Source organism: Actinomadura sp. NPDC023710, assembly GCF_040639875.1.
In the GTDB taxonomy this organism is placed as follows: domain Bacteria; phylum Actinomycetota; class Actinomycetes; order Streptosporangiales; family Streptosporangiaceae; genus Spirillospora; species Spirillospora citrea.
Map to the genome: position 1 here is coordinate 1 of NZ_JBFAGB010000050.1, position 57,237 is coordinate 57,237.

Sequence of the window (57,237 nt, forward strand, 5' to 3'; positions counted from 1 at the left end):
CATGCGTCGGTGCCACCGGTGGGGAAGCTGCCGGACGAGTTGACGGACGGGCTCGTGCGCGTCGCGGCACCCAGGTGCGGGGCGACACTGGCGATGGCGCGAGGCCCGGGCGCGGCCCGCCGGAGCGGACTACTTCTCCAGCTCCTTGGCCTTCTTCTCGACATCCTCGATGCCGCCGCACATGAAGAACGCCTGCTCGGGGAGATGGTCGTACTTGCCCTCCGCGATCGCCTTGAACGAGGAGATCGTCTCGTCCTTCGGCACCGTCTCACCGGGCTGGCCGGTGAACTGCTCGGCCACGTACATCGGGTGCGACAGGAAGCGCTCGATGCGCCGCGCCCGCTGGACGGTGACCTTGTCCTCCTCGGAGAGCTCGTCGATGCCGAGGATCGCGATGATGTCCTGCAGCTCCTTGTACTTCTGCAGGATCCGGATCACTTCCTGGGCGACCTCGTAGTGCTCGTTCCCCAGGATCTGCGGGTCCATGATCCGCGAGGTGGAGTCGAGCGGGTCGACCGCCGGGAAGATGCCCTTCTCGGAGATGCCTCGCGACAGCGTCGTGGTGGCGTCCAGGTGCGCGAACGTGGTGTGCGGCGCCGGGTCGGTGATGTCGTCGGCGGGCACGTAGATCGCCTGCATCGAGGTGATCGAGTTACCGCGCGTCGAGGTGATCCGCTCCTGGAGCACGCCCATCTCGTCGGCCAGCGTCGGCTGGTACCCCACCGCGGACGGCATGCGCCCGAGCAGCGTGGACACCTCCGAACCGGCCTGCGTGAACCGGAAGATGTTGTCGATGAACAGCAGCACGTCCTGGTTCTGCACGTCGCGGAAGTACTCCGCCATCGTCAGCGCGGACAGCGCCACCCGCAGCCGGGTGCCCGGCGGCTCGTCCATCTGGCCGAACACCATCGCGGTGTCCTTGAGGACGTCCGCCTCGGCCATCTCCACCCAGAGGTCGTTGCCCTCACGGGTGCGCTCGCCCACTCCGGCGAACACCGAGGTGCCACCGAAGTTGCGGGCGACGCGGCGGATCATCTCCTGGATGAGGACGGTCTTGCCCACACCCGCGCCGCCGAACAGGCCGATCTTGCCGCCCTTGACGTACGGGCACAGCAGGTCGATGACCTTGATGCCGGTCTCCAGCATCTCGGTCTTGGACTCCAGCTGGTCGAACGGCGGAGCACCGCGGTGGATGCCCCAGCGCTCGTTGACCTCCAGCGAGGCGGTGGGGACGTCCAGCGCCTCGCCGAGGGCGTTCCACACGTGGCCCTTGGTGATGTCGCCGACCGGCACCGCGATCGAACGGCCCGAGTCCGTCACCGGAGCGCCGCGGACGAGGCCGTCCGTCGGCTGCATCGAGATCGCCCTGACCATGTTGTCGCCGAGGTGCTGGGCGACCTCGAACGTCAGGGTCTTCGCCTCGCCGCCCAGGGTGACCTGCGCGTTGAGGGCGTTGTAGATCTCCGGAATGGCGTCGGCGGGGAACTCCACGTCGACGACCGGGCCGATGACACGGGCGACGCGCCCGGTCGCGGTCGCCGTCTCTACCTGAGCAGTCATACCCTTCTCACTCCCCGCCAGAATCGGCGAGCGCGTCAGCGCCACCGACGATCTCGCTGATTTCCTGGGTGATCGCCGCCTGCCGCGCCTGGTTCATCTGGCGCGTGTAGACCCCGATCAGTTCGTTGGCATTGTCGGTCGCCGACTTCATGGCCCGCCGGACCGACGCCTGGAAGGACGCCGCCGACTGAAGCAGCATGTGGAAGATGCGGCTCTCGATGTAGTTCGGCAGGAGCAGGTCGAGCGCGGCCTGGGCGGACGGCTCGAACTCGTACGCCGGCGGGACCTTGGAGGACTCGGCCTCCTCGATCTCCAGCGGCATCAGCCGGGTGACCCGGACGGTCTGGGTCAGCATCGAGACGAACTCGGTGTAGACCACGTGGATCTCCCCGACCCCGCCCTCGGCGTCGGTCTTGAGGAAGTCCTCGGCCAGCCGCCGCCCGATCCGCTCGGCGTTGCCGAAGACGGGACGGTCGCTGAACCCGTTCCAGGACTCGGCGACGTCCCGGTCCCGGAACCGGTACCAGGTGATGCCCTTGTTGCCGACGACGTAGGGAACCGGCTCGCGGCCCTCGTCCCGCAGCGCCTTGATCAGCGACTCCGCCTCGCGGATGACGTTGGCGTTGTAGGCGCCGCAGAACCCGCGGTCGCTCGTGATGATCAGCACGGCGCTGCGGTTGTCGGCCGGCTGCTCCTCCAGCAGCGGATGGTCGATCCCGACGTGGTGGCTCACCAGCGCGGTCAGGGCCTGCGTGATCTGGTCGGCGTACGGCTTGGAGGCCGCCACCGCCTGCTGGGCCTTGACGATCCGCGACGTGGCGATCATCTCCTGGGCACGAGTGATCTTGGCGGTCGACTTGACCGTCTTGATCTTCTGCCGGAGTTGGCGAAGCTGTGCGGCCATGGCCGTCAGCCCTTCTTGACGCGGGTGATCGTCTCCTGCTTGACGTCCTCGTCCTCGATCGCCTCGACGGGCTCCTCGGCGAGCAGCTCTCCCTCGCTGGTCTGGAAGCCCTTCTTGAACTCCGTGATGGCGTTCTTGAGGCTGGTGAAGCCGTCGTCGGACAGCTTGCCGGTCTCGCGGATGGAGGTCAGCACGCCGCTCTCCTCGCGCTCGACGTAGTCGAGGAACTCGCGCTCGAAGCGGCGGATGTCGGCCACCGGGACGTCGTCCAGCCCGCCGGAGGTGCCGGCCCACACGGACACGACCTCCTGCTCGACCGGGAACGGGCTGCCCTGCGGCTGCTTGAGCAGCTCGACCAGCCGGGCGCCGCGGTCCAGCTGCGCACGCGACGCGGCGTCCAGGTCGGACGCGAACGCGGCGAACGCCTCCAGGTCGCGGTACTGCGACAGCGCGAGGCGCAGCGTGCCGGCGACGGTCTTCATCACCTTGATCTGCGCATCGCCGCCGACCCGGGAGACCGAGATGCCGACGTTGATCGCCGGCCGGACGCCCTGGTTGAACAGGTCGGTCTCCAGGAAGCACTGCCCGTCGGTGATCGAGATGACGTTCGTCGGAATGTAGGCCGACACGTCGCTGCCCTTGGTCTCGATGATCGGCAGGCCCGTCATCGAGCCGCCGCCCATGTCGTCCGACAGCTTCGCGCAGCGCTCCAGCAGCCGGGAGTGCAGGTAGAACACGTCACCGGGGTAGGCCTCGCGGCCCGGCGGACGGCGCAGCAGCAGCGACACCGCGCGGTAGGCCTCGGCCTGCTTCGACAGGTCGTCAAAGATGATCAGGACGTGCTTGCCCTGGTACATCCAGTGCTGCCCGATCGCGGACCCGGTGTAGGGGGCGATGTACTTGTAGCCCGCCGGCTCGGAGGCGGGAGCCGCCACGATCGTGGTGTACTCCAGCGCGCCGGCCTCCTCCAGGGAGCGGCGCACGTTGGCGATCGTGGAGCCCTTCTGGCCGATCGCGACGTAGATGCAGCGGACCTGCTTCTTGTCGTCGCCGGACTCCCAGTTCTCCTTCTGGTTGATGATGGTGTCCACGGCGACCGTCGTCTTGCCGGTCTGCCGGTCACCGATGATCAGCTGCCGCTGGCCGCGGCCGATCGGCGTCATCGCGTCGATGGCCTTGATGCCGGTCTGCAGCGGCTCGCTCACCGACTGCCGCTGCACGACCGTGGGGGCCTGCAGTTCGAGCGCGCGGCGCTCGGTCGTCTCGATCGGCCCTTGGCCGTCCAGTGGGTTGCCCAGCGCGTCCACGACGCGGCCCAGGAAGCCGTCGCCGACGGGGACCGAGAGGACCTCGCCGGTCCGGCGGACCTTCTGGCCCTCTTCGATCTTGCTGAAGTCACCCAGGACAACGGCGCCGATCTCACGTACGTCCAGGTTCAGAGCCAGGCCACGGGTACCGTCCTCGAACTCAAGGAGTTCGTTCGCCATCGCGGAGGGCAGGCCCTCGACGTGGGCGATACCGTCGCCCGAATCGACGACGGTGCCGACCTCATCGCGCGCGGCGGCCTCGGGCTCGTACGACTGGACGAAGCGCTCCAGCGCGTTCCGGATCTCGTCCGGACGGATCGTCAGCTCCGCCATGATTCCTCTCTTGCTCCCTATGGGGTCAGCTAGCCGGCGGGTCAGCCGGTGCCGAGCCGCCGGCGGACGTCGTCCAGCCGTCCGGCGATCGTGCCGTCGATGATCTCGTCCCCGATCTGGACCGACAGGCCGCCGATCGAGGTGGGGTCGATCTCGATGTTCAGATGTACTTCGTGGCCGTAGGCGGCGGCCAGCACCGCGGCGAGCCGCGTCCGCTGCTCCGCCGAAAGCGGCGCCGGCGTGCGGACCAGGGCGACCAGCCGCTGCCGTCGCTGGGCGACGAGCTTGCCGTAGTCGGCGAGCCCGCTTTCCAGGCTACGTCCTCGCGGTCGCAGCACCAGTTCGGTGACGAGCGTCAGCGTCGCGTCGGTGACCTTGCCCTCCACCAGCGCGTTGACCAGGCCGAGCTTGCGCTCGTCCGGCAGGCCGGGGTTGGCCAGGGCGCCGCGCAGATCCGGCTCCCCCTCGACGACCCTGGAGAACCGGAACAGCTCGTCCTCCAGGTCGTCGATCCGGCCGTCGGCCTCGGCGCGGGCGGCCTCGGCGGTGACCGCGAGGATCTCCACCGCGTCCGACAGTTCCGACGGCCTGGACCAGCGCAGCCGGACGACGTCGGCGACCAGCCCGAGAGCGGCCGGCGACACCTTGCCCTCCAGCAGGATCTGGACGAGCTGCGCCTTCTCGGCACCGTCGCGCGCCGGGTCGGAGACCGCCCGCCGCAGGCCGTGCTCGCGGTCGATCAGGTGCAGCACCGCGAACAGGTCGCCGCCGAGCCGCGCCAGGTCGGCGGAGGAGATCGCGGCCTCCAGCCGTTCCCTGGCCTCGGCCAGCGACGCCCTGCTCACCGCTCCCGTGATGGTCATGATGTGATCTGCTCCTGGGTGCGAGCGCGTTCCTCGAGCTCCTCGAGGAACCGGTCGACGACCCGGCTCTGCCGCGCGCTGTCCTCGAGGGACTCGCCCACGACCCGTCCGGCCAGCTCGACCGACAAGGCCCCGATCTCGGCGCGCAGCGACTGCAGCGCCTGCTGCCGCTCGGCCTCGATCTGCGCCTTGGCGTTCTCGACGATGCGGCGCGCCTCGACCTGGGCCTGCTCCTTGGCCTGGGCGATGATCTGCGCGCCCTGCTCCTCGGCCTTGCGCCGCTCGTTCGACGCCTCGACCGCGGCCGCCTTCTGCTGGGCCTTGTACTGCTCAAGGACCTGCTGGGCCTCCTGTTGCGCCTGCTCGGCCCGTACGAGACCGCCCTCGATCGCCTCGGTCCGCTCCTCCAGCGTCTTCTGGATGCGCGGCGTGAGGATCTTGCCGAGGATGATCAGGACGACCAGGAACGAGAAGATGCCGACGACCAGCTCGAACGGGTGCGGAATGAGAGGGTTGTTCTCCTCCGCCGCCAGGACGGAAGCTGCTGTGATCATGTCTGCAGCCCTTCCTCAGGTTCGGACGGCTACTACTTGATGCCCTGGAAGATGAACGGCGCGACCAGGCCGATCAGGGCGAGCGCCTCGGTAAGGACGAAGCCCAGCAGCATGTTGGTGCGGATGACACCGGTCAGCTCGGGCTGGCGGGCGATGGCGTTCACGCCCTGGCCGAAGATGATGCCGACGCCGATGCCCGGGCCGATCGCCGCGAGGCCGTAACCGATCGAGGTGACGTTACCGCTGAGGGCAGCGAGGTCTCCCATGTTCTTTCCCTTTTCTGTCGGCCGACGGAAGCTCCGCCGGTCTGGGCTTACGAGGTTGTCCGATGGGGTCCGCGGAGCCGGGGGCGTCGCGTGCCCCGCGGTCTTAGTGGTCGGCTTCCAGGCCGCTCTGGATGTACATCGCGGCCAGCATGGTGAACAGGAACGCCTGCAGGAACTGGATCAGCAGCTCCAGCGCCGTCATGGCGATGGTGACGATCACGCCGATGATGCCGACGCCGAATCCGGCGACCGTGGGCTTCTCGAACAGGAACCAGAAGCCGACCAGGCTGAAGAACGCCAGGATCGTGTGGCCCGCGAACATGTTGGCGAAGAGCCGGACCGCGTGGGTGAACGGGGCCAGGACGAAGGTCGAGAGGTACTCGATCGGCACCAGCAGGAAGTAGACGGGCAGCGGCAGGCCGCCGGGGATCATGTTCGTGAAGTACCGGATCCCCTGGTGCCGCAGACCGAGGTAGATCTTGACGATGTAGACGAAGAGCGCCAGGACGATCGGGAACGCGATGTGCGAGGCGATCGGGAACTGGATGATCGGGACGACCGCGAAGATGTTCCAGATCCAGATCAGGAAGAACATCGACATGAGCATCGGCATCCACCGGTCGGTGTTCTTGCCGAGGAACGGGCGGGCGATCTCGTCCCGCACGAACATGTAGCCGACCTCGCCGAGGTTCTGCACGCCCCGCGGCACGAGCTTCGGCTTGGCGAAGGCGCTCCAGAAGAAGACGCAGACCACCAGCGACCCGACGACCGCGAAGACGACGGGCTTGGTGAGCCAAGCGGGGCCGCCGGCGAACAGGGGCGGGAAGTCGAACAGCTCTGGGCCGGGGGCCTGGAACTCATCTCCGCCGGAGGCGAGGACCGTCAGCGCGTTCACGCGGCGTTCCCTTCATCAATGTGGTGATGTTTCACGGAGGCTTCCTCGGCGGCGGGGCCGCTCAGGAGGAGTCGCGACCGAACTTCACGTAGACCAGGTAGACGGCGAGCACGATGCCGATGACCAGGCCGATCGGGACCAGCCAGGTCTGGTGCGTCCACTTGGACAGCAGCCACCCGAGACCGCCCCAGATGAGCATCCCGGAAAGGAGATAGCTGGGCGCGGACCAGGCGGCGTCGGCGAATTCCCGCTGGCCGTCCTCCGGCCGGCGTTTCTGCTCGCTCATCGCGCTCCGGACGATAGCAGGCCATGCCTGCGGTGGTCATATTGGAGTAGTCCGTCATGGGGGAGGACACCGTCCGCGAGCGCATCATCACGGACTCCGGTCCAGGACGTTCTCGGGGTCGTCAATGTAGGGCCTCCGCTGGAGGACGACTCGGAACTCGGCCGCGATCCAGATCAGCGCGAGCCCGATGACCGTCCAGCCGAAGACCTGGGTGTTGAAGATCGAGACGCCGTCGATGACCGTGACCAGCACCATCACCGCGAGGATCTTCACCGCGTAGCTGGCGAGGGCGCCGAGCATCATGGTCTGCGCCGAGTACTTGGCGGCCCAGGAGACCACCACCGCGCTGAGCGAGAAGAAGGCGATCACCACGACGGAGGCCAGCGCCGCCGCCAGGGCGCCCTTGGCGCCGGCGGCCAGCAGGCCGATCACCACGGCGCCCACCCCGACGACCGACGTCGGGATCGCGGCGCCGCGGAGCATCCGGGCGTCGGAGGTATGCATGAGGGCTCCGGCTGGTCACGTTCAGTGGTCGTCTGTTGTTCGTGAAAGGTATCACAAGCGTCCGGAATGTCCACAATTACCCTAGAGGTAATGCGATCCGGCGCGCGCGACGCTACCGCGCGCGACACCCGCACGAGGGACTGTAGCCGAGCCTGCCCCGTGCCCACGCACGTTCGGGGCGCGCGAACCGGACGTGCCCGATGCCGTCCGGTGGCGTCCCGGCGCAGTTCAGACGGGCATCGAGGGCTGCTCGGCGGGCTGGTCGCCGGCGCCCGGGGCCTTCGCGCGGGCCGACCTGCGGCGACCGGGGATGCGGAGCATCAGCAGCACGCCCGCGACCGCGACGAGCAGGGTGGCGCCGAGGGTGACCCAGGCGGCGTCGAACAGCGCGAGGCCGACCAGCCCGGAGGCCAGCAGCCCGACCCAGAAGTACATGATCAGCACGGCGCGGCGGGTGGAGTGGCCGAGCTCCAGCAGCCGGTGGTGCAGGTGCTGCTTGTCCGGGGCGAACGGCGAGCGGCCCTGGTTGGTGCGCCGCCACACCGCGAGCAGCATGTCCATGAACGGCACCGCCGCCACCGCCGGGACGAGCAGCACCGGGACGAAGAACGGGAACAGGCCGTTGGCGAGGATGGCCGGGTCGAACTGCCCGGTCAGCATGATCGTGGAAGCGCTGAGCAGGAGCCCGATCAGCATCGAGCCGGTGTCGCCCATGAAGATCTTGGCCGGGCTGAAGTTGTGCGGCAGGAAACCCGCGCACATGCCGAACAGCACCGCGGCGATGAGGGTCGCGGCGCTCAGCGTGGTGAGCCCGTTCGTCCTCGACAGCAGGTAGGCGTAGGAGAACAGCGCCAGCGCGGCGATCCCGACGACGCCGGCGGCGAGGCCGTCCAGCCCGTCGATGAAGTTGACCGCGTTGATCGTGGCGACGACGACGAGGACGGTGAGCGGCACCCCGTAGGCGGGCGGCAGCGACAGCGAGTCGCCGGTCGGCAGCGGGATCACATAGATCTGGATGCCCTGCATGATGAAGATCCCGGCGGCCGCGACCTGCCCGGCGAACTTGGTGAGCGCGTCCACCTCCCAGCGGTCGTCGGCGATCCCGATCAGCACGATCAGCCCGCCCGACAGCAGCAGCGCCTTGCTGACGCTGATCCCGCCGTCGCCGAGGACCTTGCGCATCTCCGGGAGCCCGGTCGCGACCACCAGCGCCGCCACCATCCCGCCGAACATCGCCAGGCCGCCGAGGCGGGGCGTCGGGATCACGTGCACGTCGCGGTCGCGCGGGACGGCCTGCGCGCCGAACCAGACGGCGAACCTGCGCACCGACGGCGTCAGCAGGTAGGCGACGAGAGCGGCGACCAGGATCGTGAGCAGGTACTCCCGCACTCCCCTGCGCCTCCCTTCGCCGATCAACGATGCCTACGTGCCCCGTCCGGGACGGAGTTCACCTTGGTAGACGACCCGCCGGGACGTTCAGTTCACGTCGCGACCGGCCAACTGTAGTCCTCCCGGACGGTCGTCCGCGGCATATCGGGCACTACGGGTCCGCCGAACGCACATGATCCCGGCGCCGACGATCATGAGCGCGAGGCCGGCGAGGCACCGGTCGCCCAGCGAGAACGCCCACGGGCCGCTCGCCGCGACGTCGTCCCCGGCGTCGGCGACGACGAGCAGCGTCCCGGCGGCGGCCAGGCCGGCGCCGGTCCCCCGCGGCGGCGCGGGGCGGCGCGCGAGCAGGGGCACGGCGGCGAGCCCGAGGGCCAGGACGGCGGTGCCCGTCCAGTGGCCCGTCCAGCGCGGCGGGACGTACCGCGGAGGCGGGACGGCGATCGCGTGCTTGGGCAGCCGGACCCGGATCCTCATCCCCTCGTGCGGGGCTAGCGCGTTCTGGACGAAGTCGATGGCGTACGGGCCGTCGCGGTCGCGCAGGCACCGGGTCGTCACGCCGGGCGCGCCCGCCCGGCAGGTCGCGTGCCGCAGCGGCACCGGCGCCTGCACCCGGACCGCCGCGTTCCCGATGGGGACGTCCCAGTTCGTCCCGATCGCGTCCCACAGCAGGTCGTCGTGGTCGGCGCGCGGGGTGAACACGCGGCGCACCTCGTACTCGATCACGTAGGCCTGGCGGCCGCGGACCTCGCGGTGCCGGTCGCCGATGCTGATCTGCACGTCGTGCAGGAACCGGGTCGTGCGGACGCGGGCCGGGGCGCCGGTGGAGGAGCTGCTGCTGACGCCCCGGACCTCGTAGAGGCGGTCGCCGCGGCGGAACGGCACGTGCCGGACGATCCCGTGCTCCCCCGCCCGGTCGAAGTCGTAGGTGATCGTCTCCCGCACGTACAGCACGCCGTCGGTACCGATGGTGAGGACGACGTCGTAGGCCGGGATGCTCTCGCCGCGGTAGGCCGGCTCGGGAGGCGGCGCGACACCGGAGGCTCCGGGCGCGGGCTCGGCGCCCGCCTGCCGTCCGGCGCAGGCGGGCAGCCCGAGCACGAGGAACAGCAGCACACCCGCGATGATCGCGGAGCGCCGGACACGGCCAGGCACGTCGGGCATGTTTCCACCGTTGCCGTGATCGTGTCGGTGTAACGCCCCCGATCCGCCCGCCAGGTAAGCCCTTTGCCCCCTGCACGGACGGTCAGAGGAGCCTTGGACGCGTCCAGCGCCGGATCGGTTCGCCGAACCGCCGGATTCGGCCTGCCCCGGTCAGATGCGGCTCCCCGCCAAAAATCGCTGGTAAGGGGCTGCTAGGTTGTCGCTCGCTAACCCCCCCAATCCGAACACGGAGGGACCTATGCGGCGAATCGCTGCAGTAGCCCTGACCGCCGGCACGCTGATGGCCGGCATGGCCGCCGTCGGCGCCCCCGCCGAAGCCGCCGCCACCGGCAGCTGGAAGCCGTACAACTCCTACAGCCACGTGGCCTCCTACGGGACCTACACCCGGAGCGGCGGCAGCACCTCCGTCACGGGCTACCTCCTCGACGACAAGACCAACGGCTGGACCTCCTGCGTGCGCTTCAAGTTCACCGAGGGCTCCAAGGTGTACTGGTCACGCTTCAAGATCATCGGCGTGACGTCCGGCGGCACCCGTTACAACTTCGACGGCAAGGCCAAAGTCAAGATCAGCGTGAAGTCGTCCTACGGCAGCCACATGTGGGTGCAGGAGTGCGGCCGGAACAAGAAGACCGGCAAGTACTACTACGGCAAGGGCAAGCAGATCTTCTGATCCGCCCCCCTTTCCGTCTGACGACACAGGCCCCGCCCGACCCGGCGGGGCCTTCGCGTTTCTCGGGCCGCGCCGCCTCCGGCACACCGGCCCGGATCGAACGGATCTCGCCGGCCCGCCCCGTCAGTCGGTGCCGGGATCGTCCTTGTGGAGGGACGGCTTGGGGTTCGGGGCAGGGGATTCCTGGAGGGGCTCAGAGGGCTCTTGAGGGGTCAGCGGAGGCTCTTCCTTGGTGAGGGAAGGCTTGGCCGCCTCGGTGGTGGAGGGGGCCTCTGCGGGCGTCTCGGGCTCGTCCTCCTCGGTGAGCAGGACGCCGACCACGGCGCGGATCTTGTCCTCGGGGACGGCGCCGGCGCGCAGGAGGCGGGGCACGGAGCCGGTCAGGTCGATGATCGTGGACGGGTCGGCGTGGCCGGCGGCGCCGCCGTCCAGGTAGACCGCGACCGAGTCGCCCAGCATCTTCTCGGCCTCGTCGACCGTGCGGGCGGCGGGGCGGCCGGACAGGTTCGCGCTGCTGACGGCGAGAGGGCCCGTCTCCTTGAGCAGTTGGACGGCGAGCTCGTGCATCGGCATCCGGATGGCGACGGTGCCCTTGGTCTCGCCGAGGTCCCACATGAGGTTGGGGTTGGCTCGGCAGACGAGGGTCAGCGCGCCGGGCCAGAACTCGTCGATGAGGTCCTGCCCGTAGGTGCCGAGGTCGTCCACGAGGGCCGTGGCGGCGCGGACGGAGCCGACCAGCACCGGCGGCGGCATCTCGCGGCCGCGGCCCTTGGCGTCCAGGAGGGCGGTCACGGCGGGCGGCATGAAGGCGTCCACGCCGACGCCGTACACGGTGTCGGTCGGCAGGACGATCAGCTCGCCGCGCCGGACGGCCGAGAAGGCCTCGGCGATCCCCCGGGTGCGCTCCATCGGCTCAGAGCAGTCGTAACGTCGGCTCACGGTCGCCCGTCTTCCCATCTGCACAGCGCTCGTCCGGTATGGCACCGCCCAGGATAGCGGGGCTAGTCGGCGGCCAGACGCGCGGTGACGAAGCGGTCCCGGTTCGCCAGGTCGCGGCGGTTGCGCACGTCGCGCCAGCCGTGCTCCTCCGCGAAGACCCAGTAGACGCCGTTGCCCTGCAGGTCGCTGTGCTCGACGGCCGTGTAGCCGCCGGGCCGCAGGAGGCGGCGGGCGGTGCGCTCCACCACGCGGATCGCGTCCAGGCCGTCGTCGCCGCCGCCCCACAGGGCGTCGGCGGGGTCGTGGTCGCGGACGTCGCGCGGGACGTACTCCCACTCGCTCATCGGGATGTACGGGGGGTTGCTGACGACGAGGTCGACGGTGCCGTCCAGCTCGGTGAGCGCGGTGGCGAAGTCGTCCAGGTGCAGGCGGACGCGGCCCCGCTCGTCCAGCTCCTCCACGTTGCGGGTCGCGTGGACGAAGGCGGTCGGGTCCTTCTCGACGGCGTGGACGCGGGCGCGGGGGGCCTCCAGCGCGATGGACAGCGCGATCGCGGCGGAGCCGGTGCCGAGGTCGACGACGAGGGGGTCGCGGACGTCCATGTCGCGCAGCGTCTCCAGTGCCCAGCCGACCATCACCTCGGTCTCCGGGCGCGGCACGAACACGCCGGGCCCGACCTTCATCTCCAGGTAGCGGAAGAACGCCCGGCCGGTGATGTGCTGCAGCGGCTCCCCCGCCTCGCGGCGCGCGACGAACTCCCAGAACCGGGCGTCGAACGCGCTGTCGGGGACGCCGTGCAGCTCCGAGCGCCGCACCCGGTGCACGGCCGCCGCGAGCTCCTCGGCGTCGGCGCGGGGCGAGGCGGCGCCCGCGTCGGCGAGCCGCGCGGTGGCCCTGGCGATCTCGTCGAGCAGCAGGTTCATGATCCTTGTGCTTCGGCCAGACGGCGTTCCATCTCGGCGTCGACCAGCGCCTGGGTGACGTTCTGGAGGTCGCCGTCCAGCACCTGGTCGAGGTTGTAGGCCTTGTAGCCGACCCGGTGGTCGGAGATCCGGTTCTCCGGGTAGTTGTAGGTGCGCACCCGCTCGGAGCGGTCCACGGTGCGGACCTGGCTCCTGCGCTCGGCGGAGGCGGCCGCGTCGGCCTCCTCCTGCGCCATCGCCAGCAGCCGGGACCGCAGGATGCGCAGCGCCTGCTCCTTGTTCTGCAGCTGGCTCTTCTCGTTCTGGCAAGAGACGACGACGCCGGTCGGCAGGTGCGTGATGCGGACCGCGGAGTCGGTCGTGTTGACGCTCTGCCCGCCCGGCCCGGACGAGCGGTACACGTCGATGCGCAGGTCGTTCGGGTCGATCTGGACGTCGACGTCCTCGGCCTCGGGCGTCACCAGGACGCCGACGGCGCTGGTGTGGATGCGCCCCTGCGACTCGGTCGCGGGCACCCGCTGCACCCGGTGGACGCCGCCCTCGAACTTCAGCCGCGTCCAGACCCCGTCCTCCTGGGCGCCCCTGGCCTTCACCGCGACCGTGACGTCCTTGTATCCGCCGAGGTCGGAGGGGTGGGAGTCGAGGATCTCGGTCTTCCAGCCGACGCGCTCGGCGTAGCGGAGGTACATCCGCAGCAGGTCGCCGGCGAACAGCGCCGACTCCTCGCCGCCCTCACCCGCCTTGACCTCCAGGATGACGTCCTTGCCGTCGCTCGGGTCGCGCGGGACGAGCAGCCGCCGCAGCCGCTCCTCCAGTTCCGCGCGGCGCTTTCCGAGGTCCTCGGCCTCGGCGGCGAACGCGGCGTCCTCGCCGGCCAGCTCACGGGCGGTGCCGAGGTCGTCCTCGGTCGCGGACAGCTCGCGGTGCGTCTCGACGATCGGGCGCAGCTCCGCGTAACGCTTGCCGAGCTTGCGCGCCAGGCTCTGGTCGGCATGGACGGACGGGTCGGCGAGCCGTTCCTCGATGCCCGCGTATTCGCTGATCAGATCGTCGAGATTCACGCTGTGTCCTGGCCGTTGCGGCGCGGGGACGGGCGCCCCCGCACCGGTTTCGGACGGCCCGGGGACGTGTGAGTCCCCGGGCCGCCCCTGATGTCCGCCGTGCGGTTCGCCCTACTTGTCGGCCTTCTTCTTGCCGAAGCGCTGCTCGAAGCGCGCGACCCGGCCGCCGGTGTCGAGGATCTTCTGCTTGCCCGTGTAGAACGGGTGGCAGTTCGAGCACACGTCCGCGTGGATCACGCCGTTGGCGGCGGTGCTGCGGGTCTCGAAGGTGTTGCCGCACGTACACGTCACGGTCGTGACGACGTAGTTCGGGTGGATGTCGGGCTTCATGGGTTCTCCTCGCCTCAGGCGGTCGCCGGGCGCCCCCGAATCCGCATGGCGATGCCATGGGAGATGTGGGAGGCGTGAACCGGTACCGCAGCGGTTGCACACCAAGTGTGCCAGATACCCGAACGCGGCGAGGTCACCGGGCATTCCCGATCTAGGGGCCGCCCACCCGGGCCGGGTGGGCGGAAGGCGCTCTGGCGCCTGGAGGCCGCACGACCCGCCGAGCCAGGGCGACAGCAGCGATACGTCACCGGGCCGCTCGGGCACGAAGACCTCAGCCGTGGCGTGAGGACCGCCCGGCTCGTGACGGGGGTTCCAGGGGGTCGCCTCCCTGGGAAGACACGGCTAGCTCAGCCCCAGGTAGGCCAGCACCGCCATGACGCGGCGGTGCCCGCCCTGCGCCGGCTGCAGGCCCAGCTTCATGAAGATGTTGGAGATGTGCTTCTCCACGGCGCCCTCGGTGACGACCAGGTCCGCGGCGATGGCGCCGTTCGAGCGTCCCTGCGCCATCAGCCCGAGCACCTCGCGCTCGCGCGGGGTCAGCGTCTCCAGCGGGTCGCCGGTGCGGCGCCGGCCGAGGAGCTGCCCGATCACCTCGGGGTCGATGACCGTCCCGCCGGCGGCGATGCGGCGCACCGCGTCGATGAACTCCTCGACGTCCGACACCCGCTCCTTCAGCAGGTAGCCGACGCCCTGGGCGCCGCCGCCGATGAGGTCCGTGGCGTAGCGCTCCTCCACGTACTGGGACAGGACGAGGATCGGCGTGCCCGGGCGGCGCTCCCGGACGGCGAGGGCCGCGCGCAGCCCCTCGTCGGTGAACGAGGGCGGCATCCGGACGTCCACGATGGCGAGGTCGGGGGCGTGCTCCTCGACGATCCCGGGCAGCCCCGGGCCGTCGCCCACGGTCGCCACCGTCTCGATCCCGGCGTCGGCGAGCAGCCGGACGAGCCCTTCCCGCAACAGCACCGAGTCCTCGGCGATCACTACCCGCATCCGCCCATTATCGGGCTCGGCGCGGCGCCGCGTGCCGCGATCACCACGTGCAGGGCAGATCCGCCCGGACGATCGTGGGGCCGCCGGCCGGGCTGTCCACGATCAGCAGGCCGTCGATCGTCGCCGCCCGGTCGGCCAGCCCGGCCAGGCCGCCCTCCGGCCGCGCGACCGCGCCGCCCATCCCGTTGTCGATCACTTCGACGACCACCCAGCGGTCCTCGCGGACCACGCGGACGGACGCGCGGGTCGCGCGGGCGTACTTGGCGATGTTGGCCAGCGACTCGGCGACGATGAAGTAGGCGATGCTCTCGACCGCCGCCGGCGGGCGCTCCGGCAGGTCGACCTCCACCTCGACGGGGACGGGGGCGCGCCCGGCCAGCCCGGACAGCGCCGGGTCCAGACCGCGGTCGGTGAGGATCGCCGGGTAGATCCCGCGGGCGAGGTCGCGCAGCTCGGAGATCGCCTCCCGGGTGCCCGCGTGGGCCTGCTCGATCAGCGCCCGCGCGCCCTCGGGGTCCTCGTCCAGCTTGGCGCGGGCGCGGCCGATGTCCATCGCCACGGCCAGCAACCGCTGCTGCGCCCCGTCGTGCAGGTCCCGCTCGATGCGGCGCCGCTCGAACTCGGCCGCGTCCACCCCGCGGGCGCGGCTGGCCCGCAGGTGCTCGGTCCGCTCGCGCAGCGCGGCGTTCTCGGCCTGCGACGGGCTCGGGCCCAGCATCAGCGCGGCGAACGCGGCGTGCCCCATCGCCAGCGCGCGCGTCACGTACATCGCCGGGAGGAGGAGCACCAGGCCGAGGAGCGACATCGGCAGCGCCTCGACGGGGTTGCCCGCCCAGTACGAGACCCCGAAGTTGATCTCGGCGCCGCCGCCCGCCGCCACGATCGCCGGGAGGAACAGCAGCGTGCCCGTCCCGGCCCACGCCGTCACCGACACGACGAACTCCACCAGCGTGATCGGGAACAGCACGGCCAGGTAGGCCAGGTCCTTCCAGGTGGCCGGGTCCCCCGCCATCGCCTTGAGCTTGGCCAGCGGGTTGCGGCCCTCCGGCACGCGCCGGTAGGGGCTCGGGATCCGGACGCCGAACGCCGCCAGGACGAACCGCCGCTCCAGCACCGCGCCGAACCGCCAGGCGAGCATCAGCAGCGCCAGCAGCGGGAGGCCCACCCAGATGATCAGCAGTGCGACCGACAGGGTCAGCCCGACGGCGAGGACGACGAACCAGCCGAGCCCCCAGGCCAGGCTGACGCCCAGATACACCGCCGAACGCCAGGTCAGCGAGGACTTCACCATCGCGAGCGGATGCCAGGACCGGTTCATGACGGACGACCCGCCACCGGCCCGTGTCGCCGTCGCCCACCGCGCCGCGGCCCACTGGACGGCGGCGCCGCCCACCGCGCCGCCGTCCCTGCTCAGCTCGCCCACGTCGTCCCTCCGTGCCGCTCCGACCTGCGTTGGCCCTTCCGTCCTACGTGTCAAGCGTGCCGGGTGCGGGGCGGGGCCGCCATGACGTCCGCCGCCCGGTCAGAGGTGGGGCTAACCCCACCCTCCCCCTGCCGCGCGGCCCGCCCGCGGGACGGCGACGCCCCCGCCCGGAGGACCGGACGGGGGCGTGCGCGGCGCGTCTCAGCGATCGTCGGAGACGGTCGTCTTCTGCACCTGGAGCAGGAACTCGGCGTTGGACTTGGTCTCCTTCATCTTCTCGATGAGGAGCTCCAGCGCCTGCTGCGTGTCGAGCGCGTGCAGCACCCGGCGCAGCTGCCAGACGACCCGCAGCTCCTCCGGAGCCATGAGGATCTCCTCCTTGCGGGTGGAGGACTGGTCGACGTCCACCGCCGGGAAGATCCGCTTGTCCGCGAGCGACCGGTTGAGCTTCAGCTCCATGTTGCCGGTGCCCTTGAACTCCTCGAAGATGACCTCGTCCATGCGGGACCCGGTCTCCACCAGCGCGGTGGCGAGGATCGTCAGCGAGCCGCCGTTCTCGATGTTGCGCGCCGCGCCGAAGAACCGCTTCGGCGGGTACAGCGCGGTCGAGTCGACACCGCCGGACAGGATGCGGCCGGACGCGGGCGCCGCCAGGTTGTAGGCCCGGCCCAGACGGGTGATCGAGTCGAGCAGCACCACGACGTCGTGGCCGAGCTCCACGAGCCGCTTGGCGCGCTCGATGGCCAGCTCCGCGACCGTGGTGTGGTCCTCGGCGGGACGGTCGAAGGTCGAGTGGATGACCTCGCCCTTCACCGTCCGCTGCATGTCGGTGACCTCTTCCGGGCGCTCGTCCACGAGGACGACCATCAGGTGGCACTCCGGGTTGTTCTTGGTGATCGCGTTGGCGATCGCCTGGAGCACCATCGTCTTGCCGGCCTTCGGCGGCGACACGATCAGGCCGCGCTGGCCCTTGCCGATCGGCGACACCAGGTCGATGATCCGGGTCGTCAGGATGCCCGCGTCGGACTCCAGGCGCAGCCGCTCCTGCGGGTACAGCGGGGTCAGCTTGCTGAAGTCGACGCGGCCCTTGGCCTGGTCGGGCTCCACCCCGTTGACGGTGTCGAGGCGGACCAGCGCGTTGAACTTCTCGCGCCGCTCGCCCTCGCGCGCCTGCCGGACGGCGCCGGTGATGACGTCGCCCTTGCGCAGCCCGTTCTTGCGGACCTGCGCCAGCGAGACGTACACGTCGTTCGGGCCGGGCAGGTAGCCGGTCGTCCGGACGAAGGCGTAGTTGTCGAGGATGTCGAGGATGCCCGCGACGGGGATGAGGACGTCGTCCTCGGTGACCACCGGCTCCTCGTAGCGCTCGCGGCCACGGCCGCGGTTGCGCTCCCGGAACCGGCGCCCGCGACGGCCCCGGCCGCCGCCGTCGTCATCGTCGTGCTGGCCGCCGCCGCCCTGACCGCCGCCGCCGCCCTGACCGCGCTGGCGTCCGCCGCCCTGGTCACCGCGGTCACCACGGTCGCCACGCTCACCGCGCTCACCACGGTCGCCGCGGTCGCCCCTGTCGCCCCTGTCGCCACGCTCACCACGGTCGCCCCGCTCGCCCCGGTCGCGGCCCTCGCCGCGCTCCCGGCTGCCGCGCTGCCGCTGGCGGCCGCCGCCTTCCCGGCCCTCGCGGCCGTCGCGGTTGCCGTCCCGGCCGCCCTGCGACTCGCCGTCCTCGGCGTTCTGCTCGCGACCCTGCTCGCGCCCCTGGTCCCGGCTCTGCCGGTCGCCGCGTCCCTCGGAAGCTCCCCGCTCCTGCTTCTCGCCCCGCTGCCGACCGCCCTGCCGGTCGGCCTTCTCCTGCTTGTCGCCCTGGACGGCCTTCTCGGCCGTGCCGGACTGCGCCTCGGGCGCGGCCGCGTTCTCGGACGCGGGCGCGGCCACGGGCGCGGCGTCGGCGATGGTGACCTGCTCGTCGGGCACCTCGCGCTTGGCCGCGGCGCGGCCGCGGCGCGGCCGCTCGGCCGTCACCGGGGCAGCGGCTCCCTGCTCGCCCCCCGCCGAGCCCTGCCCCTGGCCGCCCTGCTTCTCCTGAATGGCGGCGATGAGCTGGCTCTTGCGCATCCCGGTCGTGCCGGTGATGCCGAGGCTGGACGCGAGTGCCTTGAGCTCGGGGAGCACCATGGCCGACAGGCCGGTGCCGCGGCGGCGCCGGGGGGCGGCGGGCTCCGCGCCGGCCGGAGCGGCGGCGGGTTCCGTGCTGGTTGCGTCCGTAAGGAGTTCGCTGGATTCGCTCACTAAGGGTCCTTCCCAGGGCGCGGGCGTTGGCCGGCGTTCGGCCAGTCGACCCGGTGGTGCGGCCCGGCGGGGGCGCCGGATCGGGCTCCGCTGATCACGATGGAACCGGGATCTGCGTGTTCTGGGCACAGCCAGATGGTGGACGGGACGTTCCGCTCGTGCGTGTCCCCGGTACCGCCACGTCCGAAGTTTCGCTGGAATGCCTGACAACGGGAAGTCACGGTGTCGGGGAGCCTGGTACGCGGGACCGACACGACCGGAGGGCCGAAAAGGTGACGCGCGGCTGACGAGCACGCTGCCCCGAACGGGGCATCTGGTGCGGCAATCAGCCTAACATCACCAGGGCACACTGCTATTCCCCAGAGGTCGGTGTCTTCGCATTTTACCTAGCGAGATCCTGCCGGACCTGCACCGGCCGGAGCGACGCGCGTCCCCCGCCCCCGGCGCCGCCGTCAGTCCCGGTTACTCGGATTCTCCGGTCATCACGCGTGCGCCGCGGGTCGCGACGTCCAACGGGTGTTCGTGCCAGCCTTTACCCACTTCGCCGTCCATCGAATCAACCTGCGATGCGGTTGTGAAGGCCAGGACAGTGGGCCCCGCGCCGGAAATCACCGCCGGCACGCCCGCGTCCCGCAGCCGCGCGACGAGTGCCGCCGATTCGGGCATGGCGGGGGCGCGGTAGTCCTGGTGGAGCCGGTCCTCGGTCGCGTCGAGCAGGATGCCGGCGTCCAGGCCGCCGGTGAGGGCCGCGACGAGCAGCGCGGCGCGTCCCGCGTTGGCGGCGGCGTCCCCGTGCGGGACGGTCTCGGGCAGCAGGCCGCGGGCCCGCTCCGTCGCGAGCCGCTGCTCGGGAACGAAGGCGACAACCTGCCTGACCTGCGACTCCAGCCGCACCGACCGGGGGCCGCCAGGCGTCGTCCAGGCGACGGTCAGGCCGCCGGCGAGGCACGGCGCCACGTTGTCGGGGTGCCCCTCGATCTCCGTCGCGAGGCGCAGCGCCCCGGCGTCGTCGAGGAGCTTCCCGGCGGGGTGCAGCGCGCGGCCCGCGACGATCCCGGCGACGATCGCGGCCGACGAGGAGCCGAGGCCGCGGCTGTGCGGGATGCGGTTGCGGCAGCGCAGCCGGAGCCCGTCCGGGCGGGCGGGACCGGTTCCGGCCAGGTCGTCCAGCACGTCGAAGGTCCGCCGCAACACCCGCACGATCAGGTGCCGCTCGGCGCGGTCGGCGACCTCGGCGCCCTCGCCGTCCACCTCGATGGACAGACCCGCCCCGGTCGCCTCGACCTCGACGTCGTCGTACAGGTCCAGCGCGAGGCCGAGCGAGTCGAACCCCGGGCCCAGGTTGGCGCTGGTGGCGGGCGTCCGCACCAGCACCGGGCCGTCCTGCCAGCCCACCTCAGGTGAGGCCGAGCTCGGACGCGGCGGAGTGCGCGTCGACCTTGATGGTCGTCGGCGCGGGCGCCCCGGAGATGGCCCAGTCGGGGTCCTTGAGGCCGTTGCCCGTCACGGTGCAGACGACCCTGGATCCGGCCGCGAGCCCGCCACGCTCGCTCACCTGCAGCAGGCCGGCGACGCTCGCCGCGGAGGCGGGCTCCACGAAGACGCCCTCCTCCCGGGCGAGGAGCCGGTAGGCGGCGAGGATCTGCCGGTCGGTGACCGAGTCGATCGCGCCGCCGGACTCGTCACGCGCGGCGACCGCGAGGTCCCACGAGGCGGGGTTGCCGATGCGGATCGCGGTGGCGATGGTCTGCGGCTTCAGGACGGGCTCGCCCTTCACGAACGGCGCCGCGCCGCTCGCCTGGAAGCCCAGCATGCGCGGGGTGCGCGAGGCGGCGCCGTCCTTGGCGTACTCCTTGTAGCCCATCCAGTACGCGGAGATGTTTCCGGCGTTGCCGACGGGCAGGCAGTGGACGTCGGGCGCGTCGCCGAGCGTGTCCACGATCTCGAACGCGGCCGTCTTCTGGCCCTGCAGCCGGTACTTGTTGACCGAGTTGACGAGCGCCACCGGGTAGTCGACCGACAGCTTGCGCGCCAGTTCGAGGCAGTCGTCGAAGTTGCCGTCCACCTGGAGGAGCCGGGCGCCGTGCACCAGCGCCTGCGCCAGCTTGCCCATCGCGATCTTGCCGTTGGGCACCAGGACCGCGCAGGTCATCCCGGCCCGCACCGCGTAGGCGGCGGCGGACGCGGAGGTGTTGCCGGTCGAGGCGCAGATGACGGCCTTGGCGCCGTCCTCGGCGGCCTTGCTGATCGCCATCGTCATGCCGCGGTCCTTGAACGACCCGGTCGGGTTGGCGCCCTCGACCTTGAGGAACACCTCGCAACGGGTCAACTGGGAGAGCCGCTGGGCGGGCACCAGGGGGGTACCGCCCTCCAGCAGGGTGACGACGGGCGTCGCGTCCGTCACCGGAAGCCGGTCGCGGTACTCCTCGATAATGCCGCGCCACGCGCGGGCGTTCGCGTTCACTCGGTCTCCTCGGCTGACCTGCGATGTTCGCCCGGAGTCTACCGGGACCGGCCCCGCCTCACTCGTCTCCCTCGACGCGCATGACGCTCGTCACGCCGCGGACGATCTCCAGCTCGCGCAGGCCCGCCACCGTCGCCGACAGCGCGGCGTCCGGCGCCCGGTGCGTCACGACGACGAGCTGCGCCTCCTCGCCCGAGCCCACCTGCCGGACGGCCTGGATCGACACCCCGTGCCTGGCGAACTCCTCGGCGACCGTGGCGAGCACGCCGGCCTCGTCCGTCACGTCCACCTCGATGTAGTAGCGGGTGACGGTCTCGCCCATCGGCAGCACCGGCAGCTTCGCGTACGTGACCTCCACCGGGCCGGGCGTACCGCCGACCACGTTGCGGGCGACCGCGACGAGGTCGCCGAGGATCGCCGACGCCGTCGGAGCGCCGCCGGCCCCCGCGCCGTAGAACATCAGCGAGCCCGCCGACTCCGCCTCGACGAACACCGCGTTGTAGGCCTCGCGGACGCTCGCCAGCGGGTGCGACCTGGGAATCATCGCCGGATACACGCGGACCGACACCCCGCGGCCGTTCCGGCCGTCCTGTGAGGGGATGCGCTCGCAGATGGCCAGAAGCTTGACGACGCAGTCCATGCCCTGGGCGCCCGCCACATCGGCGGCGCTCACCTCGGTGATGCCCTCGCGGTGGACGTCCGCGGCCGTCACCGGCGTGTGGAAGGCGAGCTGCGCCAGGATCGCCGCCTTGGCCGCCGCGTCGAAACCCTCCACGTCGGCCGTCGGATCGGCCTCGGCGTAGCCGAGCGCCTGCGCCTCCTCCAGCGCCTCGTTGAAACCGGCGCCGTGCGTGTCCATCTGGTCGAGGATGTAGTTCGTGGTCCCGTTCACGATGCCGAGCACCCGGTGCACGTGGTCGCCGACCAGGGACTCCCGCAGCGGCCGCAGCAGCGGGATCGCCCCCGCCACCGACGCCTCGTAGTACAGGTCGGCGCCGTACTCCCGCGCCGCCGCGAACAGCGTCGCCCCGTCCTCGGCCAGCAGCGCCTTGTTCGCGGTGATGACCGACTTGCCGGTCTTCATCGCCTCCAGCATCAGCGTCCTGGCCGGCTCGATGCCGCCGATCACCTCGATGACGAGGTCGACGTCGTCCCTGGTCACCAGCGTCTGCGCGTCCGTGGTCAGCAGCCCCGGGTCGATGCCCGCGCGCACCCGATCCGGCCTGCGCACGGCGATCCCGGCCAGCTCCAGGGGGACCCCGACGCGCGCGGCCAGATCGTCCGCCTGCTCGTTCAGCAGCCGGACGACCTCCGTCCCGACCACGCCGCAACCGAGCAGCGCCACGCGCAGTCCGGGTTTCACGCTTCGACCTCCGCATCGAGCCGCAGCAGGTCCTCCGCGCTCTCCCGCCGGACGATCACGCGCGACCTGCCCTCCCTCACCGCCACCACGGCGGGCTTCGGGACATGGTTGTAGTTGCTGGCCATCGACCGACAGTACGCACCGGTCGCCGCCACCGCCACCAGATCCCCCGCCGCAAGATCTTCGGGGAACCACAGGTCCCGCACCACGATGTCGCCGCTCTCGCAGTGCTTGCCGACAAGCCTACTGAGCATGGGGGCGGCGTCGGACGACCTGCTCGCCAGCGCCCCGGTGTACTCGGCGCCGTACAGGGCCGTGCGCAGGTTGTCGGACATGCCGCCGTCCACCGACACGTACGTGCGCAGGCCCTCGACGTCCTTGACCGTCCCGACCTCGTACAGCGTGACGCCGCCCGGGCCGATGATCGCCCGTCCCGGCTCCACGGTCAGCCGCGGCATCGACAGCCCGTACGCCCGGCACTCGCGCGCCACGATGCCGCGCAGCCCGTCCGCGATCGACTTCGGATCGTGCGGCTCCTCGCCCGGCACGTACGCGATGCCGTAGCCGCCGCCCAGGTCCAGCTCCGGAAGCTCGATCCCGTGCTCGTCCCGGATGGCCACCAGCAGCTCGGCCAGCCGGTGCGCGGCCACCTCGAACCCGTCCACCTCGAAGATCTGCGACCCGATGTGGCTGTGCAGCCCCACCAGTTCGAGCCGCTCCAGTTCCAGGACCCGCCTGACCGCCTCCAGGGCGGCCCCGGAATTCCTGGAGAACCCGAACTTCTGGTCGTCGTGCGCAGTGGCGATGAACTCGTGGGTGTGCGCCTCAACACCCGTGGTGACGCGCACCATCACCTTGGGCCGGACACCCATCTCCTGGGCGAGGTACCCCACCCGGGCAATCTCCTCGAACGAATCGAGAACGATCCGTCCGACCCCCACCTCCAGGGCCCTCTTCAGCTCCCAGGGCGCCTTGTTGCTCCCGTGCAACGTGATGCGCTCGGTAGGAAACCCTGCCGCGAGCGCCACGGCCAGCTCGCCCCCGCTGCACACGTCGAGGCCGAGCCCCTCCTCCTTCAGCCACCGCGCGACGGCCGTGCACAGGAACGCCTTGCCCGCATAGTGGACGTCCCCGTCGTGGAACGCCGCCACGTACTCCCTGGCGCGGCTCCGGACGTCCTCCTCGTCATAGACGTAGAGGGGCGTCCCGTACTCCTTCGCCAGGTCCCTGACGTCCACTCCCCCGACGGTGAGGACGCCCTCCTCCCGCTTGGAGTTCCGCGGCCACACAGAAGACTCGAGGGCGTTCAGGTCCTCCGCCGGCCCGACCGGATGATCCTCCGGCAGGACGTCGGCATGCCGCGGCCCAGCAGGGTGTACTCGACTCATATCCGCTCTCTAGGGGTCTCACCGATCATGTTCAGCCCGTTGCCGAGGACGACCTTGACGGCCTCCGCCAAGCCGACCCGTCCCGCATGCGCCGCCCGAGGCTCCTCATCGCCCACGGGCAGCGCGGGACAGCGCTCGTGCACCTCGTGGTACGCCCCGGCCACGCTCTCCAAGCACAACATCAGGGGCCTGGCGTCGCGTTCCCGCTCCGCCTGCGCGGCCCGTCCGGGAACGTCCCCCAACGCCCCCAAGAGCTCCTCCGCACCACCCTCGAACGGCCCGGCCCCGACCCCGAGTTCCCGCGCCCAGCGCCCCACCCAACAGGCCCGCGCGTAGGCATAACGCACCGAGAACCCCGGATTCTCGAACGTCCGGGGCCACTCGCTCCACCCGCCCGGCGGCACCCGCGCGACCCCGTAACCAGGATCACGCCGAATGACCTCCACCAGCTCGGGCCCCACCATGACCCTGACGAACCCGGGCCCGGAGACACTCCCCCCGACCCGCCGCGCGATCACCCACGGATCGACGCCGAGCCTCAGCGCCACCGGACTCTCGAAGACCCCGCCGCCCCGCCCGAACACCACGACCTGCTCGGGAACGGCGACATCGATCTCCCCCGCGTCCACGGCGTCCCGTACCGCGCGCACGAGAGCATCCCCTGGAGTCACCCTGGTGAGACTAGCCGACCACTATCTGGACCCCGCGGCCAGTTTCCGCACCGTCTGGATCAGCTGATTGGGGTCGAACGGCTTCGTCACATACGCGTCGACACCGATCTCGTACCCCCGCCGCACATCGTGCTCCTGCGCCCGTGCCGTGATCATCACGACCTTGATGTGCGCGGTCCTCGGGTCCTCCCGCAGCCGCACCGCGGTGACCCACCCGTCCAGCCGGGGCATCATCACGTCCAACGTGATCACGTCCGGCCCGGCCTCCACCACCTTGTCCAGGCAGTCCTGACCGTCCACCGCGGTCGACACCTCGAACCCCTCCAGTTGCAGGTTCACGGCGATGAGCTGGCGGATCACCTCGTCATCATCGACGACCAGCACGCGTCCCAGTGGCTCGGTCACGGCCTCGAAGTTAGCCCACTCCACCCCCCGAACGCACGGCAAACCTCCCCGTGCGCGTCACCCCGCCAACCCTGGTAACCTCATACCGCGTCGCGCCCCCTTAGCTCAGGGGATAGAGCAACGGCCTCCGGAGCCGTGTGCGCAGGTTCGAATCCTGCAGGGGGCACCTCAGACGACCAGCGAGAACCCCGGTTGACCAGGCACTTAGCCTGTCGCCGGGGTTTGTTGCATATGCAGCCAAGTGCCAGCGAAAGCCGCTGATTGTCGCGGTTCCCGGAACATACGCGGAACGCGGTCAAGGCCATCTGCCCAGGTCACCCCCAAGGAAAGAGCCCCGGTGCGGAACCGGGGCTCAGGCTAGCGGCGTAGCGCCGCATCCATCCGTTCGAACCAGAGACCGTCCTCGCCATCGAGGCAGTGCGCGTAGATCCGCTGCAGGACCTCCACGCTGTGACCGGCCCACTCGGCGACCTGGGTAGCCGGCACCCCCGAGTTGAGCCGTCACGTGGAGCTCGTCCACGCGCGAATGCACCCGCCGGACAGGTCATCGCGTCAGTGACGGCTGGTGGACGGCCAGGCCGACGAAGCCCCGTGCGTTGAGATGATGTCGACCGTGGACCGCTTCGAGACCGCCAGTCTCGCTCTCATACCTGGTCAGCGAGTGCGAGCCAAAGTCATCAGCCATCACCCCTGGGGCGTGATAGTGAAAGTGATCGGGCACGAAGATCTCGGTGCGTCGATCGACATGATTGAGCAGTTCAGCCGAACGGTGAGCAGTCACGAGGAGTTGCTGAGCCTCTATCCTCCGGTCGGCACAGAGATCAACGCAGTCGTTCAGCAAGTCCGCCGGTGGCACCCGCCCGCTTATATCCGGCTCAGCATACGGGCCGCGGATGTGGAGAGCTTCGCCTGGCCGTGCGACTTCTGCGGCGAGCAGGCCACGTTGAGTCGGGGAGGCGACGGCGTTGCCCTGGAAGTTCGGAGCAACGACGGCCCAGGAAGCCACACGGTCATCTCCCATCGAGACTGCCTGGCCGAGCGAATCCGATCGGAGAACACAGGCGAGCGCGCCCGCGCACTCAAGGTCGGAAGGATGGCATGCCCCACCGAGACGGACGGCCAGCGGGCTGATCAAGATCCGGAACGTACCCGGAACGACGACGGTAGGTGAGTCTGGGAGTAGGAGGATTGGAGCAGGTCAGGAGCCGCAAAGCGGGTAGGAGGTCAGCGCCCTCCGGAGCCGTGTGCGCGTGTTCGGATCCTGCAGGGGGCACCTCAGACGACCAGCGGGTTCCTGCGCTTGAGTTGCGGAAACCGGCTCTTTTCGTTCCTGGGCCATGTGACTTCAGATGCCACCGCCGAACGCCGTATGCCGTGGCGCGTGTTCCATTTGTGTTCCAGCACCTAACTGCCTAGGGCGTCGTCTGTGCGTGCCTTCCACATGTGGCCGTGACCGGTGATGACCTTGGCGTAGATCTTCAGGAGCACCGTCGGCGAGTTCCAGCCGTCCCATCCCTTCCATCTACTTCCTCGCAGACTTTGTGTCGCGATTCCAATGAGGCCTTCGCCGCGCATGCCCCATGCCTGTCGCGGAAGAGGGGCTCGCACGACGAGGAAGGGCGGGGCGGATCGTTGTGATCCGTCCCGCCCTCGGCTGGCGTCCCGGCGCCGTCAGTGACGCCGGGAGGAGTTCATCGGCGAGGATCGACCCGCGAGGTGCCGGTCAGCGCCAGTGACCGTACCCGTGGCCTCCGACGAACAGGTAGCCGGATACCGAGGTGTCGCTCAGCGGGCCGTTCCCGCCGATGCCGGTCTTCGCGAGATCCCCGTCGACCTTTTTCATCAGCCGGTCGAACCTGGCCCACGCGGTGTCCTTCGTACCGGAGATGTGGACCAGGGCCGCGAGTTCCGAAGCGACCGGCCGGTAGATGGTCTTGCTCAGCACTGCCGGCCCGCCCTTGTCGATCGCGTCGACCAGCATGTACTTGTCGATCGCCAGGGACTGGGGATCGGCTTCGGTACTGCCGGGGCAGCCGGGCGCCTGGAGAAGATGGACGTCGACCCAGATGACGGCGTAGACGTCTTCCGACGTCCGTCGGGATTCCAGGGCCCGCGTCAGGGCCTCGGTGCCGGGCAGGTCCGCCAGCTTCTTCTCTTCCTTCGCGCAGACCTCGGCGTAAGTCAGCGGCCCGTTGTCGGCGATCCCGCGACTGTAGAGGCTTGCGAGCAATGCCATCAGCGCAAAGATGAGCAGCCCGACGGTCACGCGTCGTTTGGTAACCACGCTGGGTCCTCCGAATTTTCTTTGTTGACCGCTCTTTCTGGCGGTCGCTCTCATTGGACCGTCGCTGGTCGGCGGCGATCGGCAATGCCCTGTCTGTCAGACTGCCGCGAGATATGGGACATGTAGGTACTTTTAATAACAAGTAGGACTGGATAGGACGAACGTCGCGGTGGCGATGACCCTCGCCGCCCGGACGACAGCCCCGCCACCTACGACGCGCTGCCCGAAGGACGGCGTCGTGCCGCGCACCGCAATGCCGAAGCAGAGCGCGGGCGAGGACGCTCCAGGACGAGGCAGCTCGGCTGGAAATCCGGAATGAGAACTGTCCGGCGATGTGTTGCGGCGGCTCTTTCTACGCCCGGGCCTGGTGGGATGTTCGGCGCGATCCGGGCGGTGGTTGGAGAGGGGGCTTGGTGGGGCTTCTGTGGATTACGAGGAGTGCCCTGTCGTCCGCCAGCCTGCCTTTTGCGTAGTCCTTCAGCTCATCATGGACGGTCGGTGCGATCTCCTCGGGAGGCAGGTGCTTCCAGGCGGCCAGGCGCTCTGTCAGTGGGAAGAAGGCGCCGGACGGGTTCCGGGTTTCGGTGACGCCGTCGGTGCACAGGAGGAGTGTGGAATCGCCTGGGAAGTTGAAGGCCGCGACGGTCCGTGGCTCGGGGCTGAGGGAGGCCAGGCCGAGTGGTAGGGATGCCTCTCCCAGGGGGACCTGGCCGGCTTCTTGCTCGGTCAGCAGGTAGGGCGGAATGTGGCCGCAGTTGATGGCCTGGGCCTTTGTTCCCGAGCCGATGTCGAGGATGAGCGCCGTGACGAAGCGTTGTTCCTCGCCTGCTTGGGCGGCGAAGGAGTTGTGCCGCCGCACCGAGTTCTCCAGGGCCTCGACGACGGCGCTGAGAGTGAGCTCGGCCAGGGCCGCTTCACGGAACGAGTTGAGTACCGCGAAGGCGGCGCTGATGGCGGGCAGGCCCTTGCCCTGGACGTCGGCGATGAGGACGCGGCTGCCGAACGGTGTCGGCAGGGCCTCGTAGACGTCGCCACCGACCATGCTGTCCTCCTCGACCGGCTCGTACAGGCCGTGGACGACCAGTTCGTCGGTTTCGAGGGGGAACGGGCGCAGGATCTGGCGCTGCAGGGCGGCGGCCGCGGAACGGAGCCGGCTGATCTCCCTTTCCTGGCGGACGCGCCGGACCGCCTGGATGACGCTCAGGCCGTCGAGCACGAGGGCGAAAGCGATCACGCTCGTGTTGGCCGCAAGGGTGGGGAGGGGGCTGCGGATCAGCGAGCCGGCGATGACCAGGACCGTCCACACGGAGGCGACCGCGGTCTGCCGGACGGTCCCGCGGCCGGCGATCAAGGTGGGCAGGAAGACCAGGAACGGGGCCAGGCCGGTCTCCCTGTCGAGCGCGATGCCGGTGACCGCGAGGGCGGCCGTGATCCCCACCAGCCATCCCGCCAGGACTCGCCAGGTGAGGCCGCCCCGTCTCGTGACGGTGTTCCGACCGTCCGGATCCTCCGAGATGTGCATCCCCTGCCCCACCGAAAGCCGCCCCTGACGTGATCATTAGAACACGCAGTGTGAGCTTCTCCGGATGGGATGGGGGCCCGTGGCCAAGGGACGGGAGCGGGGCCTCGTTCGATGTGCGACGGTCCGGCGTCGCGCCGCGGTGGCGACGCCGGACCGGCGCGTGGTCACTCCGCGTAGGGCTGGTCGGCTCCCTGGGCGCTGTAGCCGAGGCTCCAGATGTAGCCGTCCGGGTCGGCGAAGGTGCCGCCGTACCCGCCCCACGGCAGGGCGCCGGCGGGCTTGAGGATCGTGGCGCCGGCCTTCTCGGCCTCCGCCATGACCTCGTCGACCCGCGCCTCGCTGCGGACGACGTAGGTGAGCACCAGCCCGCTGAAGCCGCTGCCGTCCGGGCTCGTGCCCACCTGGTCGGCGAGACCTTCGCGGCCGTAGAAGCCGACGGGCGAGGCTCCGTCCGATTCGAAGAACACCGAGATGCCGTAGTCATTCTGGATCTTCCAGCCGAGCCCCTCGGTGTAGAACTGCTTGGCCCGGTCCAGGTCCCGGACGCCCAGCAGGATCGAGCTCACGTGCGCCTTCATGTCTTGTCCCCTTGTGTGCGTGGTGGGTGCCGCCCGAACCGGCGACCGGTTCGGGCGGGCACATCGGCGTGGGTGAGCCGGTCGGCCCCCTGCTTCCGCCTTGTGAGGATCACGCTACGTAAGGACCAGGGGTGGGCACTTCTCGATTCCTGATCGATCCCCTGCGCGGTTCACGGGGAGTGGAGGTCCAGGGCCGCGCGGATTATCGAGTCCGTGTCCATGCCGTGGTGGCGGTGCACGTCTTCTATGGAGCCGGACTGGCCGAAGGTGGTGACGCCCAGGGTCGTGCAGGGGACGTTGTTCACGCCGGCCAGGAAGGCCAGGGTGTGGGGGTGGCCGTCCAGGACGGTGACCAGCGGGGTGGCGCGTGAGGCGGGGAACGCCTGGTCCAGGATCCAGTTCGGGGCGTCGTCCTGGCCCTGGCGGGAGCGGAGGGCCTGGAAGAGCAGGCCGGGGCTGGTCACGCAGACCACGTCCGCGCCGACGCCCGCCTGCTCCAGGCGGTCGGCGGCGGCCAGGGCCTCGGGGACGAGGGCGCCCATCGCCGCGATGGTCACGGCGGGACGGGCGGAGCGGCGCAGCGGGTAGGCACCGGCGATCACCTGGCGGCGGCGGCGTTCGCGGGACGCCGGGTCGGCCGGGACCGCGGCGAGGGTCTGGTCGACCGGGCGGGTCGACAGGCGCAGGTAGGCGGAGCCGCCGTCGGGGCGGCCCAGGCGGGCCATGCTCGCGAGCAGCGTCCATTCGGTGTCGAGGACGAACGCGGGCTCGTAGGCGACGCAGCCCGGCTGCTCCACGCCGATCGACGGGGTGACGATGGACTGGTGGGCGCCGCCCTCGGGGGCCAGCGTCACCCCGGACGGGGTGCCGATCAGGATCGACTGCCCGCCCGCGTAGATGCCGAAAGACCAGGGTTCGAGCGCGCGGCCGACGAACGGGTCGTACAGGACGCCGATGGGGAGCAGGGGACGGTTCCAGCGGCTCCAGGTGGCGCCGAGTTCGCCGAGGAGGCCGACCAGGTTGGTCTCGGCGATGCCGAGCTCGATGTGCTGGCCCGCGGGGCCTTCCCGCCAGTGCAGGATCGTCTCGCCGTCGTCGGCGAACCAGTCGCGGCGTTCGGAGGTCGACCAGACGCCGACCTTGTTCACCCAGCCGCCGAGGTTGGTGCTGGAGCTGACGTCCGGGCTCACGGTGACGACGCGGGCGGCGGCGTCGGGGGCCTCGCGGGTGAGGTCGAGGAGCAGGCGGCCGAGGGCGGCCTGCGTGGTGGCGGTGCCCTTGGGGGTGCGGCCGATGTCGTCCGGCACCGGGGGCGGTGCCTGCGGCGCGGCGGGGGGCCGGGGCAGCCGCGTCGCGGTGTCGGCGCACAGGCGGGCGGCCGCCGATCCGTCCTCGAAACGGGCCCAGGGGGCGTCCGGGTCGGCGCCCAGGCGGGGCGCGAGCTCGGCGATCTGGTCGGCGGTGAGGAGCGAGGAGTGGTTCTGCGGGTGGCCCTCGCTGGGCAGGCCGCGGCCCTTGACCGTGTACGCGAAGATCACGGTCGGCCGGGTGTCGTCGATGGCGTCGAACGCCTCCGCCAGGGTGCCGAGGTCGTGGCCGCCCAGGTTGCGGAGGGCCGCGAGGAGCGTGGCGTCGTCGAGTTCCGCGATCAGGCGGGCGACGGGCTCGCTGCCGCCGGGGAGGCGGTCGCGGAGTTCGCCGGCGTCGCAGCGCAGCAGGCGCTGGTACTCCGGGTTGGGCATCGCGTCGATGCGGGCGCGCAGGTCCTCGCCGCCGGGGCGGTCGAACAGCTCGGTGAGCAGCCGGCCGTACTTCAGCGTCAGCACCTGCCAGCCGGCGGCGGCGAACATGCCCTTCAGCCGGTGCGCGGCCAGGTACGGGACGACGCGGTCGAGGGACTGCCGGTTGAGGTCGACGATCCACACGATCTCGCCCAGCTCGGCCACGCCCGGGTCGAGGATCGCCTCCCAGACGGCACCCTCGTCCAGTTCCGCGTCGCCGACCAGGGAGTACTGCCGGCCCGCGGGCGCCCCTTCCACGTAACGGCGGGCGACCGCGCCCCAGATCGGCGCGGTGGCCCCGATGCCCACCGATCCGGTGGAGTAGTCGACGGGGTCGGGGTCCTTGGTCCGGCTCGGGTAGCTCTGCAGCCCGCCGAACTCGCGCAGGGTCGTCAGGTACCGCTCGTCCAGCTCACCGAGCAGGTAGTTGATCGCGTGCAGGACGGGGGAGGCGTGCGGCTTGACCGAGACGCGGTCCTGCGGCCCCAGGTGGCGGAACCACAGCGCCGTCATGATGGACGCGATCGACGCCGAGGACGCCTGGTGGCCGCCCACCTTCAGCCCGGACGGGTTGGGCCGGACGCGGTTGGCGTGGTGCACGATGGCCGTGGACAGCCACAGCACCCGCCGCTCGACCTCCTCCAGCACCCCGGAGTGCGTGGCCGTCGCCACCGGATCGTTCATCGTCGGCTCCTTTGCCTCAGCGCCAGGACGGGGTCAGGCCGACGGAGATCGACGGGATCCCCGTGACGGTCTCCGCGCATGAAGCGGCCGCCCAGCCGGCCGTGACCGCTGACGGTGCCCGGCGCTCCGCCGAACGGCGGATGCGGCTACCGGTGGTCGACGGTGACCTGCCCCGCGCGGAGCCGGCCGGCCACCGCCAGAGTACGGTCCAGATCGCGTCCGAAGACCGCCGAGGTCAGCCCGTACGGGGCGCGGTTCGCGGCGGGGAGGGTCGCCTCGGCGTCGTCGGCGACCCGCAGCACCGGCCAAGCCCTCGTCGGACGCCCCGACGTGCGGGTCCTGGCCCTGAGCATCCGCCAGATGCTCGGGGGCGCTCATACCGCCGCGACCCGAACCCTGCTGAAGGGGCTGTTACCGGGTGTCCTCACTACCCGATGCCGTCGTGGCGAGGTTCAGGGAGGTGCGCACGGCGGCGGGCAGGTCGCTCAGCCGGTGGAGCGGGAGTTCCAGCAAAGTGACGTCTCGCGCCCAGGGAGCGGCGTCGGCCACGACCGTGCGGGCCTGGCGCTTGGTCAGGCCGGTGTGCGCGTCGATCAGGGCGTCGCGCCAGACGTTGGCGACCTTCCCGTGCGCCCGGTCCATGATGGCGCGCACGATCCGCTGCGCCTGGTCGGCCGTGTCGGACGAAGTGCGCGCCGCCTCCACGGTCGAGCCGCGCCGGGTCAGCTCGTACAGGCCCGCCAGTGACGCGGCCTCGTCCACGAGGTCGCCGGGAGGCTCGGCCAGGAACACCCGCACGTGCTCGGCGCGCGTGGCCAGCAGCACGCGGACCAGGGCGCCCTCCAGCCCCGGGGGCAGCGCGACGGCCGCGTGACGCACCCGCGCGGCGTACGGTTTGGCCAGCCAGGTCGTCAGCCGCACGCGCGGCACCTGTGGGAGCACCTGCTTGGGCCAGTCCCCGACCAGGACGTCCGGGCGCAGATCGGCGACGTCGTCGGGCGACGCCTGCACCGCGGTCCGGGCTTCGACCGCCTGGGGCCCCTGGGTGTAGATGGCGGTGGCGAACCGGTCGGCGCGGGCGGCGGCGGCCGGCAGGCTCTTTCCGGTCGGCCGCAGGAGGTACAGGTCGGCGCGCGAACCGATCGCCTCCGCGCCGAAATAGGCGTTGAAGTCCGGGTAGACGGCCTCGCTCACGAGGTTCAGTTCCTGCAGCGCCTGCTGGACCTTCAGCGCGAGCATCGGCGTGCGGTCGCTCGCCCCGTAGGCCAGCAGGACCCGGCCCTGCCCCTGGTCACGTAGCCCCTGCACCGCCCGGGCCACGAAAAGTCCGACGCCCTCCGGCGTGTACGGGGGGTCGGTCACCGCCAGATCCGCGTACTCGACGGCGGACGGGGGCAGCCCCAACCTCAGATCCGCCCAGCGGGTGCGCACGTCCGCCCCCAGTTCGGCGGCGCACGCGTCGATGTAGGCCAGGATCCGCTCGTCGACGTCCACGACGGTGGTCTGCACGCCCGGATGGACCAGCCCGACGGCCAGCGAGGTCAGATCGTGGTCTCCCACGCACAGCAGGCGCGTGCCCGGCAGCCAGAACCGCGCCCCCAGGAGCAGCGCCCGCCGGACCACCGTCTCCGGCGTGGCCGACACGTGGTCCAGGACGTGCCGCGCCCGCGGCGCCCGCTCGATCAGCCCGGCCACACGCTCCACCACGGCGGCGTACTCGGGCAGCAGGTGCCCCACCGGGTCGGCCGGGTCGAGCGGACGGTACCCGGTGCGCAGCGACTCGGCGATCTCGCCGCCCTGCTCCGGGGTGAGGCGGAACCGGTCGCCGCCGGCGTGCTCCAGCGAGAGCCCGGCCAGCAGCGACTCCACCGAACGCCGCGGCGCTCCCGTCTCCCTGACCAGCTCGCCGAGCGTCCGCCAGCGCCGGTCCGCCAGCAGGCTCAGCGCGGTGTGGATCCGCCGGGGATCCATGTCCGCCGAAACCGGCGGCCCGATCGGCACTCCCCCATCAGCCACCCGCGAATGCTACCGGCGCACGGGCTCCCACGGTCCCCGCCGTGACGCCACCGCGGAATCCCACGGCCACCTCTGGTCACGTTCAGCGCTTCTGTCGATACTTTGAGTAGCGTAACCTCGGTGTATGCCCCTCCCCACTGAGCCCATCGGCAGCATCCCGCGTCCCCAGGAACTGCTCGCCGCCTCGCCGACCGAGCTGTCCGCCGCCCAGGAGCGCGCCGTGCGCGACACCCTCCGCCGGCTGGAGGAGCTCGGCTCTCCGGTGGTGACCGACGGCGAGCAGTCCAAGCCGAGCTTCGCCACCTACCCGATCGCGGGTCTGGCGGACCTGGCCCCCGACGGCGCGGTCATCCCGTTCGCCGACGGACACCAGCGGCAGCTGCCGCGGCTGACGGCGGGCCCGTTCCGCTACACCGGCCACGCCGTGGACTACCTGCGGGCCGCCCAGCGCCACGCGACCGCGCCGGTCAAGCAGGCCGTGATCGCGCCCTCGGCGCTGAGCCTGCTGTACCCGGCCGACGGCATCGACGGCTACCCGCGCGAGATGTTCCTGGACGACCTGGTCAACGAGGCCGAGTCCGACATCCGCTCCTGCCTGGACGCGGGCGCCCACGTGGTGCAGCTCGACTTCACCGAGGGGCGCCTGTCGCTCAAGCTCGACCCCAGCGGCGGCGTTCTGGACGCCTTCATCGCGCTCAACAACCGGGTCCTGGAGCGCTTCTCCGCCGACGAGCGCGCCCGGATCGGCGTGCACGTCTGCCCGGGCGGCGACCTCGACTCCACGCACAGCCTCGACGTCGACTACGCGGGGCTGCTGCCCAAGCTCTTCCAGCTCAAGGCCGGCGCCTTCTACCTCCAGCTGGCCAGCGAGCCCGACCCCGACCGGATCCTGGCCATCGTGGCCGACCACCTGCCCGCGGACGCCCGCGTCTTCGTCGGCGTCGTCGACCCCATCGACCCCCGCGTCGAGACGCCCGAGCAGATCCGCGACCGCGTCCTCGCCGCCGCCCGCCACCTGCCCGTCGACCGCCTCGGCACCTGCGACGACTGCGGCTTCTCCCCGTTCGCCGACGACACCTCCACGTCCCGCGACACGGCCTTCGCGAAGATCGCCGCCCGCGTGGAGGGTACCGCTCTGGCCGCCGCCCAGCTGGGCCTCTGACCCGCCACCCGTTTCCAAGACCGCTCCCGTGCCTTCGAAGACCGGCGGCACGCCTGCGGCGGGCCGGCTTCCCCTGGGCGTCCTCTCGAAGGTGCGCTCAGGGGAAGGGACGGTGCTCATCGGGAACTGTGCTCGGTGGTCGTGTCCGACGGCGCCGGGGTGCGGATGAGGAGCATCACCAGGACGGCCACGGTCGTCAGGGCCAGCGCCGAGACGGTCGCCGCGGTGGTGTAGCCGTGCACGAGGGCGCTCACGCGTGAGCCGTCGGGGCCGTGCTCGCGCAGGTAGCCCGCCGTCGCGCCGATCGCGACGGTGTTGACGACGGCAGTCCCGATCGACCCGCCCATCTGGGACGCGGCGTTGACGACGGCGGCGGCGACCCCGGCCTCGCGCGGGGAGACGCCCGCGGTCGCCAGTGAGAACGCCGGCGGGAAGGCGGCGCCCATGCCGATCCCGAGCAGGACCTCGACCGGGACGACGGCGGTGGCGTAGCCGCTGCCCGCGTCGAGCCGGGTGAGGACGGCCAGCCCGGCCGCGGCGATGAGCAGGCCGCCGGCGATCAGCAGCCGGGCGGGCACGCGCCCGGTGAGCCGGGCGCCGACCAGGTAGCCGCTCGCGGAGTTCGCGACGGCCATCGGCAGGAACGCCAGCCCGGTGCGCATCGGGGAGAAGTGCGCGACCACCTGGAGGTAGTAGGTGAGCGTGAGGAAGACCCCGAAGGCGCCGACGACCGCGGTGGCCACCGCGACGTAGGCGCCGGCCCGGTTGCGGTCGGCGAGGATCCGCAGCGGCAGCAGCGGCGCGCCGTGCGTGGCCTGGCGCACGACGAACAGGGCGAGGGCCAGGGCGCCGATTCCCATCGGCGCGGTGGTCTGCCACGCGTCCCAGCCGTGCGGGGCGGCCTCGCCCGCACCGTACACGACGGCCGCCAGGCCGCCGGTGACGAGGACGGCGGAGATCCAGTCGAGGCGCGACCCGGGGAAGCTCGGCGGCGCCGGAAGGACGATGCGTCCCGCCACCGACGCGGCCGCGGCGATCGCGACGTTGACGTACAGGCACCAGCGCCAGTCGGCGTACTGGGTCAGCCCGCCGCCGAGCAGCAGCCCGACCGCCGCGCCGCTGCTCGCCACGGCGCCGTACACGCCGAACGCCTTCGCGCGCTCCTTGGGTTCGGTGAACGTCACCGCCAGCAGGGACAGGGCGGTGGGCGCGAGCAGCGCGGCGAACGCCCCCTGCAAGGCGCGCCCGACCACGAGGACCTCGAAGCCGGGCGCGGCCCCGGCGATCATCGAGGCGATCGCGAACCCCGCCAGCCCGGCCAGGAAGCTGCGGCGCCGCCCGACCAGGTCGGCGATCCGGCCGCCGAGCAGGAGCAGCCCGGCGAAGGGCAGGGTGTAGGCGGTGATCACCCACTGCCGGTCGGCGTCGCCGAAGCCGAGCGCGTGCTGGGCCGTCGGCAGCGCGATGTTCACGATCGTGGCGTCGAGGGCGATCATCAGCTGCGCGACGGCGATCACGACCAGCGCCGCCCAGCGCCGGTTCGGGGCGCCCGCGGACGGGCCGGACGCGGTCCGCGCCTTGATGGCGGTCATGGAACCCACCTCCCATTAAACGAAGGATTCCCCTCCAGATAGTAACTGGAGGTTTCTCCTCCGTCTATGGGTGCGGCGAAAACCGGCCGATCCCTCGGATCCCCCCTGGGCGGCGGGCTTCGCGCGGGTCGGCAGGGCACTGAGCTGCGGAAATGATCTGCGAGGACCTTGCCGTCTCTTGGTGATTTCAGTACCTTTGCCACTTCGAGACGCCTTCCAGGCGTTTTGTCCCACTCAGGTGGGCCGGGGTGCCATCCCCGCGCAACAAGGCCCGCGACCCCCTTCGTCGACCGGGCCGCACATCGTCAGCGCCGCTCTCTCTCAGCGGCACCCGCCGAGTCCGCCATGGCGCGGAGCCGGGGACCCAACCCGCACTGGGGTGAATCGGCCTGCTCAGGCCGTAGGGCGACTTCCACGTCCGAACCCGTCAGCTAACCCGGTAGGCGGCACATGGAAGCAAGGAGCCCCCCTTTGAAAGGCAAGCACAACAAGCCCTCGCGTTTTCCCCGGCCCAACCCTTGGGCCACGGCCACGCTGACGGGTCTCGCCGTCCTCGGCGTGACGGCGGCCGTGCCGACGACCTTGCAGCACGCGTCCACCGAGACGGTCGCCGCCGTCCAGACCGTGCCGAAGCAGCGGACCGCGCCGCAGGAGCAGGTCAGAGCACAGGCCCAGGTCCACAAGGAGTTCAAGGCGCCGGCGAAGGCCGAGCCGTCGACGAAGGCCGAGCCCCAGAAGCAGGCCGCCGAGCCGGAGCCGGACGATCGGTCCAAGGTCATCACGCGGGCCGAGACCTGGCATCCGCACTCCGACCAGCGGATCCCCTACAGCCAGACCAGCACGCACAACGGCTACCGCACCGACTGCTCGGGCTACGTGTCCATGGCTCTGGGGCTGTCCAAGCCCGGGACGAACACCGTCGGCCTCACCTCGTCGCGGTACACCGAGCGCATCGAGATGTCCGAGCTGAAGAAGGGCGACCTCGTCATGGACGCCCTGGGCAGCAACACCACCCGGCACGTCGTCATCTTCGAGAAGTGGGCCGACAAGGACCACTCGTCGTACTGGGCCTACGAGCAGCGCGGCCGGTACGGAACCGACCACCGGACGCTCGACTACGGGCTGTCCTCGGACGACGAGTACAAGGCGTACCGGCCGACGTCCCTCAAGTAGACCGCCCGGAAAGCCCCGGGAACGCCCGGCATCGGCGGATCGCCGGTGCCGGGCGGAACGGGCCGGGGAGCGAGACGGGTCAGACGGAGCGGACGGCCCGCAAGGACTCCTTCAGGGAGCCGAGGGTCGAGAAGACGGCCGTGGGTTCGTAACCGCAGTGGGCCATGCAGTTGGCGCAGCGGGAGTCGCGTCCCCTTCCGTAGGAGTCCCAGTCGGTCTCGTCCAGGAGTTCCCGGTAGGTCTGCGCGTAGCCGTCCGACATCAGGTAGCAGGGACGCTGCCAGCCGAAGAGGGAGTAGGACGGGATCGCCCAGGCCGTGCAGGGGAAGTCGACCTTGCCTTCCAGGAAGTCCAGGAACAAAGGCGAGTGGTTGAAGCGCCACCGCTTGCGGTTGCCGTTCCCGAACGCCTTGCGGAACAGCTCCCGCGTCTCCTGGACGCCGAGGAAGTGGTCCTGGTCGGGCGCCTTGTCGTAGGCGTAGCCGGGCGAGATCATCATCTCGTCGACCTCGAGGTCGTCGTTGAGGTAGTTCATGACGTCGATGACGGTCTGCGGCGTGTCCGTGTTGAAGATCGTCGTGTTGGTGGTGACGCGGAACCCCCGCCGCTTGCACTCCCTGATGGCCGCGACCGCGTCGTCGAAGACGCCGTCCTTGCAGACGGACTCGTCGTGGCGTTCGCGCAGGCCGTCGATGTGCACCGCCCACGCGAAGTACGGCGACGGCGTGAACTTGTCGATCTTCCTGGGTATCAGCAGCGCGTTCGTGCACAGGAAGACGAACTTCTTGCGCCGGACGAGCTCGTTCACCAGCTCGTCGATCTGCGGGTGCATGAGCGGCTCGCCGCCCGCGATGGAGACCATCGGCGCGCCGCACTCCTCGATGGCGGCGATGGCCTGCTCGACCGGCATGCGCTTCTTCAGCACGTCGTGCGGGTGCTGGATCTTCCCACAGCCGGCGCAGGCGAGGTTGCAGGCGAACAGGGGCTCCAGCTCGACGATGAGCGGGAACTTCTCCCGGCCGCGCAGCTTGTTGCGGAGGATGTAGCCCCCGATGCGAAGGCTCTGGCGGAGCGGCATGCTCATGGTGTCCGGACCTCCTTGTGCAGGGTGAACTCGGTGGCCTCCACCGGCCCGCGCGCCCGCCTCATGTCGCGCCGTCCAGGTAGCGGCCGAGGGCGCTGACGGGGAAGACCAGCCGGTACAGGTGGTAGTTGATGTAGAAGTCGCCGGGGAAGCCGGTGCCGGTGAACTGGTCCTCGTCCCAGTTGCCGTCCGGGCGCTGGTGGTCGACGAGCCACCGCACGCCGGCCTCCACGGCCGGGGTGCGCTCGCCGGCGGCGAGCAGCGCCAGCAGCGCCCAGGCCGTCTGCGACGGGGTGGACCCGCCCCGCCCGATCCACGCGGGGTCGTCGTAGGAGCGCAGGTCCTCGCCCCAGCCGCCGTCCGGGTTCTGGTGGTCCTCCAGCCAGACCACGGCGCGCCGGATCGCGGGCCTGCCGGGACGGACCCCGGCCGCGACGAGCGCGGGCACCACGCTGCCCGTTCCGTAGAGGTGGTTCGCTCCCCAGCGCCCGAACCACGAGCCGTCCGCCTCCTGCGCCCTGAGCAGCCAGACGACGGCGCGCCTGACCACGGCCGACTCCGCGAGGCCCTCCTTCGACAGCGCCTCGACGACATGGGCGGTGACGTCGGCGGACGGCGGGTCGATGACGGCGCCGAAGTCGCAGAAGGGCAGCTTGGTGCACAGCTCGCGGGTGTTGTCGGCGTCGAAGGCGCCGAAGCCGCCGTCGCGCGAGGCCATCCCGTCCAGCCAGCGGACGGCCCGCCTGATCGGCTCCTCCGCCTTCGGGAAGGACGCCCTGCGCAGCGCCAGGATCGCCTCGGCGGTGTCGTCGGTGTCGGGGTAGACGTCGTTGTCGAACTCGAACGCCCAGCCGCCCGGCGGGACGTCCGGCCGCTTCACCGACCAGTCCCCCGGCCCGCGGACCTCCTCGCCGACCACCCACTCGGCCGCCCGCAGCAGGGAGGGATGGTCGGCGGCCACGCCCGCGTCGGCCAGGGCGTTCATGGCGAGCACCGTGTCCCAGACGGGCGACTGGCACGCCTCGAGACGGCGCCCCCGCTCGTCGCGGATCGTGAAGCGTTCGAGCCCGTCCAGGCCGCGCCTGATGACCGGATGGTCGAGGCCGTAGCCGAGCTCGTGCAGCGCCATCAGCGAGTACACCCACGGCGGCTGGATGCCGCCCCAGCAGCCGTCGGCCTCCTGCCTGGCGATGATCCAGTCGGCGGCCCGGCGCAGCGCCGCCCGGCGCAGCGGGCGCACCGGCCGCCGCTCGTACACGTGCAGGACGCGGTCGAGGGCGTTGAACGCCGCTCCCCAGCCCCGGGCGTCCTTGGCCGGCATGACGCCGCAGCGCAGTTCGGGCAGGTCGAACGGCAGCGCCCGGACGGGACGCAACGACCCGAGGATCGTCAGCGGGACGATCGTCTGCCGCGCCCAGCACGCCCAGTCGTAGACGTTCAGCGGGACGCGGCTCGGCAGGAACATCAGCTCGGGCGGCATGACCGGCAGGTCGTCCCAGGACCACTGCCCGAACAGCGCCAGCCAGATGCGGGTGAAGACGCGGCTGCCCTCGATCCCGCCCGCCTCCCGCACGTACGCGGCGGCCTCGCGCATGTGCCCGGCGTCCACCGGGTCGCCGGCGAACCGCAGCGCGACGTACGCCTCGATCGTCGTGGACAGGTCGGCCGGGCCACCGTGGAAGTTCGCCCACGTGCCGTCGTCCCGCTGCCGGGAGCGGATCCAGCGCGCCGCGTCCTTGGTGTCGGCGTCGGAGCGGATGCCGAGGAACTGGCGGAGCAGGAGGTCCTCGGCGTCCATGGTGACGTTGGTCTCCAGCTCGGCCTTCCACCAGCCCTCGGGCGACTGAAGGCCGATCAGGTGGTCGCGGGCCGCCTCCACGGCGGCGGCCGCGCCGGTGAGTCCGGACACGTCGGTGGTGGTCATGCAGCGCTTCCCTTCTCGCCGGCGCGGCGGGTCAGTGGTCCCGGGAGGTGACGAACAGCGCGATGTCGTGGAACTCGGCGGCCACGGGATCGTCCACGCCCGCGTCGTCGAGGTGGCGCCCGGCGGCGGCGACGCGGCGGTCGGCCTCGGCGGCGGCCCAGTCCCGTCCGCCCGCCGCCTCGACGAGCCGGGCCATCTCCCGCAGGGTGTCCTCGGACGGCGGCCCGGGGTCGGCGTACAGCGCGGCGAGCCGCCGCGACTCGGGGCGCCCGGCGTTCAGCGCGTACACGACCGGCAGCGACTTCTTGCGCGCCCGCAGGTCGGCCAGGACGGGCTTGCCGGTCGTGTCCGGGCTGCCCCAGATGCCGAGCAGGTCGTCGACGAGCTGGAACGCGAGGCCCACCTCGGCGCCGAACCCGGTCAGGTGGGTGACGAGCCGGGCGGGCCCTCGGCCAGCATCGCCCCGATCGAGCAGGCGCAGGCGAGCAGCGCGCCGGTCTTGCCCGCCGCCATCGTCAGGCACTCCTCAAGGGTCACGTCGTCGCGCTGCTCGAACCCGATGTCGAGCGCCTGGCCCGCGATGAGCCGCTGCGTGGCGGCGGTCAGCGCGCGCGCCGCCCAGTGGGCGCCGCGCGTCTGCTGCTCCAGGAGCAGGTTCTCCGACAGCGCCATCAGCGCGTCGCCGCCGAGGATGGCGGCGGACGGGCCGAACACCGTCCACGCGGCGGGACGGTGCCGGCGGGTCCGGTCGCCGTCCATGATGTCGTCGTGCAGCAGCGAGAACGCGTGCACGAACTCGACGGCGACGGCGCCGGGCAGCGCCGTCTCCTCGGACGCGCCGGCGGCCCGTGCGGACAGCAGCGCCAGCGCGGGACGCAGCGCCTTGCCGCCCGCGGCGGCGGGCTCGCCGTTCTCGTCGGTCCACCCGAGGTGGTAGGCGACGACGCGGCGGGTCCACGGGTCGAGCCGTTCCGCGCAGGCGCGCATGGCCTGGTCGACCAGGGCGCGCCCGCCGGTGACCGAGGTCGGGACGGCGGTCATCGGCCGCTCACCTCCGAGGTCGTCCGGTGCAGGTGGCGGCGGACGAGCCGGGCCGCGGTCAGACCGCTGCGCACGGCTCCCTCCATCGTGTCGGGCCAGCCCGTGTCCGTCCACGCGCCGGCGAGGAACAGCCACGGCAGCCGGGTCGCGGACGCGGGACGCAGCGCGTCGCTGCCGGGGCTCTGACGGAACGTCGCGTGCCGCTCCCGCGTCACGAAGAAGTCGGTGACGCGGGAGCGGCGGGCGGCCGGGAACAGCCGCTCCAGTTCGGCGAGGTACACCGCGCGCAGCTCGGCGGTGGGCGTGTCGATCCAGCGGTCGGCCGCCGAGACCGAGACCGCCAGGTACTGGCCGCCGCCGGTGAGGCCGCCGACCGCGGTGCGGTCGAACACCCACTGGACGGGCGAGCCGACCGCCGCGGCGAAGGGCAGGTCCGCACCGTCCACCCGCAGGACGGGACGGTCGTAGACGACGTGGACGTTGACGATCGGGCTGGAGCCGAGGCCGCCCCAGCGCGCCCGTTCAGGGGCCGCCTCCTCGGGGACGATCGCGGCCGCCGCCCGGTGGGGCACGGCGACGACGACGGCGTCGGCGCCGACCGGGGAGCCGTTCACGACGAGCTTCGGCCCGGCGTCGATCGCCGTGACCTTCGCGTTCAGGCGGATCCGGCCGCCGTCCCGCTCGATCCTGGCCGCCGGGAGCGTGCCGTGCAGGTCGCCGAGCGGGACCGCGGGCACGCCGATGTCGGCGGCGTCCGAGCGGCCGAGGAGCGCGGTCTGGCACACGAACGCGGCGGGACCGAGCGCGGCGCCGTCCAGGCGGGCGTTGAGGGAGGCCGTGACGAACAGCTCCCAGAGCGCCTCGCGCGCCCAGGGGCCCTGCCCGTGTTCGGCGAGCCAGGTGCCCATGCTGATCCGGTCGTTCGACGGGTCGGCCGGATCGACGCGGTCGAGCGCCAGCGACGCGCCGACCGCCCGCAGCCGGTCGGACGGCGAGAGCAGCCGGTACCCGGCGAGCGCGGGCAGCAGGTGCAGCGGTCCCGGGGCCTTCGCACGGCGGAGCCGGCCGGTGGACGCCGCACGGCGGAGCCGTCCGCCGCGACCGTCCGGGGCCAGGACGCGGACGTCGAAGCGGTCCTGGACGCGCACGCGGTCCAGCGCGTCCAGCCGGGCGAGCAGCCCCCGGTACGCCGAGCAGCACTTCAGGAAGATGTGCTGCCCGTTGTCGACCGTCAGCCCGTCCCGCGAGAACGAGTGGGTGGCGCCGCCGAGCCGGGGCCGCGCCTCGTAGATCGTCGCGCGCACCCCCGCCTCCTGGAGCGCCAGCGCGGTGGTGACCCCGGCGAGCCCGCCGCCGACGATCGCGACCTCCGCCGGGCCGCCGTCGCGGGCGCTCACCGGTGGATCCCGGCCATCGCCATGGCGGACACGGTCGCCTTCTCCCAGGCGGGCAGGGACGTCCGCGTCTCCAGGGCGGCCAGCGGATCGGCCGTGATGCGCCGCAGCAGGTGCCGGTAGATCCCCGCCATCGCGCCGGCGCACGCGGCGCTGCGCCGGTCGAGCATGGGCAGCAGCCTCAGGCCGTCGGCGTACCAGCGTCCCGCCCGCTCCGCCTGGAAGCGGATGAGGCTCGCCAACCGGTCGGGGTCGTCGGCCGCCCGGCCCCTCTCGTCACGGTCGAGCGTGCACCCGAACCGGACGAGGTCCTTGGCGGGGAGGTAGACGCGGCCGTTCACCCCGTCCTCCCGGACGTCGCGGAGGATGTTCGTCAGCTGCAGCGCGACGCCGAGCGCGTCGGCGCGCGGCACGGCCGTGGCGGGGTCGGCCGTCCCGAACACGCCGAGCGACAGGCGGCCGACGGAGCCGGCGACGCAGCGGCAGTACCAGAGGAGGTCGTCGAAGGTGTCGTAGGTCTCGCCGCGCACATCGGCCTCGCAGCCGTCGATCAGCTCGCCGAACACCTCGATGGGGATCGGATGGCCGCGGGCGGCGTCGGCCAGCGCGACCAGCACCGGATCGGAGGGATGGGCGCCGGGGTCGGTGAGCCGCGCGCGTTCGCCGGCGAGCTTCGCGAGGCGGTCCGCCACGGGCGCCCCGTGGTCGTCGCCGATGTCGTCGATCCGCCGGGCGAACGCGTACACGGCGCTGAGGGCTCGCCGCTTGGGCGGGGGAAGCAGCCGGATCCCGTACGAGAAGTTGCGCGCCTGGGAGCGTACGACGCTCTCGCAGTGCCGGTAGGCGGTGGATGCGTCCATCTATGCTGCCCTTCTCCTTCCCATGGTCCGCGACCACTCGGCGAGCAGCCGCACTTTCCCCGCCCGTGGCGGGCCCGGCAGGACGTCGTAGGCGGCGCGCTCCAGCGCGTCGAGGGCGGCGAGGCCCCCCGCGACGTATCCGGCGACGGCTACCCGCGCGAACCCCTGGAGCCCGCCGGTGAGGGCGGCGCCCTCGCCGAGCATGCGCCGCGCCCGCTTCGCCTGGAGCGCCACGACGCCGCGCAGCCGGGTCGGGGTCGCCGCGGCGGTGAGGTCGTCCTCGGTGCAGCCGAAGCGCAGCAGGTCGTCCGCGGGCAGGTAGACGCGCCCGTTGCGGTGGTCCTCGCCGACGTCCTGGCAGTGCTCGATGACCTGCAGCGCGGTGCACACCTTGTCCGACAGGCGCAGCCGGTCGGGCGTGGCGGCGCCGAACACGTGCAGGACGATGTGCCCGACCGGATCGGCGGACAGCGCGCAGTAGCCGACGAGGTCGTCGAACGTCGCGTACCGGGTGACGTCCTGGTCCTGGCGGTTCGCCTGGACCAGGCGGCGGAACGGCTCGGCGGGGATGCGGCGGGCGACGATCGTCCCCGCCAGGTCGCGCAGCACGGGCAGTTCCGGCCGCTCCCCGGCGTAGACGCGGTCGAGGTCGCGCTCGACGAGGTCGAGGAGGCCGGCCCGCTCGCCCGGCGGCGCCTCGTCGCCGATGTCGTCGACCAGCCGGGCGTACCCGTACACGTTCAGCAGGTGCGCGCGGTGGCGCGCGGGAAGCAGCCGGGAGGCGACGGGGAAGTTCTCCCCGGACTGCAGTTCGGTCCTCGCCCGGCGTTCCTCGGTGGCGTTCCACAAACGCTCGCTGACGGACATGGTGTTCCCCCTGGGGCGGTGGCGGCGCGGGGGCGTACATCGATGCCCGTTAACCGGGTGACCGACCGGTAAACATGACCGTCGACGGGGCCCATGATGCGTACGTCCCCGATCGACCGCGCTGAGCCTCCCGAATTTCCGTCCTTTATGAATATAGGCCGGAAGCGGTCAGGCGGGAATATGGAATCGGAAGGCCGGGCGATCACCGGTGGTCATCGCGTATTCACCCATAAATGATCGTGGCCCCCGCGAGACGGGGGCCACGGGCCGGGCGGAACGGGCGGCGGTCGGTTCGGTGGGCGGTTCAGTAGGTGCTGAGGATTCGCGTGAGTACCCGTGGCGTCTGCTCGGGCGGTGCGGCCTCGGTGACCAGCGTGTTGAAAATGTGCCAGTGGTGCTCGATCTCGGCGCGCCGCGTCGGATAGACGGCATTGTCGGGGCGCTCCAGATAGACCATGTCCTGCAGCCCCTGCTGCGGGAACCGGACGAGGGTGAGCGACCCGTCGCCGGCCACCTGGCCGGAGATGCCGAGCGGCGCGATCTGGATGGTGACGTTCGGCCGCCTGCACTGCTCGATGATGTGCCGGATCTGCATGCGCATCGTCGCGGGCGCGCAGGCGGGACGCCACAGCGCCCCCTCGTCCAGCACGACCCAGAGGTTGAGCGGGCGCGGCCGGCGGCGCAGGACGCGCTGGCGCCGCATCCGGAACTGCACGCGCCGCTCGACCTCGGCCTCGGACTCGGGGCGCAGGCGGCGCACCAGGTCGCGGGCGTAGTCCTCGGTCTGCAGCAGGCCGGGGACGAACTGGGCCTCGAAGGTGCGGACCAGCTTGGCCGCCTGCTCGGCGCTGAGGTAGTCGCGGACCCAGCGCGGCACGATGTCGCCCTCGCCGTGCCACCAGGGCCGCGCGCCGGTCTGCTCGGCGAGGGCGAGCAGGGTCGCGCGCTCGCCGGGGTCGGTGCCGTAGCGATCGAGCAGCCCGGCGACGTCGCCGGCCTTCGCGCGGGTGCGGCCCAGCTCCAGCCGGGTGATCTTCGACTCGGACGCGCCGATCGCCAGGCCCGCCCTGGGCCGGGACAGACCGGCCGCCTCGCGCAGCTCGCGGAGCCGCCTGGCGAGCAGCATGCGCGGGACGAGCGGGTCGCCCTGCGCGCGGACCGTACCGGCCGGAGAGCTCCGCGCCGGCGCCGGTTTCCTGTTGCCGGTGATCGTGACGGAGGCCAAGGGGGACTCCTCATCGGAAGACGGCATGGACGACCGCTCCGACTATAGTTCACGCTGCGCGTCGGAGATAAGACCGTATGTTACCTACCGTCCGGGCCACGTGGCCCGGCCCCCGGAGGCGGTTCACGGCACGGCGCGTCAGGGTTTACGGGCCACCCCGCACCTGGTCGGCAGGTTCGCGCCCTCGATCGGCCCCACTTCGGGGCGCCACGCCCCGCTCGTCACCAGACCCGGTTCCTCGATCTCCAGGCCGTCGAAGTAGCCGCGGATGAACTCGGGGGTGCGCAGCCGGAACGGGATCGCGCCGGTCTCGTCGTAGGCGCGCTGCGCCGCGTTGAACCTCTCGTTCTCGTCGGTGGAGTCGTGCAGGATGAGGTAGCTCCCGGACGGCAGCGGGTCCATCAGCCCGCGGACGACGTCGTACGCCTCGTCCGGGTCGACGATGTGCCCCAGCACACCGATGATCATCAGCCCGACGGGCCGGGACAGGTCCAGCAGCTCCGAGGCCCGATCCATGATCGTCTTCGGGTCGTGCAGGTCGCAGTCGATATAGGAGGTGCGGCCCTCGTTCATCAGGGCGCGGGCGTGCGCGAGGACGAGCGGGTCGTTGTCGACGTAGACGACCTTGGCGTCGGAGGCGGCGCGCCGGGCCATCTCGTGGGTGTTGTCGACGGTGGGCAGGCCGGTCCCGCAGTCCATGAACTGGCGGATCCCGCGCTCGCGGGCCAGGAACCGGATCGCCCGGTCCATGAAGTAGCGGCCGGCGCGGGCGATCTCCACGATGCCCGGGTAGAGCCCGACGTAGTGGTCGCCGGCGACCCGGTCGATCTCGTAGTTGTCGGTCCCCCCGAGCCAGTAGTTCCAGATCCGCGCCGACTGCGGGACATCAGTGTTGATCTTGGCGTCCGATCCCTTTCCCGGGCCCCGGGTGGCATCCGTCATGTCTGACGCTCCTTCCAGCAGGTACGGGCACCTCTCGCGGCAAACTTAGACCCCGCACCCCAAGAGCGGTCGGAAAAGCGGAATTCGGACCTGTCCGCCGACCCATTCAGGACGATAATGAATACGCAGGGTGGTCAGAACGCCGAAAACGGTGGGGCGCGTGCGCCCGGTGTGACGAAGGTGATCCGAGAACGGACCCCCCGGGCGGACATCGACGGACGACCGAAATGATCACTTACGGCGAAGATAGGGATGGCTGTCCGCGCCGCCATGTTGACCGGACCGCGCCATCCGGGAATTCATTGTCACTCTTTTTCGAGATTTTGCCGCGACAGGCCGCCCTCATGACGAAGGCCCAAGCGCCCTAAGACCGTCCATAGCAGATGATTCTGGAAACGGCGATGGCGCCGCCCGCACCTGATCGTCGCCCTGGAATGCGGCGTTTCGGGCATTCGACTCATCCAGCGCAGGACCCGTCCGGCCGGGGACGGCCCTCAGCGGCCCGCCCAGACGGCGATCGCGAGCGCCACCCGGTCCTCGAACCGCATCGGGTCGCGGCCGGTCAGCGACTCGATCCGGGACAGCCGGTGGCGCAGGGTGTTCGGATGAAGGAACAGGGCCCGCGACGTCGCGCCGACCGCGCCGCCCATGTCCAGGAAGGTGCGCAGCGTCTCGATGAGGCGGGTGCCGTGCGCGGCGTCGTAGTCGCTCAGCGGCCGGCCGATCTGCTCGGCGAACGGGGCCAGCTGGTCCTGGTCGAGGCGGCCGAGGAGGGCCTGGAAGGTGGCGAGGTCGGCGGCGTGCACGACCCCGCCGGTGCGGCGCGCGGCGTCCAGCGCGGTGAGGCTCTCGGCGAGCGAGAGCGGCAGGTGCTCCAGCGGGCCGGGGCTGCCGACCCCGGCGGGCTGGGCCCAGGCGTGGGCATCGTTGGTGACGAGCAGCGCCGTGTCGTCGTCCAGGCCGAGGACGCCGGGCAGCTCCTCCTCGACCGCGCCGTCCATCGCGATCACCAGCAGGGACGCGTGGTCGAGCCCGGCGTCGTCGATCCGGGGGCGCAGCGCCTCGGCGGACGCGAGCCCGTCGCGCACCATGCGCAGCAGCCGCCCGGTCTCCTCCCGCTCGTGCCGCTCGTCTCCGGCGGAGGCGAGCCGCTCGGCGAACCACTCGGTGAACCCGAGGAACGGGATCTCCGGCGGCACCTCCAGCAGCGGGAGGCCGACGCGGTCGCAGGCGGCGCGCAGCTCCTCGGGGACGGCGTCGGTCATGTCGCCGACGCCGTAGCCGATCGCGCTCGCGCGGCCGGCCTTGACCGAGTCGGCGAACGCGGCGCACGCGCCGGCGTCCCGCAGCGACGCGCCGACCGTCAGCACGACCTCGTGCCCGCGCAGGTAGGGGGCGGGGTCGAGCAGCTCGGTGGAGTGCGCCCAGCGGACCGGGCGGTCGAGGCCGTTCTGCCCGGCGACCAGGCGCAGCCGGAAGCGCGGCACCTCCAGGAGCTGCCGGACGGTGACGTGCGGCAGCGCGGGATCGCTGGTCACAGCCTCACCCTCTCACCCCGGCCGGGCGCCGTCCCGCGCCCGTGACCGTGTTTTGGGCAAGTGCACGAAAGGTCGGGCGCGCCGTGGTGGGTTCGGCCAAGAAATCCCCATGACGCTTGTCACCAGCGGTTATGCCGGGTTTGCCTGGTGCTTTCGGAGCGTTTGCGAGGTGATCTCATGGACGGGCGGGTCGTGCTCGTCACCGGGGCGGCCGGTGGCGTCGGCTCCGCGCTGGTGCGCGAGCTGGCGGGGCGCGGCTGGCGGACGGCGGGACTCGACCTGCGCCAGGCTCCGGACACCGACCACTCGGTGAGCGTCGACGTGGCGGAACCCGCGCAGGTGTGCGCGGCGGTCCGGCGGATCGAGCGCGAGCTCGGCCCGGTCGAGGCGGCGGTGTGCGCGGCCGGGCACCACTCGATCGTCCCGGTGTCCGACATCGCCTGGCCCGACTGGCGGCGGATGCTGCGGGTGCACCTCGGCGGCGTGGTCAACGTGTGCGCGGCCGTCGCGCCGGGGATGGCCGAGCGCGGCCGGGGCAGCATGGTGGCGGTCGCCTCCCACCTCGCCGTCGGCGGCGCGAGCGCCGAGGCGCACTACTCGGCGGCCACCGGCGCGGTGATCGGGTTCCTCCGGTCGCTGGCGGCGGAGCTGGGGCCGGCCGGGGTACGGGTGAACGCGTTGGCGCCCGGCCCGACCGACACGCCGATGCTCCCATCGGACTCGCCCTGGCGCAGGCCGTCCTTCCTGCAGGGTCTGCCGGCCGGGCGGCTGACGTCCCCGGAGGAGGTCGCGCTCGCGGCCGCCTTCCTCATCGAGGACGCCACGTTCTGCACCGGCGAGGTCCTCTCCCCGAACGCCGGGACGGTGCTCTGATGACGATCGCGCTGATCACCGGGGCCGCCGGCGGGCTCGGCACGGCCGTGGCGCGCCGGCTCGCGGCCGACGGCCGCCTGGTCGTTCTCAACGACCAGCCCGGACGGGACGTGGCCGGGCTCGCCGCCGAACTGAACGGCGTCGCCGCGTCGGCCGACGTCTCCGACCCGGCGGCGGCGAGCGCGATGGTGGCGGAGGTCGAGCGCCGTACGGGCGGGCAGATCGCGCTGCTCGTCACCTGCGCCGCCCGGCTGGAGATGGCCCCGTTCACCGAGGTGGAGGACCTCGGCGACTGGTGGCGGACGATCGACGCGGACCTCGGCGGGACGTTCGCGTGCGCGCAGGCCGTCATGCCGGGCATGGTCGAGCGCGGCGGCGGCCGGATGGTGTTCGTCGCCTCGGAGTGGGGCGTGATCGGATGGCCGAACGCGAGCGCCTATTCGGCGTCCAAGGCGGGCGTCATCGCGCTCGCCAAGTCGCTCGGCCGCGAACTGGCGCCCCTCGGCATCACGGTGAACGCCGTCGCGCCGGGTGCGATCGACACGCCGCTGCTGGAGAGGGACGCGGCGGCGGCGGGGGTGGGCGTCGAGGAGATCCGCGCCCGGTACGCCGCCCGGACGCCCCTCGGCCGGATCGCGACCCCCGAGGAGGTCGCGGCGGCGGTCGCGTTCCTGGCCGACGAGCGCCTCCCGACCCTCGTCGGCCAGATCCTCCACGTCAACGGCGGCACCCTCCGCTCGCGCGCCTGACCGGCGTCACTCGCGGGCGCCCACGGCCTCGGCGGGGCGGGCGGCCATGGCGAGGCGTGCGGCCGGGAACGTCGCGGCCGCGGCGAGCGCGAGGCCCCAGGCGAGGACCCCCAGGTGGCCGAGGGGCGGGACCGACGGGGGGCCGCCCGTCATGCCCGCGCCGAACGCGGTGAGCGTGGCGAGGGCGATCGCGGTGCCGAGGACGGCGGCGATCACGGCGACGGCCAGCGTCTCCCACCCGAGCATCGCCATGACCTGGCGCCGGGTCGTCCCGACCAGGCGCAGCAGGGCGAACTCGCGGGACCTGCCGGCGGTGGCCATCGCGAGGGTGTTCACCACGGCGATCGCGGTGAACGCGATGATCAGCCCCATCGCGACGTAGGCGATCTCGGCGTTCCCCGCCGGGCCCGCCTCGGCGAGCGCGCCCGGGGCCGCGACCGGGAGACCGCGCGGGGGACCGCCCGCGATCAGCAGCGTGCCGCGGGGGTCGTCGACGTGGGCGGCCAGCAGGTCGCGGTCGACGGTGAGGTCGCCGAAGCCGAGGCCGCGCCCGTAGACCGCGATCACGGTGGGCTCGAACGGCGTGCCGTCGCCGAGGGTGAGCGGCAGCCGGTCCCCGGGCCGGACGCCGAGGCGCCGGGCGGCGGTGGCGCCGACCGCGATGCCGGACGCGTCCAGACGGTCGAGCGACCCGGCCCGGACGTCGAGGTCCATGGTGCTGTCGAGGCCCTCCGGGGTGACGCCCTGGACGCCGTAGTTCTCCAGGCCGACCCGGACGGTGCCGTGCAGGACCTCGGTCACGGCGGTCACGCCGGGCGTCCGGCGGATCCGCTCGGCGGTGCCGTGCGGGACCCTGGGACCGGCGGCGTGCGCGGCGACCGTGCCCTCGCTCGCCTGCCGTGTCGCGGCGTGGCCGATCGTCGTCTGCGTGAACAGGATCGTCGAGGTCAGCCCGATCATCAGGGTCAGCGGGGTGACGACGGACGCCAGGCGCCGCGCGCCCGCGGCGAGATTGGCCGCCGCCAGGTGCCCGCCGCCCGGGAGGCGCCGGAGCGGGACGGCGAGCACGGCGGTCGCGGCCCGGACGATGGCGGGGCCGAGGAGCGCGACGGCCGCGGTCCAGACGATCGCGGTCAGCATCGTCACCGGGCTGGACGCTGCCTCCGTGTCGAGGTGCGCCAGCAGCACCGTCAGGACGGCGGCCCCGGCCGCGACGGCGAGCCCGGCCGCGATCCGGACGGCGCCGAGCCGGGCGCGGCCGGTCGCCGCGTCGCCGAGGGCCTCGACGGGACGGACCCGGGCCGCCCCGCGGGCGGTGATCCGGGCGGCGGCCACGGCCGCGAGGACGGTGGCGAGCGCGGCGGCGAGCGGCGGGAACGGGCCGACGACGAGGTCCAGGTTCGGCGGGAGGGCGCCGAGCCCGCGGAACTCGTCCCGCAGCCGGAACGCCAGCGGCAGGCCGGCCGCCGCGCCGAGCGGTCCCGCGAGGAGCCCGACCAGCAGCGCCTCGCCCCCGATCATCCGGCGGACCTGCCGCGGCGTCGCGGCGACCGCCCGCAGCAGCGCGATCTCCCGCTCCCGCTGCCGCACCGACAGCGCGAACGTCCCGGACACCACGAGGACGGCGACGAGCAGGGCCGTCCCGCCGAGGGCGCCGCCCAGGGAGATCAGCTTGACGCGCGCCTTCTCCGCGCCGAGGAACTCCGCCCGGCCCCGGTCGCCGCCGGTGTGGACGGTCGCCGTGGTGCCGCGCACGGCCTCCTCGACGGCACGGGCGGGGCCGTGCGCGCCGACGGCGGTGACCATGCCGTCGCGGCCGGACAGGCGGGCCGCCTGAGCCGTCGAGAAGAAGACGGCGGTCTGGTGCGCGAGCGCCTGCCGGGTCACGCCCACGACGCGGTAGGTGCCGGGGACGGCGGACTCGACCCGCACCGCCGTGCCCGGGTGCAGGCGGTGGGCGCGCGCCGTCGCGGCGTCGACCACGATCTCGTCGTCCGCGGCCGGGGCGCGGCCCTCGCGGAGGGTGAACGGGGTGAGCGCCGCGGACTCCCACCCGTGGCCCCAGGACGGGCGGTCTTTCGCGGCGGCGCCGATCTCGGCGGGGAACGTCACCTCGGTGACGACGTCCCGGACGCCGTCCGCCGCTCGGACCTTCGCGGCGACGGAGGCGGGCAGCCACACGCGCTCGGCGAGCGGCTTGGCCTTGTGCTTGCGCTTGCCCTTCTTCTTGACGATCACCTGGTGGACGGACTGGTCGCCGGTGACGACGACCGGCGCCCCCGCGTACCGCTCCGGCGCGACGGAGCCGCGCAGGCCGGTGTCGAGGAGGATGCCGCACGCGCAGACCAGGGCCGCCGCGCACAGCAGCGCGGCGAACGCCCCCGCGAAGCCCGCCTTGCGATGGCGCAGCGTGCCGAGCACGATTCCGAGCATCACTTCCACGCTCCCAGCCGGGTCATGCGGGCGGCGACCCTGTCGCTGGACGGGGCGTCCATCGTGTCGACGATCCGTCCGTCCGCCAGGAACAGCACCGTGTCGGCGTAGGAGGCGGCGACCGGGTCGTGCGTGACCATCACCACCGTCTGGCCCATGCCGTCCACGGTGTCCCGCAGCAGCGTCAGCACGTCCCGCGCCGTCATCGTGTCGAGCGCGCCCGTGGGCTCGTCCCCGAACACCACGTCCGGGCGCGTCACCAGGGCGCGCGCGATCGCGACCCGCTGCTGCTGCCCGCCGGACAGCTGCCCGGGCCGGTGCCCGGTCCGGTCCGCCAGCCCGACGCGGGCGACCACCTCGGTGAGCCACGCCTTGTCCGGGCGCGTGCGCGACAGGCGGAGCGGAAGGGTGATGTTCTGCTCCACGGTCAGCGACGGCACCAGGTTGAACGCCTGGAACACGAAGCCGACGCGCCGCCTGCGCAGCTCGGTCAGCCTCGTCTCGTTCATGGAGGACAGTTCGGTGTCCCCCAGCCGGACCGTGCCGGACGTGGGCGTGTCGAGACCCGCGGCGCAGTGCAGGAACGTGCTCTTGCCCGAGCCGGACGGCCCCATCACCGCCGTGAGGCGGCCCCGCGGGAGGGACGCCGTCACCTCCCGCAGCGCCGCCACCGCTCCCCTGCCCCGTCCGTAGACCTTGCTCACCGCGTTCATGCGCACCGCGTCGTTCATGCCTGCCAGTCTTGTGACCTGCGGTTCCGGCCACCAGAGAGGAGATCATCGACCACCCGTGACCTCGTCACGGGTCCGGGCGTGACGCCGTCGGCCGGCCGGCGGCTGGTAGACATGAGCCGTGATCAAGGTGCTTCTGGCCGACGACCACCATGTGGTGCGCGGCGCCCTCGCCGCGCTGCTGGCGCTCGAACCCGACCTCACCGTGGTCGCCGAGGTCGAGCGCGGGGACGAGGTGCTGCCCGCGGCCCGCTCGTCCCGTCCCGACGTCGCCGTGCTGGACATCGACATGCCGGGCCTGGACGGCCTGGCGGCCGCGGCGGCGCTGCGCGAGGCCGTCCCGGACGTCGCGACGCTGGTGCTCACCGGGCACGGCAAGCCCGGTCACCTGCGCCGCGCCCTGACGGCGGGCGTGCGCGGGTTCCTGCTGAAGACGGCGCCGCCGGACGAGCTGGCCGCCGGCATCCGCAAGGTCGCCGCCGGGGAGCGCGTCCTCGACCCGAACCTGGCGCTCACCGCCTGGGACCTCGCCGACAACCCGCTCACCCCGCGCGAGACCGACGTGCTGCGGCTCGCGGCGGAGGGCGCGGACGCCCCGGAGATCGCCGGGCGCCTCCATCTGTCCGCCGGGACGGTGCGCAACTACCTGACGGCCGCCGTCACCAAGCTCGGCGCCCGCAACCGCACCGACGCCGCGCGCATCGCACGTGAGGCGGGCTGGCTCTAGCCGACCCTCGCCTCCAGGCGGAAGGATCCCTTTCCGTCGGCGCGCGCGCTGAGCGTTCCCCCTGCCGAGGCGAGCCGCGTGGTCAGATTTCCGATGCCGGCGCCGGGGGCGGTCCGGGGAGCCGCCGGGTCGAGCCCGTCGTTCTCCACGACCAGCCAGACGGCGCCGCCGTCCCGTCCGGTCGCGATGGTGCAGCGGGTGGCGGCGCTGTGGCGGAGCACGTTGGTCACCGCCTCGCGCAGGACCGTGCCGAGCACCGCCGACACGGGCCCGTCCAGGACCGGGTGCCCGAGGACTGTCTCGACCTCGACCCCGGCGGCCGCGAGCACCGACCGCGCCGACGCCGCCTCCCCGTCCAGCGCGAGCTCGGCGTCCCCGCCGGTCGCGGTGCGCAGGTCCCCGCGGGCCTGCTCGGCCATGGCGACGACCTCGGCGAGCTCCGCGCGGGAGCGCTCCGGGTCGGCCTCGGCGAGCCGGCGGGCCAGCTCGCACTTGAGCAGGATCGCGGCCAGGCTGTGCCCGAGCAGGTCGTGCAGGTCCCGGGCGGCCCGCAGCCGTTCCTGGACGGTCGCCGCCCTCGCCAGCTCGTCCCCGGCCGCCCGCAGGTCCCGCACCAGCCGCGCCAGCCGGACGAGCCCGTACACCACCAGGCCCGTCACCAGCGTGCTGATCACGTAGTTGGCGACGGCCGCCGTGCCGAGCCCGAGTGCCCGCGCGGCGGCGCCGGTCGCCGTCATGCACGCCGCCGCGAGCGGGACGGCGGCCCATGCCGGGAGCCCGACCAGGAACGTCCCGGCGAGGAATCCGGCGACGCCCAGCCACGCCTTCCCGAAGACGGCGAGGGGAGCGAAGGCGAGGACCGCCAGGATCGGCGGCCACCACCGGGGCCGCCCGCGCCCGGCCCAGAGCAGCTGGACCGCCGAGATCAGCGCCAGCCCCGCGGCGGCGGCCGGCCACGGCGGCCCCCACGGAACCAGCAGCAGACCCTTGACGGAGAACCCCGCCAGGACCGCGGCCAGCAGCGCGAGCGAGAGCCGGTAGGCCGCCCGGTCGGGCAGGCTCACCGCGGGCTCCCCCGCCGCGACGGCGGCCTCCACCGCGAACCGGCCGTCCCCGTCCAGGCCGGCCGAGAAGGTCCCGCCCGCCGCGCGCACCCGTCCCGCCGCCGCGTCCAGCCCGTCCGCGCCGCGCTCGGCCGTCCGGACGCCGTCGTTGACCACCCGCAACCCGACGAGGCCGCCCCGCTCCGACGTCGCGATCAGGCAGGTCCGCGCGGCACCGGCGCGCACCACGTCCGTGACCGCCTCGCGCAGCACCGTCGCCAGCAGCGCCCCGGCCGGGCCGAGCGGCTCCCGGTGCCCCTCGCGCACCTCGGCCCGGACGTCCGCCGCCTCCAGCAGCGCCCGCGCCGCCGCCATCTCGGGGGCGAGCGACATGCTCCGCAGGCCGGCCGCGGCGGTGCGCGCCCTGTTCAGCGACTCCCTGGCCACCGCCAGCACGTCCGCGATGCGCTCCGGCCGGTCGAGCGCGTCCCGGCTGCCCGCGGAGATCGCCCGCAGGCCGTCGCCGAGCCCGCCGTCCAGCTCCGCCGCGATCCGCAGCCGCTCCCGCTCCACGGCCGCCACGGTGAGGGGCAGCCGGGCCGCCGCGACGTCGTCCGCCCTGTCCGCCAGCCGCGCCAGCCCGTAGACCACGAGCCCGGTCAGCAGGCAGGTGATCGTGACGTCGGCGCTCGCGCCGCCGCGCAGGGCGTCCGCGAGCGCCGCGCTCGCCAGGACGCAGGCGGCCGCCGGCCAGGCGCCCGCGAGCAGCAGCGACCCGACGACGAAGCCGAGGATCCCCGCCGACGTCCCGAACGCGATGACGCCCGTGTAGGCGGCCGCCGCCTGCGCCGGCAGGCTCCAGCCGCCGCGCCGTCTCCGCCAGCGCGGCACGACCTGGACGAACTGGGCCAGCACGACCACCACCACGAGGGCGGTCGCCGCGGCCACCCGCGCGGCGCCCTCCGTTCGCGCGGGCGCCGCCAGCGCGTACACCGCGGCGAACGAGGCGAGCACCACCCCGACGATCACCCGTGCCGACCGCGGCCCCGGTACCGCCCCTGCCACCCATCCCCCGCTTCCCGGCCCGAGGGCCGCCGTCCCCGCCGTACCGGAAAGGGCGGCGAGCGCGAGCACGGGCGCTCGACCTCCTGCACGCCGGCCATTATCGCGGCACGGCCACCGAGGTCGCCAAGGGGTTCATCGCCCCGTCCCCGAGTGGGAGGACCGCTACCGGTTGCGAGGCGGGTCACCGTCGTCGGGGTCGTTCGTCCCGCCGAAAGGCGGTAGGCCGGGGCCTTGCTGCTGAAGCGCCGAAAGCCTGCCCGAGGCCTGGGTCCGCTTGTCATGAAGCGGACTGCCACGGAATGACCGGCGATTTCGCCGATGTCCCGGAGCACCGGGCGCGCCGAGAATGTGCGCACTGGAGCCGGGTGACCGGCCCCGCCCCGTTTCCGGAGCCGGCCATCCGGCTCCGCCCCCCGGAACAGGAGCGAAACGACGTGCCCACCCTCACCGCACGCGCGGCGAAGACGGCGCTGGCCGCGGCGCTGACCGCGGCCGCCCTCGCCGTCCCCCAGGCCGCGCAGGCCGCCGACAACCCCTACGAGCGCGGCCCCGCCCCGACACGGCAGAGCATCGAGGCCCTGCGCGGCCCGTTCGCGACGTCCCAGACGAGCGTCTCGTCCCTGAGCGTCACCGGCTTCGGCGGCGGGACGATCTACTACCCGACCAGCACCGCCGAGGGCACCTTCGGCGCGGTCGCGGTGGCGCCCGGCTTCACCGCCGACCAGACCAGCATGGCCTGGCTCGGGCCGCGGCTCGCCTCGCAGGGGTTCGTCATCTTCACGATCGACACCCTCACCCGTCTCGACCAGCCCGACAGCCGCGCCCGGCAGCTGGAGGCCGCGCTCGACTACCTCACGCAGCGCAGCACCGTCCGGACCCGGATCGACACGACCCGGCTCGGCGTGATGGGCCACTCGATGGGCGGCGGCGGGACGCTGGAGGCCGCCGAGGACCGCCCGCAACTGCAGGCCGCGATCCCGCTGACGCCGTGGGACCTGCAGAAGAACTTCT

General features: G+C 72.2%; 52 protein-coding genes, 1 tRNA gene and 1 riboswitch (1 of these 54 only partly in view). Of the genes, 9 read left to right on the top strand and 44 right to left on the bottom strand.

What is annotated here, in order from left to right; translation table 11 throughout:
• Window positions 1-129 precede the first annotated feature (129 nt).
• The 11 genes from atpD to AB0H37_RS38875 form a co-directional block, all read right to left on the bottom strand.
• Complete coding sequence (gene atpD, locus AB0H37_RS38825; protein ID WP_329086187.1) at window positions 130-1,560, bottom strand: F0F1 ATP synthase subunit beta; 1,431 nt, start codon at window positions 1,558-1,560, stop codon at window positions 130-132.
• A 7-nt stretch (window positions 1,561-1,567) separates the two neighbouring features.
• The gene (locus AB0H37_RS38830) at window positions 1,568-2,464 is read right to left on the bottom strand and encodes a F0F1 ATP synthase subunit gamma (protein ID WP_179837265.1); all 897 of its coding nucleotides are present in this window, start codon (window positions 2,462-2,464) and stop codon (window positions 1,568-1,570) included.
• Between the two features lie 5 nt (window positions 2,465-2,469).
• Complete coding sequence (atpA, locus tag AB0H37_RS38835) at window positions 2,470-4,104, bottom strand: F0F1 ATP synthase subunit alpha (RefSeq protein ID WP_329086185.1); 1,635 nt, start codon at window positions 4,102-4,104, stop codon at window positions 2,470-2,472.
• 41 nt (window positions 4,105-4,145) lie between these two features.
• Window positions 4,146-4,967 (bottom strand): F0F1 ATP synthase subunit delta, encoded by an 822-nt coding sequence (locus AB0H37_RS38840; protein WP_329086183.1) that lies wholly within the window; start codon window positions 4,965-4,967, stop codon window positions 4,146-4,148.
• Window positions 4,964-5,521 (bottom strand): F0F1 ATP synthase subunit B, encoded by a 558-nt coding sequence (locus AB0H37_RS38845; RefSeq protein WP_179837268.1) that lies wholly within the window; start codon window positions 5,519-5,521, stop codon window positions 4,964-4,966. The genes AB0H37_RS38840 and AB0H37_RS38845 overlap by 4 nt, the downstream gene beginning before the upstream one ends.
• A gap of 32 nt (window positions 5,522-5,553) precedes the next feature.
• On the bottom strand, window positions 5,554-5,787 hold the full coding sequence (atpE, locus tag AB0H37_RS38850; RefSeq protein WP_089310093.1) for an ATP synthase F0 subunit C: 234 nt from the start codon (window positions 5,785-5,787) through the stop codon (window positions 5,554-5,556).
• A gap of 103 nt (window positions 5,788-5,890) precedes the next feature.
• Window positions 5,891-6,682, bottom strand: a complete 792-nt coding sequence (gene atpB / locus AB0H37_RS38855; protein WP_179837269.1) for a F0F1 ATP synthase subunit A — start codon at window positions 6,680-6,682, stop codon at window positions 5,891-5,893.
• Between the two features lie 61 nt (window positions 6,683-6,743).
• Complete coding sequence (locus AB0H37_RS38860) at window positions 6,744-6,968, bottom strand: AtpZ/AtpI family protein (RefSeq protein WP_179837270.1); 225 nt, start codon at window positions 6,966-6,968, stop codon at window positions 6,744-6,746.
• Window positions 6,969-7,055: 87 nt separating this feature from the next.
• Window positions 7,056-7,472: a hypothetical protein gene (locus tag AB0H37_RS38865; protein WP_179837271.1), complete on the bottom strand. Its 417-nt coding sequence runs from the start codon at window positions 7,470-7,472 to the stop codon at window positions 7,056-7,058.
• Between the two features lie 228 nt (window positions 7,473-7,700).
• Complete coding sequence (locus tag AB0H37_RS38870) at window positions 7,701-8,861, bottom strand: MraY family glycosyltransferase (protein WP_360617629.1); 1,161 nt, start codon at window positions 8,859-8,861, stop codon at window positions 7,701-7,703.
• 87 nt (window positions 8,862-8,948) lie between these two features.
• Complete coding sequence (locus AB0H37_RS38875; protein ID WP_329086175.1) at window positions 8,949-10,025, bottom strand: DUF2207 domain-containing protein; 1,077 nt, start codon at window positions 10,023-10,025, stop codon at window positions 8,949-8,951.
• 238 nt (window positions 10,026-10,263) lie between these two features.
• Between AB0H37_RS38875 and AB0H37_RS38880 the strand changes: the two genes are divergently transcribed.
• Complete coding sequence (locus AB0H37_RS38880; RefSeq protein ID WP_329086173.1) at window positions 10,264-10,695, top strand: hypothetical protein; 432 nt, start codon at window positions 10,264-10,266, stop codon at window positions 10,693-10,695.
• 123 nt (window positions 10,696-10,818) lie between these two features.
• On the opposite strand, the gene AB0H37_RS38885 is transcribed toward AB0H37_RS38880, so the two are convergent.
• The 13 genes from AB0H37_RS38885 to AB0H37_RS38945 all read right to left on the bottom strand — a co-directional run bounded on the left by AB0H37_RS38885 (window position 10,819) and on the right by AB0H37_RS38945 (window position 24,917).
• Entirely contained in the window at window positions 10,819-11,634 is an 816-nt protein-coding gene (locus tag AB0H37_RS38885; protein WP_360617630.1) for an L-threonylcarbamoyladenylate synthase, read from the bottom strand.
• 62 nt (window positions 11,635-11,696) lie between these two features.
• Window positions 11,697-12,557: a peptide chain release factor N(5)-glutamine methyltransferase gene (gene prmC / locus AB0H37_RS38890; RefSeq protein ID WP_089310101.1), complete on the bottom strand. Its 861-nt coding sequence runs from the start codon at window positions 12,555-12,557 to the stop codon at window positions 11,697-11,699.
• Entirely contained in the window at window positions 12,554-13,618 is a 1,065-nt protein-coding gene (gene prfA, locus AB0H37_RS38895; protein WP_360617632.1) for a peptide chain release factor 1, read from the bottom strand. The genes prmC and prfA overlap by 4 nt, the downstream gene beginning before the upstream one ends.
• Window positions 13,619-13,729: 111 nt before the next feature.
• Window positions 13,730-13,948, bottom strand: a complete 219-nt coding sequence (gene rpmE, locus AB0H37_RS38900; RefSeq protein WP_173396406.1) for a 50S ribosomal protein L31 — start codon at window positions 13,946-13,948, stop codon at window positions 13,730-13,732.
• Between the two features lie 342 nt (window positions 13,949-14,290).
• Window positions 14,291-14,938, bottom strand: coding sequence for a response regulator transcription factor (locus AB0H37_RS38905; RefSeq protein ID WP_329086164.1), 648 nt, complete (start codon window positions 14,936-14,938; stop codon window positions 14,291-14,293).
• Window positions 14,939-14,978: 40 nt separating this feature from the next.
• Window positions 14,979-16,361 carry a sensor domain-containing protein gene (locus AB0H37_RS38910; RefSeq protein WP_329086162.1) on the bottom strand — a complete coding sequence of 461 codons (1,383 nt, stop codon included), beginning with the start codon at window positions 16,359-16,361 and terminating at the stop codon, window positions 14,979-14,981.
• A gap of 201 nt (window positions 16,362-16,562) precedes the next feature.
• Window positions 16,563-18,647 carry a transcription termination factor Rho gene (gene rho, locus AB0H37_RS38915; protein WP_360617634.1) on the bottom strand — a complete coding sequence of 695 codons (2,085 nt, stop codon included), beginning with the start codon at window positions 18,645-18,647 and terminating at the stop codon, window positions 16,563-16,565.
• A gap of 462 nt (window positions 18,648-19,109) precedes the next feature.
• Entirely contained in the window at window positions 19,110-20,042 is a 933-nt protein-coding gene (thrB, locus tag AB0H37_RS38920) for a homoserine kinase (protein WP_360617636.1), read from the bottom strand.
• A 1-nt stretch (window position 20,043) separates the two neighbouring features.
• Complete coding sequence (gene thrC / locus AB0H37_RS38925; RefSeq protein WP_179837281.1) at window positions 20,044-21,111, bottom strand: threonine synthase; 1,068 nt, start codon at window positions 21,109-21,111, stop codon at window positions 20,044-20,046.
• 58 nt (window positions 21,112-21,169) lie between these two features.
• Complete coding sequence (locus AB0H37_RS38930; protein ID WP_179837282.1) at window positions 21,170-22,474, bottom strand: homoserine dehydrogenase; 1,305 nt, start codon at window positions 22,472-22,474, stop codon at window positions 21,170-21,172.
• A complete protein-coding gene (lysA, locus tag AB0H37_RS38935; RefSeq protein WP_360617637.1) occupies window positions 22,471-23,862 on the bottom strand; it encodes a diaminopimelate decarboxylase in 1,392 nt (463 codons plus the stop codon). The genes AB0H37_RS38930 and lysA overlap by 4 nt, the downstream gene beginning before the upstream one ends.
• Window positions 23,859-24,512, bottom strand: coding sequence for a DALR anticodon-binding domain-containing protein (locus AB0H37_RS38940; protein ID WP_360617639.1), 654 nt, complete (start codon window positions 24,510-24,512; stop codon window positions 23,859-23,861). The genes lysA and AB0H37_RS38940 overlap by 4 nt, the downstream gene beginning before the upstream one ends.
• Window positions 24,513-24,554: 42 nt before the next feature.
• Entirely contained in the window at window positions 24,555-24,917 is a 363-nt protein-coding gene (locus AB0H37_RS38945) for a response regulator (RefSeq protein WP_360617673.1), read from the bottom strand.
• A gap of 115 nt (window positions 24,918-25,032) precedes the next feature.
• Here AB0H37_RS38945 and AB0H37_RS38950 point away from each other — a divergent pair.
• Window positions 25,033-25,104 (top strand) — tRNA-Arg (locus AB0H37_RS38950).
• 447 nt (window positions 25,105-25,551) lie between these two features.
• Window positions 25,552-26,109 (top strand): hypothetical protein, encoded by a 558-nt coding sequence (locus AB0H37_RS38955; protein ID WP_360617640.1) that lies wholly within the window; start codon window positions 25,552-25,554, stop codon window positions 26,107-26,109.
• A gap of 552 nt (window positions 26,110-26,661) precedes the next feature.
• Here the strand turns inward: AB0H37_RS38955 and AB0H37_RS38960 are convergent.
• From AB0H37_RS38960 to AB0H37_RS38985, 6 genes are all read right to left on the bottom strand, one after another.
• Window positions 26,662-27,204, bottom strand: coding sequence for a hypothetical protein (locus AB0H37_RS38960; protein ID WP_360617642.1), 543 nt, complete (start codon window positions 27,202-27,204; stop codon window positions 26,662-26,664).
• 370 nt (window positions 27,205-27,574) lie between these two features.
• A complete protein-coding gene (locus AB0H37_RS38965) occupies window positions 27,575-28,744 on the bottom strand; it encodes a PP2C family protein-serine/threonine phosphatase (RefSeq protein ID WP_360617644.1) in 1,170 nt (389 codons plus the stop codon).
• Between the two features lie 164 nt (window positions 28,745-28,908).
• Window positions 28,909-29,322 (bottom strand): VOC family protein, encoded by a 414-nt coding sequence (locus tag AB0H37_RS38970; protein ID WP_329086140.1) that lies wholly within the window; start codon window positions 29,320-29,322, stop codon window positions 28,909-28,911.
• A 170-nt stretch (window positions 29,323-29,492) separates the two neighbouring features.
• Complete coding sequence (locus tag AB0H37_RS38975; RefSeq protein ID WP_360617645.1) at window positions 29,493-31,787, bottom strand: pyruvate dehydrogenase; 2,295 nt, start codon at window positions 31,785-31,787, stop codon at window positions 29,493-29,495.
• A gap of 146 nt (window positions 31,788-31,933) precedes the next feature.
• On the bottom strand, window positions 31,934-32,140 hold the full coding sequence (locus AB0H37_RS38980) for an aldehyde dehydrogenase family protein (RefSeq protein ID WP_360617647.1): 207 nt from the start codon (window positions 32,138-32,140) through the stop codon (window positions 31,934-31,936).
• A gap of 58 nt (window positions 32,141-32,198) precedes the next feature.
• On the bottom strand, window positions 32,199-33,803 hold the full coding sequence (locus AB0H37_RS38985; protein WP_360617649.1) for a bis-aminopropyl spermidine synthase family protein: 1,605 nt from the start codon (window positions 33,801-33,803) through the stop codon (window positions 32,199-32,201).
• A 124-nt stretch (window positions 33,804-33,927) separates the two neighbouring features.
• Here AB0H37_RS38985 and AB0H37_RS38990 point away from each other — a divergent pair, with 124 nt between their 5' ends.
• The gene (locus AB0H37_RS38990; protein ID WP_360617650.1) at window positions 33,928-34,965 is read left to right on the top strand and encodes a cobalamin-independent methionine synthase II family protein; all 1,038 of its coding nucleotides are present in this window, start codon (window positions 33,928-33,930) and stop codon (window positions 34,963-34,965) included.
• Window positions 34,966-35,081: 116 nt separating this feature from the next.
• Here the strand turns inward: AB0H37_RS38990 and AB0H37_RS38995 are convergent, their stop codons facing one another.
• Window positions 35,082-36,557, bottom strand: a complete 1,476-nt coding sequence (locus AB0H37_RS38995; RefSeq protein ID WP_329086129.1) for an MFS transporter — start codon at window positions 36,555-36,557, stop codon at window positions 35,082-35,084.
• Window positions 36,558-36,879: 322 nt separating this feature from the next.
• A riboswitch (cyclic di-AMP (ydaO/yuaA leader) is annotated at window positions 36,880-37,018 on the top strand.
• Window positions 37,019-37,028: 10 nt separating this feature from the next.
• On the opposite strand from AB0H37_RS38995, the gene AB0H37_RS39000 reads away from it, so the two are divergent.
• On the top strand, window positions 37,029-37,730 hold the full coding sequence (locus tag AB0H37_RS39000) for a hypothetical protein (protein WP_329086126.1): 702 nt from the start codon (window positions 37,029-37,031) through the stop codon (window positions 37,728-37,730).
• A gap of 79 nt (window positions 37,731-37,809) precedes the next feature.
• Here the strand turns inward: AB0H37_RS39000 and hpnH are convergent, their stop codons facing one another.
• From hpnH to AB0H37_RS39050, 10 genes are all read right to left on the bottom strand, one after another.
• On the bottom strand, window positions 37,810-38,814 hold the full coding sequence (hpnH, locus tag AB0H37_RS39005) for an adenosyl-hopene transferase HpnH (RefSeq protein ID WP_179837310.1): 1,005 nt from the start codon (window positions 38,812-38,814) through the stop codon (window positions 37,810-37,812).
• Window positions 38,815-38,875: 61 nt separating this feature from the next.
• Window positions 38,876-40,738 carry a squalene--hopene cyclase gene (gene shc, locus AB0H37_RS39010; protein WP_360617652.1) on the bottom strand — a complete coding sequence of 621 codons (1,863 nt, stop codon included), beginning with the start codon at window positions 40,736-40,738 and terminating at the stop codon, window positions 38,876-38,878.
• A gap of 31 nt (window positions 40,739-40,769) precedes the next feature.
• Window positions 40,770-41,141, bottom strand: coding sequence for a polyprenyl synthetase family protein (locus tag AB0H37_RS39015; RefSeq protein WP_360617654.1), 372 nt, complete (start codon window positions 41,139-41,141; stop codon window positions 40,770-40,772).
• Window positions 41,142-41,158: 17 nt separating this feature from the next.
• Entirely contained in the window at window positions 41,159-41,779 is a 621-nt protein-coding gene (locus AB0H37_RS39020) for a polyprenyl synthetase family protein (protein WP_360617655.1), read from the bottom strand.
• Complete coding sequence (hpnE, locus tag AB0H37_RS39025) at window positions 41,776-43,176, bottom strand: hydroxysqualene dehydroxylase HpnE (protein ID WP_360617656.1); 1,401 nt, start codon at window positions 43,174-43,176, stop codon at window positions 41,776-41,778. Before hpnE ends, AB0H37_RS39020 begins: the two co-directional genes overlap by 4 nt.
• Complete coding sequence (gene hpnD, locus AB0H37_RS39030; protein WP_360617658.1) at window positions 43,173-44,033, bottom strand: presqualene diphosphate synthase HpnD; 861 nt, start codon at window positions 44,031-44,033, stop codon at window positions 43,173-43,175. The genes hpnE and hpnD overlap by 4 nt, the downstream gene beginning before the upstream one ends.
• On the bottom strand, window positions 44,034-44,900 hold the full coding sequence (gene hpnC / locus AB0H37_RS39035; protein ID WP_218935389.1) for a squalene synthase HpnC: 867 nt from the start codon (window positions 44,898-44,900) through the stop codon (window positions 44,034-44,036).
• 304 nt (window positions 44,901-45,204) lie between these two features.
• A complete protein-coding gene (locus AB0H37_RS39040) occupies window positions 45,205-46,125 on the bottom strand; it encodes a helix-turn-helix transcriptional regulator (RefSeq protein WP_329086113.1) in 921 nt (306 codons plus the stop codon).
• A 138-nt stretch (window positions 46,126-46,263) separates the two neighbouring features.
• On the bottom strand, window positions 46,264-47,067 hold the full coding sequence (locus tag AB0H37_RS39045) for an SAM-dependent methyltransferase (protein ID WP_329086110.1): 804 nt from the start codon (window positions 47,065-47,067) through the stop codon (window positions 46,264-46,266).
• 494 nt (window positions 47,068-47,561) lie between these two features.
• On the bottom strand, window positions 47,562-48,605 hold the full coding sequence (locus AB0H37_RS39050; protein WP_329086108.1) for a PucR family transcriptional regulator: 1,044 nt from the start codon (window positions 48,603-48,605) through the stop codon (window positions 47,562-47,564).
• 177 nt (window positions 48,606-48,782) lie between these two features.
• On the opposite strand from AB0H37_RS39050, the gene AB0H37_RS39055 reads away from it, so the two are divergent.
• Both AB0H37_RS39055 and AB0H37_RS39060 read left to right on the top strand, forming a co-directional pair.
• A complete protein-coding gene (locus AB0H37_RS39055) occupies window positions 48,783-49,478 on the top strand; it encodes an SDR family oxidoreductase (RefSeq protein ID WP_329086106.1) in 696 nt (231 codons plus the stop codon).
• Window positions 49,478-50,227: an SDR family oxidoreductase gene (locus tag AB0H37_RS39060; RefSeq protein ID WP_360617660.1), complete on the top strand. Its 750-nt coding sequence runs from the start codon at window positions 49,478-49,480 to the stop codon at window positions 50,225-50,227. The genes AB0H37_RS39055 and AB0H37_RS39060 overlap by 1 nt, the downstream gene beginning before the upstream one ends.
• Window positions 50,228-50,233: 6 nt before the next feature.
• On the opposite strand, the gene AB0H37_RS39065 is transcribed toward AB0H37_RS39060, so the two are convergent.
• Window positions 50,234-52,660, bottom strand: a complete 2,427-nt coding sequence (locus AB0H37_RS39065) for an FtsX-like permease family protein (protein ID WP_360617662.1) — start codon at window positions 52,658-52,660, stop codon at window positions 50,234-50,236.
• Entirely contained in the window at window positions 52,660-53,391 is a 732-nt protein-coding gene (locus tag AB0H37_RS39070) for an ABC transporter ATP-binding protein (RefSeq protein WP_218935392.1), read from the bottom strand. The genes AB0H37_RS39065 and AB0H37_RS39070 overlap by 1 nt, the downstream gene beginning before the upstream one ends.
• Window positions 53,392-53,512: 121 nt before the next feature.
• Here AB0H37_RS39070 and AB0H37_RS39075 point away from each other — a divergent pair, with 121 nt between their 5' ends.
• Window positions 53,513-54,118, top strand: a complete 606-nt coding sequence (locus AB0H37_RS39075) for a response regulator transcription factor (protein ID WP_179837318.1) — start codon at window positions 53,513-53,515, stop codon at window positions 54,116-54,118.
• On the opposite strand, the gene AB0H37_RS39080 is transcribed toward AB0H37_RS39075, so the two are convergent.
• On the bottom strand, window positions 54,115-56,295 hold the full coding sequence (locus tag AB0H37_RS39080; RefSeq protein ID WP_360617664.1) for a histidine kinase: 2,181 nt from the start codon (window positions 56,293-56,295) through the stop codon (window positions 54,115-54,117). The two genes, AB0H37_RS39075 and AB0H37_RS39080, sit on opposite strands and share 4 nt — an antisense overlap.
• 401 nt (window positions 56,296-56,696) lie before the next feature.
• Between AB0H37_RS39080 and AB0H37_RS39085 the strand changes: the two genes are divergently transcribed.
• Window positions 56,697-57,237, top strand: the 5' portion of a protein-coding gene (locus AB0H37_RS39085; protein ID WP_329098561.1) for a dienelactone hydrolase family protein. Its footprint extends 299 nt past the window's final position; the window shows 541 of its 840 coding nt (coding positions 1-541); it begins with the start codon at window positions 56,697-56,699; its stop codon lies beyond the right edge, outside the window.

Bases quoted from the DNA above. Each gene is read 5' to 3' on its own strand.
- AB0H37_RS38905 (WP_329086164.1), bottom strand. From the start codon at position 14,938: ATGCGGGTAGTGATCGCCGAGGACTCGGTGCTGTTGCGGGAAGGGCTC.
- AB0H37_RS38975 (WP_360617645.1), bottom strand. From the start codon at position 31,787: ATGAACGATCCGGTGGCGACGGCCACGCACTCCGGGGTGCTGGAGGAG.
- AB0H37_RS38875 (WP_329086175.1), bottom strand. From the start codon at position 10,025: ATGCCCGACGTGCCTGGCCGTGTCCGGCGCTCCGCGATCATCGCGGGT.
- rpmE (WP_173396406.1), bottom strand. From the start codon at position 13,948: ATGAAGCCCGACATCCACCCGAACTACGTCGTCACGACCGTGACGTGT.
- hpnC (WP_218935389.1), bottom strand. From the start codon at position 44,900: ATGTCCGTCAGCGAGCGTTTGTGGAACGCCACCGAGGAACGCCGGGCG.
- AB0H37_RS38840 (WP_329086183.1), bottom strand. From the start codon at position 4,967: ATGACCATCACGGGAGCGGTGAGCAGGGCGTCGCTGGCCGAGGCCAGG.
- AB0H37_RS38965 (WP_360617644.1), bottom strand. From the start codon at position 28,744: ATGCACATCTCGGAGGATCCGGACGGTCGGAACACCGTCACGAGACGG.
- shc (WP_360617652.1), bottom strand. From the start codon at position 40,738: ATGACCACCACCGACGTGTCCGGACTCACCGGCGCGGCCGCCGCCGTG.
- AB0H37_RS39070 (WP_218935392.1), bottom strand. From the start codon at position 53,391: ATGAACGACGCGGTGCGCATGAACGCGGTGAGCAAGGTCTACGGACGG.
- AB0H37_RS38865 (WP_179837271.1), bottom strand. From the start codon at position 7,472: ATGCATACCTCCGACGCCCGGATGCTCCGCGGCGCCGCGATCCCGACG.
- AB0H37_RS38880 (WP_329086173.1), top strand. From the start codon at position 10,264: ATGCGGCGAATCGCTGCAGTAGCCCTGACCGCCGGCACGCTGATGGCC.
- AB0H37_RS38995 (WP_329086129.1), bottom strand. From the start codon at position 36,557: ATGACCGCCATCAAGGCGCGGACCGCGTCCGGCCCGTCCGCGGGCGCC.
- AB0H37_RS39060 (WP_360617660.1), top strand. From the start codon at position 49,478: ATGACGATCGCGCTGATCACCGGGGCCGCCGGCGGGCTCGGCACGGCC.
- AB0H37_RS39065 (WP_360617662.1), bottom strand. From the start codon at position 52,660: ATGCTCGGAATCGTGCTCGGCACGCTGCGCCATCGCAAGGCGGGCTTC.
- atpE (WP_089310093.1), bottom strand. From the start codon at position 5,787: ATGGGAGACCTCGCTGCCCTCAGCGGTAACGTCACCTCGATCGGTTAC.
- hpnH (WP_179837310.1), bottom strand. From the start codon at position 38,814: ATGAGCATGCCGCTCCGCCAGAGCCTTCGCATCGGGGGCTACATCCTC.
- AB0H37_RS38990 (WP_360617650.1), top strand. From the start codon at position 33,928: ATGCCCCTCCCCACTGAGCCCATCGGCAGCATCCCGCGTCCCCAGGAA.
- AB0H37_RS38830 (WP_179837265.1), bottom strand. From the start codon at position 2,464: ATGGCCGCACAGCTTCGCCAACTCCGGCAGAAGATCAAGACGGTCAAG.
- AB0H37_RS39055 (WP_329086106.1), top strand. From the start codon at position 48,783: ATGGACGGGCGGGTCGTGCTCGTCACCGGGGCGGCCGGTGGCGTCGGC.
- AB0H37_RS39020 (WP_360617655.1), bottom strand. From the start codon at position 41,779: ATGACCGCCGTCCCGACCTCGGTCACCGGCGGGCGCGCCCTGGTCGAC.
- prmC (WP_089310101.1), bottom strand. From the start codon at position 12,557: ATGAACCTGCTGCTCGACGAGATCGCCAGGGCCACCGCGCGGCTCGCC.
- AB0H37_RS38970 (WP_329086140.1), bottom strand. From the start codon at position 29,322: ATGAAGGCGCACGTGAGCTCGATCCTGCTGGGCGTCCGGGACCTGGAC.
- hpnD (WP_360617658.1), bottom strand. From the start codon at position 44,033: ATGGACGCATCCACCGCCTACCGGCACTGCGAGAGCGTCGTACGCTCC.
- AB0H37_RS38980 (WP_360617647.1), bottom strand. From the start codon at position 32,140: ATGCTCAGGGCCAGGACCCGCACGTCGGGGCGTCCGACGAGGGCTTGG.
- lysA (WP_360617637.1), bottom strand. From the start codon at position 23,862: ATGAGTCGAGTACACCCTGCTGGGCCGCGGCATGCCGACGTCCTGCCG.
- AB0H37_RS38845 (WP_179837268.1), bottom strand. From the start codon at position 5,521: ATGATCACAGCAGCTTCCGTCCTGGCGGCGGAGGAGAACAACCCTCTC.
- AB0H37_RS39045 (WP_329086110.1), bottom strand. From the start codon at position 47,067: ATGACGGATGCCACCCGGGGCCCGGGAAAGGGATCGGACGCCAAGATC.
- atpD (WP_329086187.1), bottom strand. From the start codon at position 1,560: ATGACTGCTCAGGTAGAGACGGCGACCGCGACCGGGCGCGTCGCCCGT.
- atpA (WP_329086185.1), bottom strand. From the start codon at position 4,104: ATGGCGGAGCTGACGATCCGTCCGGACGAGATCCGGAACGCGCTGGAG.
- AB0H37_RS38860 (WP_179837270.1), bottom strand. From the start codon at position 6,968: ATGAGCGAGCAGAAACGCCGGCCGGAGGACGGCCAGCGGGAATTCGCC.